Here is a 57,671-nt window from a genome sequence, read left to right as displayed (position 1 = left end):
TTCGCCGGTCATCGCGTTCGGCAGCATCCATTCGCGGGATTCCTCTTCCCAGAGGTAGGATTCCGGGGTGGAGACTTCCTTCACGTAGTCCATACCTTCCATGGAAGGCGAGGCTTTTGCGGCGGCGATGGCGGCCTCGCAATCGAGTTCGGTCGTCACGCAGGCGCGCATCGCCCCGCGTGAACGGAGGTGCTTGGTCAACGCGCGGGTGTCGATTCCCTCGATCCCAAGGATCTTGTGCTCAGCGAGATACTCGGAAAGTGGCTGGCTGGAGCGCCAGTTGGACGGCACTTCGCAGAGTTCTTCGATGACAAAGGCCCGGATGTGGGGTCCTGCGGACTCCGCGTCATCCGCGTTGATCCCGTAGTTCCCGATCTGTGGGTAGGTCATCGAGACGATCTGTCCACGGTACGACGGATCGGTGATCACCTCCTGGTAACCCGACATCGAGGTGTTGAAACAAATTTCTCCGGTGGTGGTTCCCGTGGCTCCGAAGGCAGTTCCTTCGAAACAACGTCCATCTTCAAGGGCTAGAATAGCGGTAATCGGCACGGCGGCGGCAGGCTAGGCAGGCGATTCCGACGATGCAAGCGAATGCTCATTCCCGGGAGCGGGTATCGATAAAAATGGTGACAGGTCCGTCATTGATCAGGGCGACTTTCATGTCAGCACCGAAGATTCCCCGGCCCACGGGCTTGCCGGTTTCCCGGGACACGGCTTCGCAAAATTTTTCATAAAGCGGCTCGGAGACCAAGGGTGCGGCGGATTTCAGGAAAGAGGGCCGGTTTCCCTTTTTTGTGGAAGCGTGCAGGGTGAACTGGCTCACGACGATGATTTCGCCCCCCGTATCGGCCACGGATTGGTTCATTTTTCCTTCCTCATCGGAGAAAATCCGCATGCGGGCGACCTTGCCGCTGAGCCAGCTCACGTCCTCGGCCGTGTCACCCTCCTCCACTCCGAGCAGGATCAGAAGGCCGGGACCGATGGAGGAAATGAGCTGGTTATCAACCGTTACGGAAGCTTCGAGGACGCGCTGGAGGATGGCTCGCATGTATTGAAATCGGTGGTGTGGCGATTTTTTTACGATCAATAGGCGTTCCTGCGTCTCTGTTGGATGATCCTCACATCGAGATCGTGCGCGCTGACTTCGGCTGACTTGCCTGAAGAGGCCGGAGCGGTGAACCGTTTTTTTAGAAATTTGACTAAGATTGTCCCGGCTTCCGCCTCCAGGGTGTCCCCGTTGTTGAGTTCCTTGCAGACCGAATAAATCCCGAGGTCCTGCAGCTTTCCCAGTTTCTGGTCCAGAATCATAGGGGCCGCCAAGTGATCCGAAGAAAGGCTTTTTGAGTCCTCCTTTACAACGACTTCCAGGAAGTTGAAGAGGGTGTAATCGTCATAGTCGCTGATGCGCCGGTTCCGGATACCGCACAAGTCCCGGACCAGGTTTGCCACGGATTCGTCCTGATTTTCGCCCAGTGGGGTGTGGAGGAGGGTTTTCATTCGGTCGTCCTTGGATGGACAACAGGATGAGAAAAGAGGTGAAGGTGGCAATCATGGATTAAAAGTTAGGGAATTTTCAGTCGTTTTTTTATCCCATTTGAATCATCGTCGCCCCCCGCACATGGCAGCCGACACCAAACCAGCACCCGCATTCCGAAAGACCGCAGAGCTCCAGCAAGGCGCTTCCACGGTGGATGATGTGACACGCGCGCTGCCGCACGCGCTGGGGCCTGAGAAGTCGTTGTTGTCCTCCATCCTTCAGGACCCTCAGGAATACATCGGCGTGGCGATCGAGGAGAAGCTGACGGCGGATCATTTCTACCTGCCGTCGCATTCCACGCTTTTCACGTTCCTGATCGAAATGTTCGAGGCCGGGCATGAGATCGAGCTGGTCTCTCTGGTGCAACGGTTGCTGGACCGCGGTCTTCTGGACCGGGTGGGCGGCCCTTCCTCGTTGACGGATCTCTACACCTACGCACCCAGCCCGGGGCATTTCCGCCACCACCTGAAGTTCGTGAAGGACAAGTTCGTCCTGCGCGCGATCATCCAGAATTCGAACGAAGCCATCGCCCAGGCCTACGACGCGCCGGATGAGGTGGAGGCACTGCTTGATTCGGTGGAGGCGAAGGTGCTGGCCATCCGCGAGGGATCGGAGACGAACAAGGCTCCAACCATCAAGCAGTCGGTCAACGAGGTGATCGAAAAATTCCAGGCCTTGCTCGCCGGGGAAAAGGACGCGCAGGGCATCAAGTCCGGCTTCGAGGAGCTGGACCGCATGTGCAACGGCATGAAGGCGGGCGACATGTTCGTCGTCGCGGCCCGTCCGTCGATGGGCAAGACGTCGTTCATGATGAACATCGTGGAGCACGTGTGCATCACGGAGGGGAAGCCGAGCATGGTTTTCTCCTGCGAAATGAGCGCGTTCCAGATCGTGCAGCGGGTCATTTTCTCGCGTGCGAAGTTCGCGATGAGCCAGCTTTCCCGTGGCTACACTCCCACGAAAGGAGACCTGCAGCGGATCCAGCGTGCGGCGGTCGAGACCGCCGCGGCGAAGCTTTTCATCGACGACACCCCCGGCATCACGATCAACGAACTCCGTGCGAAGGCGCGCCGCAAGAAGCGCGACGAGGACATCCAGTTCATCGCGATCGACTACCTCCAGCTCATGAAGTCCCGGACCAAGCAGGCCGAGGGCTCGCGGGAGCGGGAAATCGCGGAAATTTCCGCAGGCATCAAGGGGTTGGCGAAGGAACTCGGCATCCCCATCCTGATTCTCGCCCAGCTCAACCGGGGTCCGGAAAGCCGGACCGGCAAGAGCCTCGGCGTGCCGCGGATGTCCGACCTCCGGGAATCCGGCTCCATCGAGCAGGACGCCGACATGGTCGGCCTGCTCTACCGGACCGCCTACTACGCCGAAGATGCGGAGGAAAAAGAAGCGGAAGCGGGCAAGGCGGAACTGGTTCTGGCGAAAAACCGTAACGGTGAAACCGGCCATATTCCGCTGACATTCGTAGCGGAACTCATGCGCTTCGAGACCGGCGCTCCGGCGCGTGAGGAGGGTTGACAGAAGTCAACCCGGGTCGGCTGAAGGTCGTTCCTCCTCATGTCCTATCGCTGTCGATTCAGTCTTCACCGATCTGATCGGTGGGCATCTGGAAGCGCGGCGCCGGTGGTTTGGCAAAAACAGCGAATCAACCATTTTTCAACGTCGTCTCGAGCCCTCGCAGGTTGCGAAGGCTCCCAGTGTCTTTTTTAGTCCTGACCCTGCCAATGGAATTTGCCGGATTCGAGGTCGATATCACCAAATTGCGAGGAGGTGAATGCGATGGCGAGCACCGGGCCTTTCAATTTGGAATAGTTGGCGGACCTTCCGAAATAATGGATGAACGGATGTTTCACACGGTATGGCCCGAGTTTCGCATCTTTATAAGGGTTGATCTTCCAAATGAGATCGCCATTCGGTTTTTTCGCGATGATGGTTCTCCGATCACTTTGGAGTTCGTAGGTGAAACCTGTTTTCTTGTCCGTGATGCGGATCGGATACAAGGCGTATTGGAAATGCAGTTTGCGGGTGAGGAGGAGGTCTTCCTTGCTCGTGCCATTTTTCAACGCGGTCCGGTCGGCCTCGATGGCGGCCTTCCTTTCCAGGTAAAAATCCGGTAGCGCGGTGATCGGCGGAACGACAGCAGGCTCCACATAGGTAACTTTGAATCGGTCGGTGGAAGCTTTTCCGGTATCGAACGCCGATGCAACCTGACTGACTCCGAATGGCAAAAGCGCTGCAATGAATTGCTGTTTCATCGGTAATAAGACACTCAGGGCTGGTTTTTCTTAGACGGAAGTAGTCGCTTTCTATCTCCTGACCGGAGGGTGTCAAAAGTTGAAGCTGTTCCGGGGAGTAGGGCTGTCATTCGCGCAATGAAATTCAAATTTCCAACCACCCCTCGATACGCTTCCTCGCGGAAAGCAGATGTCCGGTCAACCCGGGTCGGCTGAAAGTCGGCCCTCCTTGCGCACACGCTCCAACAACTCCGGATCCGCCTCCAGCGCATCCGCCACCGCGCGGATGACATTCAGCGTCGGGCGCGAGACGTGGTGTTCCATGCCTTCGACATCGTGGTAGATGGTTTCCTCGTCGATGCCGAAGAGCCGCAGGAACCGCGTGAGCGTCTCGTGGCGCTCGATGATGGCGAGGGCGATGCGCTGGCCCTCGTCTGTCAGGACGGTGCCGCGGTATTTCTCGTGTTTGACCAGTCCTTCCGCATCCAGCCGCTGGAGCATGTTGGTCACGCTGGCCTGTGAAATGCCGAGGTTTTTGGAGATGTCCACGGCGCGGGCGTAGCCCTTGTCCTTGATGAGATGCAGGATCTGCTCAAGGTAATCGTCCATGGCGACAGAGCCGCTGGTGCGCCGGGGTAGTGAAGTCATGGGAGGGCGACGCTAACGGGACGAACCGGGGAGGGAAAGCTCGGTTTTCTGATAAAGGTCGTTATTGGTGGCCTGGAACTCGGCCTTGAGCCGGACCTTGACCTTTGACAAATCCACGATCCGCCATCCCGTGAATTTCCATGCACCTTCCTTGCCCTCATGCTCGATTCCGGCCAGCAGATGCACGGCGTCCTCGTTGATCTTGAGGGTCTCATTCTTCGGCTCGAAATGAAATGTGAGGGACGAAGCGTCCGCCGTGCCTTGAGGAAGGGGTTTCGGATCGAGGTAGAAGACGATCTTCGATTCCTCGTCAACGATGCGGAGGTTCGGATAATCAGGCCGCTGGTGTCCGGCGCCGCGGGCCGGCGGGGGATCACACTTGATACCGGGAATCCCGTTCAGGTGTTTATGGATGTTGTCCTCGAAAAATTTGGAAATTTCATCAGCACTGTGGAGCTTGCTGACAGGGGAATCCTCGCGGCCCGATCCTTCAAAGGTGGCTGTCAGCGCTTTTTCGATGGCGGCGGTGACCCGTTTGTGTGCCGCGTCATCGGTGAGCGGGAGCACGCGTTTTCCGGAACAGGCCTCGGCGACGGTTGCGAAGGAAAAAGTCCTGTTGGAAAGGTTTTGTCCCAGCAGTGAGATCACCAGTGCGGCGTCGGGATCGGTTTTCGCCGGGGCGGGAGGGGGGATCGCCGGTGCGGGCGCGATGGGTTGGGGCGGGGTCTGGGCCTGGGAATCATGGGCGAGGCCGCCGAGGAAGAATGTGCAGAGGAGCGGGATGATCTTGCCCGGGGTGCCTGTGGTGGGATGACGGGTGGTCATGAGCGTTTGAATTGGTGCCAGCGTGACGTGTCCGGTTGCAGCAGCGATTCCACGGGGTGATCCGCGAGATCGTGGGACTCTACCACATAGGCGAGCAAAACGAGGGATGCAACCGCATCGAACAGGGCGTCGTGCCAGGATTTCTCCGGAACCAGCGTGTGGATGGCGTTTGTCAGGCCGTGCGACTCGCAGAGCGCGCCGAGCGAATGGTCCGCCAGGTGCGGCCACGCCGCGCGCGCCAGCAGGAGGGTGTCGATCCAAGGGCCGAATCCATGGCCGGGAAAGGCGCGGAGGAAGCGTTTTTCGGTGCCTTTCCCATGTGCGACGACGACCGCGCCTGCCATGCGCTTCCTGAACTCCGGCCAAAGCATGAGGAGGGCGGGGGCGTCCTTGAGTTGTTCGGGGCCGATGCCGTGGACCTTGCGGGCGGACCACTGGATCGGGGAATCCGTTTGCAGATAGGAGACGAACGGATCGGCGTGTCCGTCCGGCAGCGCCCAGGAGGCAAGGCCTACCTGCACCGGACTATCGGTTTTTCCCCGTGCCGCCCCCGCCGATTCGAAATCGATGGCGGAAAACCGGCAGTGGCGGACAAGTGTCATGCGACCCAAGACAGCGGACGACGGTCTCCGAGGCAAGCCAGCACTCGACCGTTCCCGACGTGCTCCGATCTCTCTTGATTTGTTAAGGTCTGCGAAATAATCTCCGCGCGAAACCCGCATGGTGAAAAAGCCCCGCTCCCCGGTCTCCGCCCGCCGCCCGTTGGAAAACCAACGGCGCGCGCGTGTTTCGTTCGCGGAAGCGCTCAGTTCCGCGAACAACAGGGCACATGAACAAGCGAACCGCAAGGGGGGCAGCCGCAGCAAGCGATATGTCTGGGTCGCGGATGCCGCTGATCTTGAGGAGAATGCGGAACCATCCGAGTGGCCGAAGCGGTTGGTGCGCTGGAGCCTGGCGACGCTGCTGCTTCCGTTGTGCTGGGTGACCACCTGGACCTTCCTGTCCCGTTTCTCCCAAGCCACGGTGCATCAGGATTTCTGGAAATCCACCGAGTTCTGGTATTTCGCAACGGGAGCTCTGGTCATGATCGGCTGGTTCTGGTCGGGGCTGTTGCAGACCTTTTTCCTCTACCTCTATGTGCTGGGTCACGAACTCACGCATGCGGTTTTCGTGAAACTCTACCGGGGGAAGGTGTCCGAATTCCACGTCAGCGCGGAGGGCGGCTACATCACGACGAACAAAACCAACCTCGTCATCGCGCTCTCGCCGTATTTCGTGCCGTTCTGGTCGGTCGTCGCCGCGTTGTTCTACGTCGTGCTGCGGTTTTCCGCGGGACTTTCGCCGGAGTGGGACCGGCTGCTCTATGCCACCATGGGCGTGACATGGACGTTTCACATGGTCTGGACCCTGTGGATGATCCCCCGGGACCAGCCGGACCTGAAGGAGAACGGGACCTACCTCTCGCTCGTCATCATTTTCTTCGCGAACATCCTCGTGCTCGTCGGATTGTTCTGCCTCGCGGAAAAGTCGCCGTTGCAAAACATCCGGGACTTCGGGATGGAATGGCTGCGGCACGCCGCGACCTGGAGTGACATGGCCCTGCGCTGGGGGAACCACCTGTTGTTAGAATTGCGCGCGGCGGGTAGATTCTGACAAATTCCTCCCGTGATCTACCTGGATGCGAATGCCACCACGCCGCTTCTCCCTGAAGTGTTGGATGCCATGCTGCCTTGGCTGCGGGATGGTTTTTCCAATCCCTCGGGAGCTTACGCGGGTGCAAAAGCGGCCCGAAAAGCCATCGACCACGCACGCGGACAAGTCGCAGCGCTGATCGGCGCGGAACCTGGCGAGATCATTTTCACCGGAGGCGGTACGGAGAGCGTGAACACCGCCCTCCATTCGCTCGATCGCCTGACGGGGCAGGGGAAGGCGGTCGTCTCCTCCATCGAACACAGCGCGGTGCTGCGTTATGTGGAGGGCTTGGAAAGATCCGCCGCCAAGGTCGCCGTGACTCTGGAAGGGAGGCTGGAAATCGACAATTTCGTCAGCTCGCTTGATGGGGCGGCATTTGTCTCCGTGATGGCAGCGAACAATGAAACCGGCGTCATCCAACCCCTGTCCGAAATCGTCGCTCTCGCACACGAGCGCGGGTTGCCGGTTCACACGGACGCGATCCAGGCGGCGGGAAAAATTCCGCTCGACGTTCGCGCGCTCGGCGTGGACATGCTCTCGATGTCCGCCCATAAATTTCACGGACCGAAAGGTGTGGGCGCGCTTTTCGTGCGCGACGGCCTGCGTTTCAAGCCGCTGCTGGAGGGTGGTGGCCAGGAAGCCGGCAGGCGCAGCGGCACGGAGAATACGGCCGGCATCGTCGGGATGGGAGCCGCTGCGGAATGGATGATGAAGCATTCCAGCGAATCCACAGGTGCGATCCGAGATGCTTTCGAAGCAAAGGCGCTTGAAGAGATTTCCGGAATCCGGGTGAACGGGGACACCCTGCACCGCCTGCCGAACACGTCGCACCTTTCCTTCGACCGGTGCGATGCCGCCGGTCTGCTGATCCTGCTGGATGAAGCGGGGGTGGCTTGTTCCGCCGGATCGGCATGCATGACGGGCAAGCAGAAACCCTCGCACGTGCAGCTCGCGATGGGTATTCCGGAGGAGATCGCCAAAAGCAGTCTCCGTATCAGTTTTTCCCGGCTCAACACGATGGAGGAGGCCCTGGCCGCAGCCACCGCGCTGAAAAAAGCCGTGGAAAAACTCCGCCGCGTGCAGGGCAGCGGTGTGGGACCCGTGGTGGTTTATTCGCCTTGATGCGACGTTCGCAGCGGACCGCCGCCACCTCAGCCGCCAGCCTGGATCCGCTTCATCGACTCCTTGATCTTGGAATCCGTTTCCTCCCTTTCCGCCTCCGCGGCCTGACTTAGAAGCGCGGACCGGTTGTTGCTTTTCTTGATCACGCTGATGGCGGATTCCTCCGCCGCCTTGCGGAAATTCGCATCGTTGTGATAGCGGGCGATGCTGAGGTAGGCCTCGAACTGCTTGTCATCCGTTACGCTGCGGGTGACCTCGAAGATCGCGATCGCGGATTTGGTGTCCTTCGTGCTGCGGGCGAATTCGGTGAGGCCGGGCACGGACGCCGGAGTGACGCGTTTCGACAGCACCGAGCGGATCATCAGCTCGCGGACCTCCGGAAGAATCTGTGTGGTTTTGATGATGAAATCCGAGGTCGCCGCATCAATGTCGGTGCCGTCGTTGGCCTTGGCTTTCAGCAGGGCCTGGAAATAGGCCTGGCGCTTGTCATCCGTACCCGCATCCGCCGCATCCTTGAGGAAGCGGCTGTATTCCGCGCCAGATACGGGCAGCTCCTTGACCTCGCTTTTTCCTGCCTCGACGATGAGGTTCGGGTAGCGTTGCTCCAGCTTGTTTTCCGCGAGCCGTTGCTTCAAAAGCATGGCCAGTACGCCGAAGATCACGAGCAACAACAGCGTGCCTGCGATCTTCGCTCCCTTGTTTGATTTCTTCTGGGGAATGATGACCGTGCGGGTGACCGTCGGCATGATGCGTCCGGTGGGATTCAATGGAACCGTGGGAGTGGACACCACCTCGGGAATCTCATGCGGGCCGGTATGGATGCTTGGCTTGGAGCCTTCCGGGGGCAGCAGCGGCTGTGGCGCGGTGGTCGTCGGCGGTGGTTCGGGAATGGGCTCCGGCTCGGGAGCGGGGGAGACATAGCCTGGCGGCTGCATCCTCGGATCAAGGATGGGCCGGCCGGGTGTGATGGCTTTGGCGGTGGGTGCGGCCGATCCGCTCATGCGGGGGCGCGGGCCTGCCGGGACAACCGGAACCGCCCGGCCGAGGCTTACGGTGGGTGAGGGATTCTTGTCGTTCTGCAGGAAAACCTGAAGGGCTTCCCGGGCGGATGCGGGGCGGTCGTCGGGCATGCGGTTGATCATCCACATGATCCAGTCACAAGCCCATTTCGGGATGCCCTGGCGGATGTCCTGCAGGGGGATGACGGTGTGGTGGAGATGGGCAACCATCACTTCATTCCCCGTTTCCCCCCGGAACGGATAGGTCCCCGTCAGTGCCTGGTAGTATACGCAACCCATCGCGTAGATGTCCACCCGGGCATCGATAGGCACCCGCTCGAACTGTTCCGGAGCCATGAAAAAGATGGAGCCGAACACCGCCTCCAGCTCTTCCAATTCTTCCTTCGTCTGCGATTGGGTGAGGGTTGCCAGCCCGAAATCCACGATTTTCATCTGGAATTTTCCCGACGGCAGCCACGTCAGCATCAGGTTGGACGGCTTGATGTCGCTGTGGATCAGGTCCAGCTCCTGTGCGGCGATCAACGCCTCCATCGTCTGGATCGCCAGCTCGCGGAAGTCCGGCCATGTCAGCGGCGCGCGTTCGATGAGCTCGTCCAGCGTCTTGCCATTGATGAGTTCCATCACCACATAGGGTCCGTCGGCATCGGAGCCGACATCGTAGATCGTCACGATGTGTGGATGTTGTAATGACGCCAGCGCGCCCGCTTCCTTGATGAGCTGGCGGGTGGATTCCTCCTGCAAGGCCGGGTCATCACTCGTGACAGAAATCCGCTTGATCGCGACTTCGCGGTTCATCCGCGTGTCGTATCCCTTGTAAACCGCACCCAGACCGCCTTGCCCGATTTTCCCGCGGATTTCGTAACGTTCTTCCATGATGTCGAATTGCCAGATATTGAAAAATTTCAAACCATGCCGCAACCACGAAAACGCCCCGGCGCGGTTGTTTTGCCTATTACCCATCGCCGTAGGGAATTCTGTTAGCAAATGATCTTTTTGGGGCGCGGGCGGCGCTTGCGATGACCGGAGCGGTCCGCAATCGCGGGAAATCCCGGAATTCTCCTCTCGATTCGCCGCTTGCCCGCCGCGCCGCTTCATGATTGCCTCCCGCCCTCATGAAAATCGTCGTCGCCTATTCCGGTGGTCTTGATACCTCCGTCCTTCTTCTCTGGCTCAAGGCCAAGTACAATGCCGAGATCATCGCCTACTGTGCCGACGTCGGCCAGGGGGACGAGCTCGACGGCCTGGAAGCCAAGGCTCTCAGCACCGGTGCGTCCAAGTGCTACATCGGTGATCTCAAGGAAGATTTCGCCGCGAACTACATTTTCCCGATGATCCAGGCGGGCGCGATTTATGAAGGCCGCTACCTGCTCGGCACCTCCATCGCCCGTCCCTGCATCACGCACGACATGATCAAGATCGCCCTTGCGGAAGGTGCGGACGCCATCGCCCACGGAGCCACCGGCAAGGGCAACGACCAGGTGCGGTTCGAACTCTCCGCCGCCGCTCTCGCGCCGAACGTCAAGTGCATCGCCCCATGGCGCGACGCCGAGTTCCGTAAGGAATTCCCCGGCCGTGCCGAGATGATCGCCTACGCCGAGGCGAACAACATCCCGATCAAGGCTTCCATGAAGAAGCCCTACTCGATGGACCGCAACCTCCTGCACATCTCCTTCGAGGCCGGTGCCATGGAAGACCCATGGTATGACGCCACCACCCCTGCGGATACCGACATGTATGTGCTCTCCGTTTCCCCGGAGGACGCGCCGGACAAGGCGGAATACATCGAAATCCTGTTCGAGAAGGGCAACGCCATCGGCCTCAGACACGAGAACCTCGACGCCATCCTCACCGAACTCGGCGATGTGAAATCCACCGGCACCCAGGACGGCTACGCACTCCTCTCGCCATATGGCGTGATGCGCGTGCTGAACCTGCTCGGCGGACGCAACGGCATCGGCCGGGTGGACATCGTGGAAAACCGCTTCGTCGGCATGAAGTCGCGCGGCATCTACGAAACCCCCGGCGGCACCATTCTCCTCGCGGCCCATCGCGATCTGGAAACCCTCGTGGTGGACCGCGAGTCCATGCACATCCGCGACAGCCTCATCCCGAAATACGCGCAACTCGTCTACAACGGCTTCTGGTTCGCACCGGAGCGCGTGGCGATCCAGGCGCTCGTCACCGAGACGCAGAAGACCGTGACCGGCGAAGTCCGCCTCAAACTCTACAAGGGCAACGTCATGCAGGCAGGCCGCCGCAGCCCTTACAGCATGTATTCCGAAGCCGTCGCCACCATGGAAGGCGGGCAGGAGGAGGCCTACAACCAGGACGACGCCACCGGCTTCATCGCCCTGAACGCGCTGCGCCTCAAGGCCACCGCGCGCCAGGGTCTCTGATCCGGGAATTACCGTCTGTTTTTCATCTCAAAGCCGCATCCGGTTCATCCGGATGCGGCTTTTTCAGTATCTGATGAACCAATGGTTGATCGACGCCAAAAAGCCCACGACCGCCAAACAGCCGTGGCCATTGCGATGGTCGACCTTTCCCAATTGTCGAACCTAGGTCCCAGCCAGTAACGCAAGAGAGCTCCGAAAAACAATGGTCCGCTGCCGCAAACGACCAGAATGAGAGCATACCCGGAGCCCCACCACATTCCCACAGCGATCCATGGCAAAATTCCTCCTGCGATCACTCCGATGTCCGTGATTGGGTTCTTGAAGCGATCCGCCACCACCGCGCGGACGGCGCACAGGCTCATCGAAGCGGCTGTGATGAAAACGGGTATTTCATGAGGCTTCATAGGGGGGCACCGCTGCTGGTTTTTCTGGCAAGTCTGACGTTCAGCTGGGCCAACGTGCGGGAGGTTTCCACAGGTTGTCGGATTGTGTTTTTCTGAAGCGTCATTCTGTAGCCCAGTAACGTCACATAGTATCCCGCGACCAATCCGAAGATATTATATGGAACCGACAGGAGGACGACCACCCATCCGGTGCTTGCTCCCGTGATCGCACCCCACGCGATATCATTCCAAAATCTGCTTCCCTCCGGAAAGTAGCCCGCCTGCATGTCGTGGATCACCCATAGGACGCCGCCGGCCGGTGAGGCGGCCAGGATGCTTGTGAGCATGATGAAGGGAATCATCAGGTGCGGCCACCTGCCCGTGAGATTTCCGCACAGGAAAACCACCGATGTGGCGACGGCCGCGTAAATTAGGGATACGAGGCCGATGTATTGGAGCGGATGTGCCCAATGATAAAGAAACATGCGATACAGCGCGCCGAACACCCAGCCGTGTGGCATGATCATTCTGAGTGTGAAATAGCCGACGCCTCCGAGGGCGAACGAGCATCCTCCGAAAAACAAGAAAAGTCTCAGGACGATTCCGGGGTTCGACGGTATTTGTGCCGGCGGATCATGCCACTTTCTCAAACCATATCTTCTCCGTGAGTCTGAGGTGGTTCCGTCATCCTGTGGCATGTCGTCCATCCTGGATCTTCCGGATATGGATGACAACGAACTACGGAATCCGCACCAATTTTTCACACAGCCTTCATCTGGTTTTCTTCATCGAAAGGCATCTTTGCTCCAAGGAAAAGCCGACGAAAGAACATCTCATTTTTTAAACCGGAATTCATCATGAACTCACTATCAAACCATCTCTTCCGGGATGTGGACCGCTCCGCCATCGATCCCGAGCAACATGCCGCCTGGCTGGTGAAGCGGGTGCTGGAGCACGGGTGTTGGGCGGATTGGCAATGGCTCGTCTCCCATTACGGCAGGCCCCGCCTGGCCGCGGTGGTCACAAGTCTCCGCACTCTCCAACCGCGGGCCTTCGAATTCTGCCGCGCCTGGTTCGATCTCCCGCCATCTTCATTCCGATGCTCCACTTCGACGCCGTTTCCGTAGCGTTGGCTGGATCGCGACAAGTGTTGAAGGAATCTCTCTCCACGGGGCTTCTTTCGTGCTTTGCCTCCGGCGTGCAGACCACTATCCTACTTTCATGACCTCGCTGTCAGACCATCTTTTCTGGGATGTGGACCGCTCTTCCATCGACCCGGAACAACACGCCGCCTGGCTGGTGAAGCGGGTGTTGGAGTATGGTCGCTGGGCGGATTGGCAACTGCTCGTCTCGCATTACGGCAAGCCCCGCCTCGCGGAACTGGCCACCGGCTTACGCAGTCTCCAGCCCCGGGCTTTCGCGTTTTGTTGCGCTTGGTTCGATCTTCCTTCTTCCTCATTCCGATGCTCCACTTCGACGCCGTTCCCGTAGCTTTGGCTGACTTGTTGAAGCATCTCATCTCATTGGATGCGTTGCAGGACTTCGCGCTTGGAGGAGGCACTTCGCTGGCCCTGCGTTTCGGGCATCGCTGGTCCGTGGATTTGGATTTCTTCACCACCCGTGAATTCGACCCGGAAGTGCTGTTTGAAGATCTGGAACTTGATCATGCCACTGTCACCGGGCGGGCGCGGAACACTCTCACCCTGGATGCGGGAGGAGTGAAACTCGACCTGCTCCGGCATGCATACCCTGTGATCCAGCCTGTGGAGGTGATCGACGGCGTCCGCCTGATTTCCCTGCCTGACATCGCGGCAATGAAACTCAATGCACTCGCCAACCGTGGATCAAAAAAGGATTTTTATGATCTCGCCGAATTGTTGGAGCACCACACGCTTCCGCAGATGTTGGACTTTTTCTCCCGGAAATACCGGTCATCCGATCCTTTCACGGTCATCCGGAGTCTGGCTTGGTTCGAAGATGCCGAGCTTGAGCCGGCACCCGTTGCCTTGAACGGCCGCGATTGGGCAGGTGTGAAGAATACCGCCCGAAAGGCTGTTGGCGGGCTTTGAAATGCATGGGGAGTTGTCAGCTTTTTCCCTACAAAAAGTTCAGGCATTTGCACGAGTGCGGAATCGAAGGAATTTTGCTAGGGTTCCATCGCCGTGAAAACCGCATATTACGAAAAAAAAGCCCAAATCATGACCCTTGCGACCGCTTTCTACGAAGGTGATGAAGCGACGCGGAACTGCTTGCGCCACAAGGCGGATTTTTTCCCGCTCTCGCGTCCGGACGAAACTCCGTATGGATTGCGGTCCATGGTCATCCGGTTGAACGGTGAGATTTTCCTGGTGGAAGATACGAGCGGCGGCGAGACGGGAGTTTTCTCGCTGCTTCTCCCCCTCATGCAATCCAATTGATGAGGTGGAGCTTCGTGGATGTGTAGGTTCGTCCACGGAGCGCTTTTTTCATTTGCTGGAAACAGTTGTGGGGTTGGCAGGCGTTGATAGCTGCAGAGTTGTCGGTTATTCTCTTCTCTCCGCCGGAAAAACCAACGAGACTTGTCCCAGCCACCTCATGAAAAAGTGTCCTTATTGCGCGGAAGAAATCCAGGACGAGGCGATCAAGTGCAGGTATTGTCATGAATTTCTGGACGGCCCGAGGCAACCGCCCGCGTTGCCGGATCGTCCAGGGGAAAGGCTGCCTTGGTATTTCGGAACCACTTTCATCGTGCTGATGTTCCTGTCGCTGCCGCCGCTCGCCCTGCCATCGTTATGGCTTCATCCTAAGTGGCATGTGGGTTGGAAAATCGCCGGGACGCTGGCGGTGGCCGGCTTCTGCTGGCTGTCCTATATCGCGATCATCGGATTCATGCACCAATTTGACGAAGCGACGAAGATGCTCAATCAGATGAAAATTTGAGAAACCGGTGGGGCCCGGCCCCAATACGGCCCCGTTTCAAGTCCTGCTGAAATATCGGGACTCCAGTTCCTTCCAATCGTCGAACGTGATGTCCGGCGAGCATGCGCCGTCCCGCAAGGACTCCGGGTGTCCGGCAAACAGCGCCGTCTTGAAACCCGCCGCTGCTGCCGGGATGATGTCGTGCCGGGGATCGTTTCCGATGTAGAGCGTTTCTTCTGGGGAGATGCCGCGGCCGGCGAGCCGGCCGGCCAGGATTTGGAAAATTTCCGGAGAGGGCTTCGCGATGTGGTGTTGGTAGGAAAGAATCGTGAGTTCCGGCGAGAAGAGAAGGGACATTGAGCCGAGGTCGGCAAGGGTGTTTGATTGGGCGTTGGACAGCAGCCCCAGCGAAAGTCCGCGGGCCGACAGGTTGCGGATGAACGGTTCCGCACCGGGCATCGGGCTTGCGGGATGCCATGCGTTCTCAAGGGCCCGCACGAGAGAGGTGGTATCGGATCCGGCGGGAAGGTGCAGGATTTCACGCCAAAGGACCCGGAGGTCGATCTCAGGATGATCAACGCCCGCGGCGGCATGATGACGGAGGACCGCCGCGTGAAGTTCGCTGCTGGGCGATACGGGCGGCTCGTGACCATGTTGGCGAAGCACCTCACGCAGCACGGGATCGAAAAGGAGATCCGGCTTTACTCCTCCGGCCGGGGCGATGAGCAGAGTCCCGTAGATGTCGAAAACCACGGCCCGGTAACGGGGCGGGCGGGATCTTGGTTCCAGCGCCGAGAGCAGGAAATGGAACGAGCCGGGGGTAAGGTGTGCGGTGAGGATTTTTTCCGCGGACAGGTGGCGGACAGGGGAGGGAGGTTCCGCAACGAGATTCTGATAAAGCTTGGTCAGCCGGGTTTGGTAGTTCTCAATCGACCACGGTGCGAGTGAATCCGGTGAAGCGCATGGGGTGCGGATCGCGATGACTTCCGCGAGCCACCTGGTGAGGGGGACAAGCCGCAGCGGCAGTCCGCGCCCGGTGTTTTCATCCGGCGACCCGGCGGTGTGGTCCGGATGGCGATGGACCGCTGCCAAAACCTGGAGATGGGGCGGCAGGGTGGTAGCATCTCCGCCACAGGTGGCGGAACATTCAGGAGCGCTTTTGCTTTTCACCACTTTCTCAATGAGCGCCTGCTGCAAACACTCCGGAAGGTTGCCGAAATCCAGCCAGCCTTCCTGTTCGAGTTCCTTCATCGTGGCGGAGACATGACCCGATGGCATGCGGCGGCGGTAAAGCCGGAGATTCCTCTCCAGTGTTGTTGTCAGATGCGCTTCCAATACCGGGCGATCGATCCATTCCTCCGGGATGAGGATGCGATGGTAGACAGAAGAATGGCGGATCCCGTGGGCGGCCAGTTCTTCCGACAAATAAGGCAGATCACGTCCCAGCAGCGGTTTGCCGTGAGCAATGGCTTCCAAGAAGGGCAGCCCGAAGCCTTCGCTGACGGAGGTCGTGACGAAGTGGCTCGCGTGGGCGATCCATGAGGCGAAATCACTGCCAGCTCCCGCTACGGGTGTGAAACGGTCCACAACATCGAAACCGATCGGCAAACGGTGCTTTTCCGCGAATTTCCGCCATGTGTCGTGTATGGGCAAGGCGATGGGATTGGCCGGGGCGCGACTGACCGCCACACGGGTCCCTGCGGGAGCGAGCGCGGCGAGCAGGACCAACTCGCCCAGGTTTTTCCGGCGGATGCCACGGACCGGTGAGAAAAGAAGCGCCTGCCCGCTGTTGTCGCTGTCCGGGTTTTTTCCGCCGGCAGCCACGGGGTTCGGCAACAGGGACGCGTTTTCAGGCGGCAGCCCGGCGGAGGTGAACACCGCAAGGTCGCGGTGGTTCAGGAATGCGTAGCGGATGCACGGGGAAACCGGATAGAGGTCCGACCGGTCGGCGATCACCGGATAGTTGTCAGGCCGCCCTTGTTCGGCGAGATCGTGAATCTGCAGGATGATCCTTTCCCCTCCGGCGGCGAGCTGTGCAATGACCGCCGGAAGGAGCGCGTTTTTTCCAAGCGAGTGGTTGTGGAAATGCCAGACATCCGGCGGGGCTCCGAGAGCCTGCGTCGCAGCCCGGAGCAGGTCTGCGGTGAGGTGGGAAGCCGTTTGGCAACCGGGTTCCGACAGGTATTCAAGACCGGATACCCGGACATGCCTCGGGTGATCGCTCCGTCCACCTGTGAGAATCACATGTGGAATGTTTGCTGCCGAAAGAGCGTCCGACGCGCCACGGATGACGGTGGTGACGCCGCCGGGATCAAGGTGGTAGTGGACGATGGCTGCGAGCATTGTCTGGTGCGCTGGCTTTCAATAATTGCTCGCGAGAGAATACCGGTTCATAGGGGATCTGGTTTCTCCCGCTCACAATTCAAAACCATCAACTTTCCCGCCCCTTCCAGTCACCGATCGGCTTGATGAAATGGAATCCCCAGATCTCAAATCCCAACCGATGATAGAGGCGGTGCGATGCGGGGTTGGAAACATAACTGTCGAGGGTGAGAACGTTGCAATCCAGCTCAAGGGCAAGAGCTTCCAACCGGGCGATGAGCTGGCTGCCGATGCCGGATGACCGGTGTTTTTCCGAGACAACGAGGTTGTCGATTTCCAGATAGCGCCCGCACCAGATTTTGGTGGCGACCCATGCTCCTGCGACGCCCGCGAGGCTTTCATCCGAAAACGCGCCGAGGAGATGATAGTGGGGGTGATCCGTCAAAATCGTGCCAAGCCGCTGCCGGATGACGTGCTCCGGGGTGTCCGGATTGAGAGTCGCGAGCAGGAGCGAGGCGGCGGGCACGTCGCCGGGAGTGAGCGGACGGATGTGGATTTCTGCCATGGAAGGGATCTACGGTCGGCGGAATTATCGGAGATCGATGGAGGAAGGAGAGCTGTTTCCCGGTGGCCCCGTCATTGGTCAGGGCGCGGATGTGTTTTTATTCCGCAGGCTTGATGGAGATGAGCAGGGCGTTTTCCGCACGGAGGTATTTTTTCGCGAGCGCGTTGATTTCCTTCAGCGTGATGGAGCGGTAGTCAGCCTCCCGTCCGCGGGCGAGTTCGAGGCGTTTGGGATCCGCTTGGGACTGGCTCATGACGGTGCCGAGCCAGTAACTGTTGTCGCGCAGGGATTTATCCAACTGCCCGAGAGTGGGTTTGAGCGCGCGGTCGAGCTCGTCGTCGGTGGCACCCTGGGTGGCGAAGGTATCGGCGAGCTCGCGCATGGTCTTGAGAAGGAGGTCGAGGTCTTCGGGCTTGCCGACGCTTTGACCGATGACATAGCCGAAGCCCTCGAAGGCGTCCGATCCATCCGCGCCAGCGTTCGGACTGTAGGAGGCTCCGAGCTTTTCACGGATTTCCTCCCGCAGACGATCGCCATAGATTTCTCCGAGGATGTTCAGCCGGCGGAATTCCGGTTGATTCCCACGCAAGCCGTCGGTTTTCCACAAGGTGGAGGCGACTCCTTGGGGAATCTTGGAGTCGTAGGTGAAGGTTTTGACTCCCGGTGCGTTCGGAAACCGGATCTTGCGCATGTCCGCGAGAGCGGCGGGTGTCGCAGCGCGGGGAGGAAGCGCGCCGAAGGAGGCAAGCAGGTCCGGCGTGATTTTTTCGATTTCGAAATCTCCCACGATGGAGAGTTCGAGGTAACCCTTGGCGAGTTCCGGAGCGAGCCACTTTTTCGCGTCCGCGATGGTGTAGGCCGCGAGCTGCTTTTCGGTGGCCACCGAAAACCGGGAGTCGCCACCATGAAGCCAGGCATCCATCTCCTGCTGAGGACCGGCGGGAGTGTGTTTGAGCTGTTGGTAGATCATGGGGATGGCCTTCTGGAACTGCCAGAGCCCTTCGTCGCGGTAGCCCGGATCGGTCAGGGAGGCGCACATGAGCTGGACCTGGGTGGTGAAGTCCGCCGGGGTGGTGGAACCTCCGAGAGTGAAAGCGTCTTCTCCGATGGAGAGGGCGGTGTCGACGTTCCTGCCGGCGAGGATTTGTTGGAGATCATCGTTCGAGTGTTTGCCGAGGCCGCCGCCCTCGAAGACGGCGGTGGCGAAAGCGTCCAACATCGGGGTGTCCTTGGGCTGGGTGAGCTTGCCGGAGCCGATGCGGGCGAGCAGGCGGATCCTGCCTTTTTCAAAATCCGTAGGCTTCAGGTTCACCCGGATCTGGTTGGAAAGCACAAGCTGGGTGATGCCCAGATCCTTCACTTCCTTGCGGGAGGTGATCGTGCCGGGCTTGCCGAAATTCGTGTATCCGAAGGGAGTCAGCTCACGGGCTGCCGGAGCCTCCACCGGTTTGCCACGGGATTCCTCAAACAGCGAGACGAGCTCTTTGTCCGAGTTCTCCGGCTTTTCCTTGGTGGTGAGAATGAGGTGGTGGCCGGTCGCATCCCAGAATTTCTTGAACGAGTCGTGGCAGGCGGCGAGATCGATGGAGTCGAGGGCTTTCCTGGCGATTTCCAGATCCGTCACAGGATCCGAGAAAACGGAATCGTCATTGATGGAACGGGCGAGCACGGTGGCGATGCCTTCCGACTTGCGGGTGGCCTTTTGTTTCACCTGTTGTTCATAGGCATTGAGGAGGTTCGACTTCGCCTCGGCGAGTTCGGCGGCGGTGAATCCGTATTCGAGGGCGCGGCGGAATTCCTGCTCCAGAAGCGGAACCACTTCCTGCCAGCGGTCGTCCGCGGCGGTGATGTCGATGGAACCGATCTCGGCATAATTGAAGAGCACGTTTTCGGAGGCTGAACCGGTTGCGATGGCGGAGCCTTCGATTTTGGAAAGCCTCTCGAAACGACGGCTGAGAATGGAATGGGCGATGCCCAGCGTCATGCGCTCCGCCCGCACCGCGGCCGTGTCCGGCTTGGGGGTGTACGGGCGGACGAGCGTGAGCGAGACATCGGTCGAGGAGACCTCCTTGTCGGCGAAGACGGACGCCTTGATGCCCTCGGGTTGCTTGATCGCGCCGAGTTCCGGGTTTTTCCCGGCGGCGGAGGGATTAGTCATCGAGGAAAACGTGGCCTCGACCCGGGTTTGGATCTCCTTGGGATCAATGTCGCCGACAACGATGAAAGTCATGCGCTCGGGAGTGTAGAAGCGCGTATAGAGGTCGAGGAATCGGTCACGCGGGGCCGCCTTGATGACCTCTTCCGTCCCGATGGGGAAGCGGTTCGTGACAAGCGAGTCCGGCAGGATCGCTGCGAACTGCTGTTCCATGAGGCGGAAGCTCACGGAATCGCGGCTGACTTTTTCAGACAGGATGACGCCGCGCTCCTTGTCGATTTCATCGGCGGTGAGAAGAGCACCGTCACCGAAATCCCGCATCACGGTGAAGCCCAGGTTCAGCGTGTCCGCCGAGAGGTCCGGCAGATCAAGCATGTAAACCGTCTCGTCGAAGGAGGTGTAGGCGTTCGCGTGGGCGCCGAACTGGATGCCGAGGCGCTGCATCTTCGGGATCAGCTCGGCTGCGGTGTAGTTTTTCGAACCATTGAAGACCATATGCTCGAGGAAGTGGGCGATGCCCCGCTGGTCGTTCGCCTCCATGAGCGATCCCGCCGAAATGTGGAGCCGCAGCGAGACGCGCTTGGGCGGTTCGGCATTCGGATAAATGATGTAGCGCATGCCGTTCTCCAGCGTGCCGAACGTGGCGGCGGCATCCGGGGCGATGTCCGAGGACGCCTGGGGCCAGGGTTTCGGAGCGACCTTCGCAACGGCGGTATCCGTCTTCGCCGTGGGTTGGGGCTTGCTCAAATCCGGTGCGGGGGCGGAAGCTTCGGCTTGCGCCACCGGCGGCGGGTCGGTGAGAACCGCCTTCTTCGGGCGGACCGAGAGGTAGGTCGCGGTGGCGGCGAGTAAAAGGACGAGAACGAGCGGCGTGGCCTTCTGCATGTGCTCAGGGTGGTTGAGTGCGGGAGGGTTTGGCAACGCCGAAAACCGCCTGGTTCCGGCCCGCGTATGACAATCTGCGAAACTTTCCGAAAAGGGGTTGCAATCCGTCGGACGACATGCTGTTTTCTCCGCCCCGACCGCAAGGTTGGGACAATGTGCGCGCGTGGCGGAATTGGTAGACGCGCTAGATTCAGGTTCTAGTAGGGGCAACCCTGTGGAGGTTCGAGTCCTCTCGTGCGCACCATTTTACTTTCAACGGATTAGGGAGTCGGAAACGACTCCCTTTTTTATGCCGAGATGGTTATGATCCGATAGTTCGGTGGTTAGGAAGGGAAGATGAGTTTGTAGCGTCCGCTTCCTCTTTCCGGATTTGAGGTTGCTTCGCGATAACCTCTTCGTCGCTGGAGTACTGGATTTACCTCTTAGCGGAAAAAGCCAGGCGATCTTTGAAGGGGAAAAGATCAACGACTGAAACCTTCAGAGCAGAAGCGAGCAGTAGGAGTTCGAAGTCTGCTAGGGAATCCACCACGGGAAGCATGCAGTTGCACAAGAACAACACCGGAATGATGGCCGTGACGATCTTGAAAAGGCGCGGAGTGATCAGGTTGTAGTCTTTAAAGAAGAGCATGGTTTCAAAATCGGACGGAGTTGCGACGCCTGCGAACATAGCCGCATCCGACTTCAAGTAATGAGGAGACGGCTTAATATTTAATCTCAAAATACGACTGCATGTGTCGGGCATATTGCACGCCGGGCAAATTGCGCTATCGGTTGCATCTAAATAAATTACAATGGTCTTGTTAAACTGGAAAGTGCCCCTAGATTCGGCGGAATCCCCTCGAAATCGAGCCCTCCCTTTCTTCTTATGCAAACCCTTTGTGCCTGTGTGTCGAGATATGTCCGGTCCTCCATGAAACGGGCGTTGCCCGAACAATCACACCTTTTTTTCCCCCGATTGTGGCTGTTGTTGGGCCTGATGTTTTTTTCCGCGAACGCTTCGGCAGCGATCCTGCGGGTGGCTTCTGATGCGACGCATGCCTCGCCGGACGGCTCAACGTGGGCGAAGGCCTACCCCGATCTCCAGACGGCACTCGCGGCGGCGGCTCCGGGCACGGAGATCTGGATCAAGACCGGCACCTATAAGCCCACGACTGGGATCGACCGGACCGTGGCGTTCCGTCTGAAGAACAACATGATCCTCCGAGGTGGATTCCGGGGGGATGAAGCAACGGTGGATGCCCGATCTCCTTGGGGTAATCCCACGGTGTTGAGCGGTGACATCGGCACTCCGATGATCGGTGCGATCACGGCGCTCAACGGATCTCCCGCGCTGCTTGCCTCCAACGACGATCCCGGATGGGCGGACAACAGTTACAACGTGGTCGTGGGTGATGGTGTGGAAGGCGTCACTTTGGAATTCCTGACGATCACCGGCGGAGCGGCCACCAACACCGCGATCGACCGGGCCGACATCGACGGCTACGAGATGTATGCGGATGTTCCCGAGACGACGGGTGCCAAGTCCGCCGTGAAGCCATACTCCACGGTGGTGGGCGGAGGACTTTATTTCAACACGGGGTCGACCTGGACGGCGGCGCGCTACGGGTTGCAGATGCTGAACTGCCGGTTCGCCCGGAACCAGGCACGTGGTTACGGCGGCGCGGTCGCGCTGTATGACGGGAGTGCCTTCATTGGCGGGTGTGAATTCGAGCAGAACCTTTGCGAAGGTGCGGCGGGGGCGTTCTGGGGGCTGAACCAGCAGAGTGGCTTTGTCCAAAGCACCTTCAGCAACAACTTCTCCAAGGACGGCGGAGGAGCGGTCAAGATCATGGGCATCCCGTCCGAGCGTGCGAGCGATGCCAACGTTGACGGATTCAATGACACGCTCCGTTCGGTAGCATTTTCGATCTATGGCCTCAACGACGAGACGGCGACCCGGGAAAAGATCGGCTCCCTGCTGACGGCGTATGGCGTTTACAAGGCTTCGAACAAGTTCATCACTTCCGAAGGCGGGTTCTTTTCCAAGTTCGCCTCCACGATTCCGAATCCATTTGCCAAAGGATCCACCCAGGTCGGGGGAGCGACGGTCACGAACACCAACATTTCCCCGGGTTCGCGCCTGATGGCGGCCTACGCCGTTGTGCAGATCGGCTTCGCCGCGGCCGATAACATCGTGAAGGTCCTGGACCACTTCGGGAAGCTGGATAAAAACAGCGCGGACTACAAACGGTGGGTCGCCGTCAACGAGGGCTTCAACAAATATGCCACCCCCCAGGGCCTGATCAGTCTCGGGGCACACGCCGCGATCAATGCCGCCCTGCCGGGTGTTTCCCCGGACCTGATCGGAACCAAGAAAGCCGGTTATGAAAACTATACCGAGGCAGGGCGGTCCGCCTTCGCCTCTTGCACATTCACCGGGAACGAGGCGGGCAACGAAGGGGGAGCCATCGAGCTGGTCTTCAACAACCTGCTGGTCGAGAACTGCACCTTCACCAAAAACAGGGCAGAGTCGAATGGTGGCGCGATCTCCAGCGCGATGTGGAACATGCCGCAGGTGATCAGCTCGGTCTTCGCGAACAACACCTCGACGGATGGCACGAGCGCGGTCGCGAACAGCTTCAACTCGATCATGATGATGGTGAACTGCACCGTCATCAACAACAAGTCCGAGACCGCCCTGGGCAAGGCCCTTTCGGCGGCGATGGGGGCGGATGTCCGGGTTTACAACTCGATCCTCTGGAACAACGCGAACAAGACGGTGGCGAGCGGCGCGGATGTCGAGGCGGTCACGGAGTCCATGCTCGATGAAAACGCGCGCGCCCGTTACAACGCGCTCCAGGGTGAACAGGTGAACTGGCTGGGCATCATGGATATCCGGAACTCCATCATCCAGAGTCTGGACACCATTCCGCTCGGGACGGACCGCATCGCGCCGCGACTTGCTGGCGTCAACCTGTCCCAGAGCGAGATCAATGCGGCGATCGCCGCCACGCGGGAAGCGGACGCGCGCGGCGAGCTGGAAAGCTCTGGCGCGGTGAACGTGGGTGAGGGTGTCCGGCCGAAGCTGCGTGACCCCGCCTATGGCAACAGCTCCGCGGACCCGATGCTGGTCTCCTCTCCGAAGGGGAAACCCAGCGTGCAGTCGCCTGCCAACAACGCCGGTGCCAACCAGTGGATCACCTGGAAGATGATTTCCCACGCCGTCGATCTGGAGAACATCATGGACGTGGCGGGTAAGAAGCGGGTGCTGAATTCCCGGGTCGACATCGGTGCCTACGAGGTGGACAGCACGCTGCCGGATTCTTCTGCGCTCGCGGGCACCACCGTGGAGGTTGGCGCGGGGAGCTCCAGCAACCCGGTGGCGTCGGGCGTCGGCGCGGGTTCCGCAGGCATGATCAACGCGACCATCCCTTCGGGGGTGGCGGTGTATTATGTGAGACCTACCGCAACCGGTAACGGCAGCGGTTTGAGCTGGGCCAACGCGACGAGCGATCTGGCGGCGGCCGTCAGTCATGCGAACGCCGAGGTATGGGTCGCGGCGGGCACCTATCGTCCGACCACCGGCAGCGACCGGAATGCCTCGTTTTCACTTGCCGACGGAGTGCGTGTCTTCGGCGGATTCGCCGGTACGGAGACGACGCGCGCGGCGCGGGATTGGAAGACCCGGGTGACCATCATCAGCGGCGACATCGGCACTCCGAATGTCGCGGGTGACAATTCCAAAAACCTTTTCAAGAACACCAACGCACGCCGGGCGAGCTCGACCGTGCTGGACGGATTCACGCTCCGTGACGCATATAGCTCGGATGCGGATGGCGGCGCGATCCTCAATGTCGATTCCGCACCGCTGGTCCGGAACTGCGTGTTCCTGAACAACCACGCCCGGAACGGCGGCGCGATCCATTCTTCCGGCCTCGTGGAAGGCTCGATCCTGGTGAACTGCGAGTTCCGCAACAACTCCGCTGAGGCGGCGGGTGGAGCGGTTTCATACGCGCATACGTTGTTCGGAAACAATCTGGTCTTCAACGGAAACACTGCGGGCACAGCGGGTGGCGCGATCTCCGTGACCGGCTCCATCCCCGGCCAGTTCTGCACGATCCAGAACGGCTTGTTCTCCAACAACGCATCAGCCTCCGGAGCGGGTGGGGCCATCTCCAGCTCGATGCTCCAGTTGAACGTCGTGAACTCGACGTTCTACGGAAACAGCGCCACCGCCACGTCCACACAGAAGACGGGCGGCGGTGCGATCGACGACGGAACCTCGGTTCCGGCGGATACCACGGCACAGATTTTCAACTCCATCTTCTACAAGAACACGGCGGTGAATCTCGGCACCGGTGGCGGGCAAACCGTGGAGAAACAGCAGATCCAGTCGGCGGGCCCGCTGCTGAGAAACTCGCTGGTACACGGACTGAGCACCTTCGGCGGTGGTCCGATCAATGGCAACTTTAGCGGCGACCCACAGTTCGTCACGGAGGGAACGGATTTCCGTCTGCTGCCAACGTCCCTTGCGATCGACTCCGGCGACTCAGGGAGCATTTACACCCAGGCGATCACCCTTGATCTGGCGGGTGCGAGCCGCCTGGTGAATGGGAAGATCGACCTTGGTCCCTATGAGCACAGCGGGGCTCCCGCGCATCCGGTGAAGAATGTGGCAAAGACCTCGGTGGGGACCGAGAGCTATATTTTCTCCACGGGATACACCGCCGTCTCAGGTGATACGTTGCGGTGGTATGTGGATCGTGGCGACGGGCTGGGGTATGTGGCGTTGACGGAAAGGGAGGAAAACCAGGGCGTGGCCACCGGCACACTGACCGTGTCATCCCGGCCGAACGGATTCTCCTATCGTCTGCAACTGACCCACAACGGACTGAATTATCTTTCGCCCGTAGCCATTCTGGAACCTACCGCGGAAAGCATCTATCGCTATGTCTATGTGAAACCGGTGGCGACGGGGGATGGCAGCGGCTCCAGCTGGATCAACGCCACCAGCGATCTGCGGAGCGCCATCGCGCGGACTTCCGCCGAGGTGTGGGTCGCGGCGGGCACTTATGCTCCGACATCGGGGACGGATCGGGACGCGTCATTTTCGATGGGGGATGGAGTGGAGGTTTATGGTGGTTTCAAAGGAAATGAAACCAGGCTGGCGACGCGCGACTGGCGTGCGAACCCGACGATCATCAGCGGAGCCATCGGCGGCTCCGGCGCGGAGGACAACACCCGGCATCTCTTCCGTAACACAGATGTGGGGAGTTCTGCGGTGCTCGATGGACTCTATCTTCAGGACGCCCATGCGGAAGGTGAGGACGGCGGTGCGATCCAAGGCATCCGCTCGAACCCCTCGATCCGGAACTGTGTTTTCCGCAACAACCACGCGCGCAACGGTGGCGCGATCTCCTCGACCGACACCACCGGAGTCGCATACGGTTCCAAGCTGTTCAACTGCGAGTTCCACGAAAACAGTGCAGAGCTGGGCGGCGGTGCCATTTACATCGACGGCTCATGGGCCGGAGCGAATCTGCTTTTCAAAGACAACACCGCACAGACGGGTGGGGCCATCCAGACCACGGGTGACATGGATGGGCAGAACTGCACCGTGCAGAACAGCCTGTTCGCCGGGAACCGGGCGACCGCCGGCACGGGCGGAGCCATCTGGGCGAAGGGGATGGGTTTTTATGTCATCAACTCCACGCTCTATGGCAACCGGGCCACGGTCGGTTCGACCGGTTCTGCCGCCGGTGGTGGTGTCTCTTTTGACAAAGGATCCGGCAACGCATCGCTGGGATTGTATAACTCCATTTTCTATAAAAACACCGCCGTCAACACGGGAACGGGCGGAGTCGCGAACACGGAAAAACAACAGATCTCCCTTGCCGCCGGCAGCTTCGGCGGAGCTAAGAACTCGCTGATCCACGGACTCCAGACTTTTACCGGAAACGGAAACTTCGATGGTGATCCGGTCTTCTTGCAGGAAGGCACGAACTTCCATGTCGCCGCCACCTCTCCGACCATCGAGTCCGGATCGATGAACGAGATTTCCAGCCGGCTTGAGACGACCGACCTGGATGGGAACAACCGCATCATCGGCACCATCGACCTCGGGCCATACGAGCATCCTCCGACCCCCGCCAATCCGATTCGGAAAATCGCTGCGGCCTCATCCGGACTGGAGAGCTATAGCTACACCGCCACCGACTACGACGCTCAGGAGGGCGACATCCTCGCATGGCAGGTGGATCGCGGCGACGGCACGGGCTTCGGTATCCTCGGCGCGAACGACCCGGGCGACGAGCCTCTGCCGGATGCGTATCTCGGGTTGAACACTCCTTCGCTCACGGTCCTGACCCCGCCGAGCAACTTCCTTTTCCGCCTGCGGCTCATCCGGGGTGCCTCGACTTATTATTCCCCGGTCTCACGGCTGCGGCCCACTGAAATGTCAAAGGCTGCCTATGTCTATGTGAGGCCGGTTGCCACGGGCGATGGCAGCGGAACCGGCTGGGCGGATGCGACCAGCGACCTGCAGGCGGCGATGGCCAAGCCCAACGCGCAGGTATGGGTGCAGGAAGGAACGTATTATCCAACCACCGGCACGGACCGGAACGCTTCCTTCTCGATCAACAGCTACGCGGTGAAGGTCTATGGTGGCTTCAAAGGCACCGAATCGCTGCGTGATGCGCGCAAGCCCACGGTGCGTGTGACCCGCATCAGTGGAAACATCGGGTCCTCATCAAGCGCCTTGGACAATTCACGGCATTTGTTCCGGAACGAGAACGTGGGTGCCTCCACGATCCTGGACGGACTCACCTTCGAGAACGCTTACTCGGACGACGAGGATGGCGGCGCGATCCTCAACATCAGCTCCAGCCCGACGATCCAGAATTGTGTTTTCCGCGACAACCACGCGAGAAACGGGGGAGCGGTCGCCTCCACCGGCACGCCGGGTTATCTGTTCGGCTCGGACATAACCGGCTGCCGTTTTGAAAACAACACCGCGGAACTGACGGGCGGCGCCATCAGCTACAACTCATCGGTTTCGATCGAGAACTGCATCTTCAAGAACAACCGCGCGGGATCGGGTGGCGCGGTCGCTCTGAACGGAACGACCGCCGGTTTGTCCTTCAACCTGAAAAACGGTTTGTTCTTTGGCAACCGCTCTTTGGATGGCCGGGGCGGCGCGATCTCCAGCCAGGGAATTTCGCTCAGGCTCACCAACTCCACGTTCTACGGAAACCAGGCGAAGCTTTTGTCCGCCACCCCGCTCGGTGGCAGCGCGGTTTACCAGGATCATACGATTCCCGGTGCTTACACGGTGGAACTCTACAACAGCATATTTTACAACAACTCTGCTGTGAACTCCGGTTCGGGCGGACTGGACGGACTCGAGGACCAGCAGGTCCTGGTCAAGGGCGACGGCCCCGTGTTCGCGAATCATTCTCTGGTCCAGGGGCTGAACCGGCATGCGAACATTCCGCAAATGGGCAACTTCGATGAAGCTCCGGGATTCGTGGACATCAACAATGAGAATTTCCGCCTAGCCAGCGCGTCGCCCGCGATCAACTCGGGAACGGCTTCCTACGGCGGTGGTTACCTCCTCACCGAAACAGATCTGGAGGGAAATGCCCGCGTCAGCTCGGCGGTTGTGGATCTCGGTCCTTATGAATACACCGGTCCGGCCGCTCTCGGGCGGGTCATCGCAAGCTCGGATTTCTCAGGCGGTGTGCTTCGTTTCATCAGGAACACCACCTTCGCGGTGGAAGAGGGGGATGTGCTCGTCTGGTATGTGGATCGCGGCGACGGCAACTTTGTTCCGCTCACGGAGGACGGGGTGTATTCGGGAGTCAATTCCCGCACGCTGACGATCACCGCGCCGCCGGCCGGTGCGAATGGTTACCTTTTCCGTCTGCAGGTCGTGCGTGGCGGGACCACCCTCACGACGACCTCCACACGGCTCACGCTGCCTCCGGCGCGGATCTATGTAGATGCCGCGCGGCTCAACATGTCGGCGGACGGACTCTCCTGGCACACGGCCTTTGGCAGTCTGGCGGATGCGTTGAAAGTCAGCGGCCCTGGCACCGCGGTATGGGTCGCGGGCGGGACCTATCTCCCGACCAGCGGAGGGGATACCAATGCGTCTTTCCAGATTCCGCTCGGAGTGAAAATCTATGGTGGTTTCCATTCTTCGTCGACCGCGCTTGTTGACAGGAATCCGGTCACGCGTCCCACCATCCTGAGCGGCAGGTTGAATGGCGCGACAAACCGCACCGGATACAGCCGCCACGTTGTCTCCAATCATTCGACGGACCGCACCGGCCTGCTCGACGGGTTCATTCTCGAGGACTCCTACTCCGGCCTGCTTCATAACGACGGAGCTTCGCCCACGATCCGGAACTGCGTCTTCCGTGACAATGACAGCAGCCGCGCCGGAGACGGATATGGAGCGGCCATGTCGAACATCAATGGCGCGAACCCGCTCATCGCGGAGTGCCAGTTCCTGGGGAACACCGGCGTCTACGGCGGCGCGCTTTACATCGCCGGTGCGAGCGCGACGGTTGAGAATTCGGTCTTCGCGCGCAACAGTGCGAGCGGCAGCGGCGGTGCCGTTTTCATGAAGAAAGGCACGCTGGATCTGGTGCACTGCACTGTGGCGGACAACACGTCAAAAGGAACCGTGGCCGCGCTGTACGCACAGGACAGCACCGTAAAGGTGAGCAATTCCATCTTCTGGAACAACCGGACCACCTACCAGGGCTGGACCACCTATGAGCGCGCCATCCGCGCGGACGGCGGCACGCTTATGTTCCGTTCGTCCTGCATTGACGGCCTCACATCGCTGACAGATGGGAATGTGAAATTCGACCCGATCTTTGATCCCGCCCGTGGCGGTGACTACGCGCTCGCCCTTTACTCGCCACTCGTGAACGCGGCTTCCACCGTTTACACGACTTCCTCCACCACCGATCTTCTCGGCCGTCCGCGCGTCCGGGAGAGCGCTCCGGACATGGGTGCCTACGAACTCGCGGGCAATGCGGCCGCTCCGGTCCAGTTGAACTCGCTGCCCCGGTCACGCACGGCCTACAACATCGGCGGCAGCGTCGATTTCACTGTAAGCTGGCCGGTGGGAACCACGTTGAACCCTGCCTGGACGCTTTATATCGGAACCACACCGTTGCCCGCCGGTCGCTACACCTTCGTCACCGGACCCGGCTTTTCCACGGTGCGCGTCAATGGCCTCAGCCTGCTGGATTCCGGCCTCAAGGTGAGCTTCTCGGATACCGCGCGTCAGGTGAATTCCATTCCGTCCGCCATCCTGACGGTGAAGGAACCCCGCATCGTCCGCGTGAACCCGGTCGCCACCGGTACCAACGACGGCACGAGCTGGTTGAACGCTTACACCAGCTTGTCCCGTGCTCTGGAAAATGCGGAAACCGCCGACGAAATCTGGGTGACCGGCGGAACGCACACGCCGGTCTCCGCTCCCAATTTCAATCTCAACGGAGCGGTCAATCTCTTCGGTGGATTCGCCGGAACCGAAACGACAAGGAGCCAGCGCAATCCGCTGACCCATCCGACCATCCTCCATGCGGTTGGGACGAATCCGGTGTTCTACGCGGCCACCCCAGACTCCGACTCCGGTCTCTCGTCCGCGATCGACGGCTTCACCATCGGAGACAGCACGGGTCCGGCGACGATCTACCACGCCGGGGTCATCATCGCCTACCGGAACTGCGTTTTCCGTAACAACGCCGGGTATCTCGGAAATTTCCAAAGCCAGGTGCAGTACGAGAACTGCGAATTCACGGGCAACACCGGGAACCTTTTCATTGTCGACCGCAGCACGGTCACTCTCGGCAACAGCCGCATTCACGACAATACGACATCGTCGGACCTGCTGACCTCTTCCAACGAATCCACCGTGGTGATCAGCGACACCGTCGTGAACGGAAACACGATCGCGGGTGCCTTCATCCGCAGCGGAAGCGGGACCGGTGCCCACCTGACCGTGCTTCGCAGCGCGTTCCGTGGAAACACGACGGGCGGCGCCATCATCGCGAACAACACGGCGGGTACCTGCGTGATCGAGGGATCGTTGTTTGCCAAAAACATCGCCAGCGGAGGCATGGCGACCCTGCAAAACAGCGGCAGCCTCTCGATGACCTTCAGCACCGTGGCGGACAACCGTGGCGGATCATTCGGCGGCGGTCTCTACACCTACCGGCAGGCGGCCTCCACGATCAAGAACAGCATCTTCTGGGGGAACCGTGGCACCCGCGCCACCTCCACCTCCGAGCAGCACCAGCTTGGAGACCCCGCGGGCACCGACGGCATGGGCACGGTGACTGTCGGGCAGTCGATCATCGAGAGCGTTCCCACTCCGCTCTCGTCCTACAATGCGAACAACAACATGTCGTTCTATCCACTGTTCGTGGATCCGTCCGCTGGGGATTACCATCTGTCGCCCAATTCTCCCGCAGCCATCACGTCGAATGCCTCGAACATGACGCTGCTCAGCAGCACCGATCTGGACAAGGTCCAGCGCCGTGGTTTTTACGGAGCCGCCGGTGCCTACGAGTCTCCCGCCGACTCCGGGAATCCCTTGCTGATTTCCAACTATCCCACCTCCACCTCGGCGACGGAGGGGACCGACACGTCGTTCACCTACGTGGGACACAATTTCAAGCAGTGGCAGTATCTCGACGGTAACGGCAACTGGGTGACCATCACCGGTGACACCGGCAGCTTCCGTCTCATCCGGTCCCCGGATGGCACCACGAGGACGCTTTACTTCGACGCACCGTCGCTCGCGATGAACGGGGCCCGCTTCCGGGCCGTCATCGAGCGGACCACCGGCGGCGTCACGCAGACCATCACTTCGGGCGATCTGGTCCTCACCGTCACGCGTCCGCAGGTCATTTATGTGAATGGCGGCGCAGCCAGCCCGGGCGATGGCAAGAGTTGGGCGACCGCGTTCGGCACCATCCAGCAGGCGCTGGCCGTGACGAACGAATACAGCGAGATCTGGGTGCAGGGCGGCAGCTATGACATCAACACGGCGAGCCTGAAATGGAACGTCCACCTCTATGGCGGATTCGCGGGGAATGAAACGGCACGGGCGGACCGCAATGTGGCGGCGAACGAGGTGACGCTCCTCGGCAGCGGCAGGCAGATTTTCCTCAGCGCGGATTCCACGGCGGCACGGAATGCCAAGACCACCGACGCCGTGCTCGACGGATTCACCCTGATCGGCGCGAACGACAAGACAGCGGTGTATCTCAGCAATTCGGAGTCCGTCATCAGGAATTGCACGTTCCGCGGAAATGGAGGTGCCATCGAAGCGGCCGGACAGTCGAATCCGGTCATCGCGAACTGCGTGTTTGATTCCCACAGTTCCACGGTTCTGGTTCTCGATGGAGACGCCGCGACCATCAGCGGCTGCTCGTTCCTCAACAACGTGAATACCGCCTCTTCCGGCACGACGGTCTACATCTACCGGGGGAATGTGAAAATCACCGACAGCACCTTCAGCGGAAACGTCAACAATGGCGCGCTGTTGATCGCCTTCAGCGATTACTCCTCGACGTCTGCGGCCAACGTCATCGACGGCAAGGCCACCCAGGTGACCATGAACCGCTGCGCGATCACCGGGAACTCGGCATACGCGGTCTTCCAATCGAGCCAGGCTCTGTTGAATCTCGATAACTCGCTCGTCGCGCGGAACACCGTGTATGCCCCGGCCATCAGGGGCTTCAGCCAGTGCCAGTTCAATCTCACGAACGTCACCATTGCTCACAACAACGGCGCGACCGAGACGGCGGGCATCGCCAATGACGGCAGGACGAATCTCAAGAACTCGATCCTCTGGGGCAACCGGACCTCGTGGCCGTATGCGGCCTTGAACAATCCCGGCAGCCAGTCGCTGGTGGAGAATTCCCAGATCAAGCTCGGCAGCCAAGGGACCGTCATCTCGAACTCCCTCGTCGAAGGCGCGTATGTCATCAATGGAAATGGCAACGACGGCTATGATCCGTTGTTCATCGATGCGGACGCCGGGAACTATCAACTCCCCGCGTTCTCACCTGCCGTCAACCGGGGCACCGCCAGCGGCATCCCGACGGGTGCGCTCGACCTCGCTTCGACGCCGCGCATCCAGGGATCGAATCCGGACAGCGGAGCCTATGAGTTCACCGGCACCGCGGTCTCTCCGATCCAGTTGAAGACCAATCATGGAGCAAGGGCGGTCGTCGTTGGCCGACAGGTCCAGTATTCCGTGCAAACCACCGCCGGAGTCAACGTCCAGTGGCAGGTCAAATCCGGCGGTTCCTTCGTCAATGTCGTTTCCGGAGGGGATCTGGTCCTCTCGGGCAATGGCAGCATCATGACGCTGAACAAGGTGCCGCTTTCCATGAACGGGACGGAGTTCCGCTTCGTGCTTTCCGGAAACGCCACCTACACTTCGTCCGGCGGGGTTCTGACCGTCACTCCGAAGACGATCCTCTATGTGAATGCAGGAGCGACCGGTGATGGCAACGGTACCAGTTGGGCGAACGCCTTCACTTCGGTGAACGGCGCCATCCTGGCCGCAGCGGATCCGCTCACCGGCGGACCGCGCGACATCTGGGTCTCCCGTGGCACCTACGACACCTACACAAGCCTTCCTCCGGGAGTGGATCTGTATGGTGGCTTCGCAGGAGTGGAGGCCGGGCGCGACGAGAGGAACGTGCGGGGCAATCCGACCATACTCATCCGCAATTCCTCATCACCGGCCGCCACCAATATTCTTTCGAGCGGGAGTTATACCGATACGCTGAAGTTCGGCGAGGTCATCGATGGCTTCACTTTCACCGGCAGCACCGGTGGCATCACTGTTTCCAACGCGCCGCTGCTCGTGAGAAACTGCACGTTCTCCGGCTTGGCGGGCTATGGCGTCATCAACGTCAAGGGACCGCTGACCGTCGAGGATTGCACCTTCAACCAGTCCGGAAGCGTCGCGGTCGTCGGCGGACCCTCGAGCACAACCACGATCCGTCGTTCCATTTTCCAAGGTGGCAAGGACAACAGCGTGCAGAGTTCCGCGCAGAGTGTCATCACCGTAGAGGACTCCGTTTTCCAAGACAACACTCCCACCGATCCGACGGACCCGGTGGTTTACGTCAGCACCGGATCGACCGTGAATCTGGTCCGCTCGAAGTTCGTGGGGAACCACAACAACAGCGTGGTCAATAACGATGGCCGCATCTTCATCCGCCAGAGTTTGTTCGCGGACAACCATGGCGCGGGTGTGGACATGACCTATCGCGCCGAGGCGACGCAACTGGTCTCGTGCACCATCGCGGGCAACGACCAATGGGGCATCGGAATCGGCTGGCAGAACCAGTCTCTCAGACTGACCAACTGCATCATCGCCGGAAACGGATTCCGCCAGCAGATCTACACGGATTCCGGCGGAGTGTTCGCTTCGTATACCCTTGTGCAGGGCGAGACTTACGGTGGCACCGGCAACATGAGCTGGGACCCGCTTTTCACGGATGCCGGGGCGGGGGACTACACCCTTTCCGCGCGTTCTCCAGCCGTGAATGCCGGCAATGCCGCCGCCGTGAACGCGGGGGAGACCGACGTCACCGGAGCGGTGCGCATCCAGTCCGGCCTGCCGGATCTCGGTGCTTACGAATCCTCTCACGCACCGGATCCGCTTTACCGCAGCGCGCTGCCGACATCCCTCGCCACGATCCGCGGAGTGGACGGTGTTTTCTCCATCACCGGCGATCCAAGTTACACCTTCACCTGGCAGTATAAGAACGGTTCGGAATGGATCACCATCACCTTCAACAACGTGACCGGCCAATGGGAGGGACCGAACGGAATCCCCGTCATCATCACGACCGTCAACGGCGTATCCAAGCTGACCTTCCCCAGCCCGGCACTGGCCGCGAACGGAATCAAGGTCCGTGTGACGATCAATGGCCAGGGTGTCACTTCCGAGGAACTCACCCTCACCGTCAATGAACCGGAAACCATGTACGTCGACGCATCGGTTACGACCACCGGCGATGGCAAGACCTGGGCCACCGCGTTCAAGACACTCGATGAGGCGCTCGTGGAGAATCCCACACGCCTCAGTCCGGGGCGGCGCATCATCAGAATCGCGAAGGGCACCTACACCGCACCCGTCTATGGCTTCGGCATCCGCCAGCGCGTGGAAATCTACGGAGGCTATCCGAATGGCGGCGGTGCCCGTGATGTCACCGCGAATCCCGTCATTCTGAGCGGCGAGCGCGGTGACCCGTCTTCCACCGGAGACAATTCGGATCAGGTGCTGTCGGTCAACGCGATCAGCTCACCCATCGCGGCGGATACGATCTTCGACGGCTTCTCCGTCGTGAACGGGAAGCGCGGCATCAGCGTGACCTCCAACGCCCGCCCGACCCTGCGGAATCTGATCGTCTCGCGGAATACCGACGGCGGTCTCTCGATCTCCTCCGCCGGCGGCAGGGTGGAGAACTGCCAGTTCCTTGAAAACACCTCCTCCTCGGGTGCGGGTGCGTCATTCAATGCCAGCACGGTGACCCTCTCAGGCTCGACCTTCCGCGGAAACGTCGCAAGTGGCAGCGGCGGTGCCATCAGTATCTTCAACGGTTCGGTGCGGATGGAAAACCTCGTCGTCACCGGCAACAAGGCGACCGGCTCGGGCGGAGGAATCAACATTTCCGGGGGTAATCCACACGTCCTCCTGAACAGCACGGTGGTGGGGAACTTCGCGGGTGAGGGCGGTGGTCTCTACGCCTACATCAGCGCCGGCGCGAGCATCCGGAACTCGATCATCTGGGGCAACCGCGCTTCCAGCGGCTCGCTCGACGCACAGCAATACACCAACCATCTCTTCGGAGGAGGCTTCTCGCTCCAGACTTCCAATGTGGAGGGACGTGCCGCGGGCGGACCGAACCTGGGCTTCGCGCCCATCTTCTACAGCGATATCAATGCGGCGGATGCGCCGATGCTGGCGGGGGACTTCCGGCTTCAGGGAGGATCGCCGGGCGTCGATGCCGGTGACAACAGCCTGCTGGAAGGACTGGCCATCGATGCGGACAACGCACCGCGTGCGGTGCGCACGGTGGACCTGGGCGCTTATGAATTCCAAGGCTCGCAGAGTGATCCGCTCATCATCACGCAGCAGCCTGCGGATCTCGTGCTGCCCGTGCAGGCCGGTCCGGGAAAGTTCCAGGTCGTGCTTGCCGGATCGAACTACGTCTTCCAGTGGGAATATTCGCCGAACGGCATCGCTTATACCCCGGTCGTGGATGGCACGGGCTTCTCCGGCGCGCGGACATCCACGCTCCAACTGCTCTCGGATGATCCGACCAAGCACGGCTACTTTTTCCGCGTGAAGGTCAACGGAACCAACGGCGGCGCGATCATCTCACGCAGCGCGGTGCTGTCCGTTTACCCTCAGCGCTATTTCGTCAACGCCGCCGCAGCCGATGACAATGGCGACGGCTACACCTGGGCGACGGCGTTCAAAACCGTCGGCACCGCCTTCACGAAGGCGAGGCTCAATCCCACGACAGGCGTACAGTTCTGGGTGGCCGGTGGCACCTACCGGCCAAGTGAGACAGACACGGCGGCGGCGTTCCCGCTGCGGTCGAAAGTCGAGCTGTATGGAGGCTTCAGCGGCACGGAAACCGAACTGGCACAGAGGAACATCGTTTCCCATCCGACGGTCCTGCAAGGTATCGCCGGCACTTCGTCGATCTTTGCTTCCGTAGACACCACCACCGTCACCGGCATCCGGATCGATGGATTCTCTTTCAATACCGCGACGACCGGTGTGTCCATCGGCAAGAACTCCACCCTCACCGTGGCGAACTGCTCGTTCGACGGACTTGGCACCGGTATCAAGTCGATTGCCGACGCGGCGACCATCCAGCATTGGATCACCGTCAAAAACTGCCGGTTCACCGGAATGACCCAGGCGGGGATCAACACCGTTTGGAGCTCATTGAACGTGACGGACTCCGTGCTCACCGCGAACCGGCAGGGGATGGTGCTGGTGCAGGGTAATTCGTACATAGGCCGCAGCGAATTCCGTGGAAACGGCGCTGCGGATGTGAATGGCGGTGGTCTGAAGACCTACGTCGTCTCCGCCGCCATCGAGAGCTGCTTGTTCAGCGGCAACTTCGCCCGGTATGGCGGAGGGATCTATTCCGAAGGTGGGGACAACGTGGTCTACCGCAACTGCACCATCGCAGGAAACTACGGGGTGACGGGGATCGGCGGATTCAACTTCACCCGCGCCCAGAACACCGGACGCATCGAGATGTATAACACGATCGTCTGGGGCAATGCCACGGGCGGACTCTCCCAATACACGCAGTACCTCATCGATGCGAACGTCGGTGGCGGAGTCTCCACTTCCAACAACGACGTGCAGGATGCCGTGGCCCACTTGGATTTCAAACCCGCCAATGGCAATCTCACGATTGATCCGGGGTTCGTCGCGCCGGTCGCGGCCTCCGCCACCGGAACCACGGCGGGCGACTATCGTCTCTCGCCGCAGTCGAGCCTCATCAACCGGGGATCAAACGCCCTCTTGGGCGGTTCCGCCACCGATCTCGCCGGAGCCACACGCGTTTTTGAAACGACGGTGGACATGGGAGCCTACGAGTTTCCTCTGGTGCCGATCCGCCTGACGACCCAGCCGGTCGATGCGAATGCGGGTGACGGCATTCCCGGAGTTTTCTCCGTGGCCGCCAATTTCTCCGAGGTTTCCTACCAATGGCAGGTGAGCCTGAACGGCACGTGGACGGATCTTGTAGAGTCTTCCACCGAGTCCGGCGTTCAAACGCCGACGCTCACGGTCACCGGTGGTCCTTCCTATCATGGCCGCCTCTATCGAGTCCATGTGACGACCGCCACCGCGGGCGATCTGTATTCGAACGCGGCGACCTACATTTACGTTTACGCCACTGCCGGACCTGAAGCCGGTATCGCAAACCAGATGCTCACCGGACCCATTTCGAAGGTCAGCTTCGTGGTGGACGGAGGCGTCCTGCCGGCTTCGATTCTTGACGGCTCCTTCGCGGTGCACGGTTCGCAAACCGGCCGCCTCTCCCTCGCGGACGGATCACTCACCGGATACAGCATCGCGGGCAACACCGTCTCCCTGCAAACGGCGGTTCCCTTCAAGGCGGGTGAGCAGGTGCAGTTCAGCATCACCGGCGGGCTCAAGCGCCTGGACGGCTATTCGGCATTCCCGGCGACCTATCAGTTCCGCGCGGGCAGCCGGAGCCGCTATGGAATATTCACCACGCCCGGCGCGATCTCGGGTGCCTCGTCGGCCAACGCCCTCGCCAGCGGCGATGTGAATGGAGACGGATCCGTGGATCTCGTCATCGGTGGGGCGAACGGCGCGGGTGTCTGGCTCAACAACGGAGCGGGTGTGTTCACTCAGGCCGGGCACGCCCTGGGCAGCGGCGCGGTCTCGCAGGTGCTCGTCGGTTCGCTGGGCATCACGCGCTCCTCCGGCTCGCGCAACAGGCTGGATGTGGTCCTGCGCAAGGCGGGTGGCGATGTCGAGATCTGGAGAAACGATGGCGATGGTGCGTTCGGCAAGACGTCCACGCTGGCAGGCCTCAGCGCCACCTCGCTGGGCCTCGCGGATCTGAATGGCGATGGCACTCTCGACCTTTTCATCGCGACAGCCGGTGCGGACCAGGTCTGGTTCAACAACGGCGACGGAACATTCACGGATTCCACCCAACGGCTCGGAAGCGGCGCGGGTCTTTCCGTGGCCTTCGGAGACTACGACAGCAACAGCCGCCTGGACGTTTTCACCGCCAACGGTGACGGCCCTATGGAAATCTGGAACAACGACGGGACAGGCCGTTACTCCACCGGGCCCACGCCCACCGGCGGCGAGACGAACCGGGTGATCACGGCGGACTTTGACAAGGACGGGCGATTGGATGTCATCGGCGTGAGAAACAACGGTGCCATCCGGATCTACCGCCAGGCGACAAATTCCCGGACCTTCAACTTCACGAACCAGACCACGCCGGTAGGGCTGTCCGTCGCGGACGCCGGTTCGCTGAATGTGGCGGACCTCGACAACGATGGATTCGCCGATCTCGTTTTCCCGTATCAGTTCGACAACAATCTGATCCAGGTCTGGAGAGGAACGGGATTTGACGGATCATTCGCCCGCTTCCAGAAGATCATCGAACAACCGGCCTTCGCGATGTCCAAGGCGCTTGACCTCGTCGATCTCAATGGAGATGGAATGATGGACTCCGTCTTCATCTCCGCCAGCGGTGTGCCGATGGTTTCCTATTACGTGGGTACACCCGCTGCTCCGACCGGTCTGGTCGCGACGGCGGAATCCGACACGCGGATTTCCCTCGCATGGACGGACAACTCCACCGGGGAAACCAACTACTCCGTCGAGCGTTCGCCGAATGGTTCCACGAACTGGACCGTGCTCAGCTCCACGCTTGCGGCGGACTCGGCGAGTTACGTCGATGCGGGGCGCTCGCCTTCGACACCGTATTTCTACCGCGTCCGCAGCAATGTCGGCATCTTGTACTCCGGCTATTCCCCCACGGCGGGCGTGACGACTCCGGCTGCCGTGGTTGCCAGCGCGGATGCCATCGCCATGCTTGAAAACGGCACCGCCACCACTCTCGTGAGCGGTGCGGCCAGCGTGCTTGCCAATGACAGCTCGCCCGCGGATCTCACCGCCGCCGTGGTCACGCCGCCGGCTCATGGGAATCTGACGTTCTCTACGGACGGCACCTTCAGCTACAGTCCCGCCGCCGGTTATTCCGGTACGGATGTTTTCACCTATCGCGCCACGAATGGTGTGACCCACGCCAGCGCGGTGGGCACGGTTTCCATCACGGTGACCCGCCTGAACGAGGCACCCGCCACGCTCACGCTGGCTCCGGCAAGCGGCACCCTCTACACCGGCCAGACGGCGGGGCTGACGGTCGCCACGCTTTCCGCCACCGACCCGGATCCGGAGGATGCCGGCCTGCTCACGTTCAGCCTGGTGGCGGGCGAGGGTTCCGCCGGAAATGCGGACTTCGTCATTACCGGAGCGAAGCTGAAGACCGCTGGCGTGATCGATGCCGCCGGCGGTCTCACCCGCAGCGTCCGCATCCGCGTGACGGACACCCTGGGGCTGTTCCGTGAAACGATCCACACCATGACCTTCACCCGGGCTCCCGCCGCGGCTCCGGCCACTTTCGTGACTGACGAGGACACCGCTGTTGCCGTGCTCCTGTCCGGAACCGGTGGTGCCGCCCCGCTCGGCTACACGATCGTGAGTTCGCCAAGCCACGGCTCGCTCGCACCGGGTGCGAATGGAAACGCCTACACCTACACTCCTGCCGCGAACTTCAATGGCAGCGACAGCTTCACCTATCGTGTCACGGACTCGGTGCTCACCTCCGCCGCCGCGACGGTCACGATCAACGTCACGCCGGTGAACGACCCGCCGACGCTCGCCGCGGTCGCTCCCGTCGTAACGGTCGAAAACACCCCGGTTTCCTTCACCCTTGCCGGTAGTGACGTGGATGGCGATGCGATCACGTCCTATCAGCTCACCAGCACGCCCACGCTGGGACGTGTCCAAGTGAATGGCGCGGTCGTCACCTACACTCCGTTCACCAACGTGCTCGGCACCGAGACTCTCACCTTCACCGTCACGGCGGGAGGCCAGACCTCGGCACCGCTGGAGGTCATCGTCGTCATCACCGGCGAACCCGTCACCTCGCTCGTCTATCGCGGTCTGTCCGAAACCACCACCATCCCCGCCGCTCCGGGGGACTGGAGCAATCCGGCCATCGCCATCACGAATCCACCCGCCCATGGCACGGTGGTGAATACCGGAACGGACTTCCTCTACACCCACGACGGCGGATCCGCGACCGGGGACACCTATACCTACACCGCCACGAACACCGGCGGAGAGATCCGGACCATCACCGTCGCGATCACGATTTCCGACCACGTCATCATCGTGAACAGCACCGATGACGACACGCTCAACGCGACCGACGACGCGGGCCACACCACGCTCAAGGAAGCCCTCGCCATCGTGGACCGCTTCTGGGACAAGCCTCTCGCCGGCACCAGCGGCACCACGGCGGACTGGACGATCCGGATCGCCTCCCGCCCTCGGGCCTATGTCCTTACGCCGACCGGCTATGAAGGCGGCTTCGCGGAAGGCTACCGCTCCGCCTTCAGGATCCGGGGCAAGGTCAGCATCGAGGCTCCTCTCGCGGCCGGGCTTGATGCTTTCGTCATCAAGGTTCCGTATGTCACCAACACCCCCCGGAATTTCCTTGTGACGCCGGGTGCGCGCCTCAGCCTGAGAAACCTCGTCCTCCGTGGCGGCCAGGGAACGGCGGTCTACAGCGCGGGCCAGCCTGCGGGCAGCAATGTCTCCCGTGGCGGAGGCATCTACAACCTCGGCACCTTCACGGCGGACAATGTCATCTTCGACGGTCTCACCGCCCACACCGGAGCAGCGATTTATAACAACGGCGGCACGGTCGTGCTGCGTGACTGCGATTTCGGCTTCAACAACTCGACGCTGTTCCAAGGCAGCGACGGCGGCACCATCTGGTCCCGCAACGGCTCGCTTTCCCTGGAAGGTGTGGCGCTCGACGACAACGAGAACCCGGAGCTTTTCGTCGTCGGCGACGGCGCGCTGGCGACCGTGGATGTCTACAACTCCCTCATCAGGTCCGCGGGACTCATCAAGCGGAACGGTGGCACGCTCGCCATCTCCGGCCTGCCGCTCGCCGTGGATGACACCGTCACCTATCCGGTCGGCGCACCGCTCACCTTCGGCATCGACACGCTGCTTGCGAACGATTTCGGGACACCGTTGAAAAACATCACCGTCAGCCCGACCAGCGCCAAGGGTATCCCCATCACCCGCGATGGCAACAACCTCACCTACAACGCGGATGCCGCGCTCGACGGTGACAGCTTCACCTACTCCATCACGATGGCCACCGACCAGCGCCTCAGCTCCAGCGAGAGCACGAGCGACATCACCTCCACGGCGACGGTCACGCTGGACTTCGATCAACTGGCCGGGTTCCCCGGAGGCGTCGCCGACAGCGGCACCGTTTACCGTGGTCTCTCCACCGATATCAATGTCCTCGCTAACGACACCGATCCCACCGGGGATCCGCTGGCCATCGCCTCCTTCAGCCAGCCGGCCCACGGCACCGTCACAAAGGTCGGTTCCGTCCTGCGCTATACGCATGACAACAGCGCGAAGGCGGATCCGGAAGATGCCACCCCGGAAACCGACAGCTTCACCTACAGTGTTTCGAATTCCACCGGCACCACCGAGAACGTGAGGGTGGATGTGATGATTCGCGAACGTGTGCTCGTCGTCAACAGCGGCCAGGATTCCGGTCCGGGCACCCTCCGCGCCGCCATCAGCTTCATCAACAGCTTCACCTCCGCAGGAAACCCGTCGAGTTCTTGGACGATCCGGATCGCAACCGGTGCCAACGACCGCTGGTCGATCTCCAGCGGCACCGACTACGGCGATCCCATCTACCGATCCGCCTTCGAGATCCGGGGCGACATCACCATTGATGCCGGAGACTCGGAGAATTTCGAACTGGGGACCTCCTTGGATTGGAACTCCCCGACCTCCCTCCGTCTCTTCCTCGTAAGCGACAATGCCAGCCTCACGCTGAAGAATCTCAAGCTCACCGGCTCCCGGGGTGGAAATTTCTTCAACCGCTTCGTCGGCGGCGCGGTGCTCAACTTCGGCAGCTTCACTGCGGAAAACGTGGGCTTCCAATACTTCGAGGCCCAGCTCGGCGCCGCGATCTTCAACGATGGCGGAGACGTGGTCCTCACCGGTTGTGATTTCCATGACAATTCCGTGAGGTATCCCGGTGGCGCGAACCTCGGCATCGTGGTTTCCCACAATGGCGATCTGACGTTGGACGATGTCTCCTTCACGGATTGGACGGATACAGAGCTTTATGTCTACGGCGACGGCACCGAGGGAGCGATCGTTCGTTTTCTCACCGTGCCGGATTATTCCCGCCTCCTGAGTGGCAATGTCACCACACCGGGCCTGCCCTTCGTCAGGGACGACACTGCGGAAACCCGTTCGGGCGCGACCTTGAACATCCCGATTTCCACCTTGTTGGCCAACGACAGCGACACGGCGGACACCACGCTCACCGTCACTTACAGTGGAGTGGGCTCGGTCGCCATCAATGGAAGTTCCATCACCTACAGCAACCCGAATTGGTTTGAGGGGCAGGACAGCTTCACCTACACCCTGACCACCGCCTCGGGCTACTCCAGCACCGCCACGGTGAGGATCGATGTGACGCCGCTCCCTCCGGCTCCGAGAATCGCCGTTTACAATCAGAATTACAACCAGGTGGGGGACGGCGCGACCATGGACTTCGGCACCGTGCAATCCGGCACCAGCCAGGGCAACAAGTACACCGTCACCGTGATGAACCAGGGCAATGACTACGGTAGCTCCCTGAACATCGGCCTGTCTCTTGAAGGTGACCATTCCGGCGATTTCGAAATCAACGAATTCGGTAATGGCATGAACCCCTGGGATTTCTGGAATCCTTATTTGTATCCGAATGATTCGAGCTCGTTCCAGGTGATCTTCCGTCCATCGGGCCCCGGAGTCCGGACCACCAGCCTCCACCTCCGCAGCAACGATCCCGAAAAACCGGACTTCAAGCTGACGCTTACCGGATTCGTCAACACCGTGCCGACCTTCGATGGCTATGCCGCCAACGTCCCCCACAACACGCCCGTGCCGCTTTCTCTTGCGAAGATCCTCGCGAAGGCACACGACGAGGACGGAGACACGCTCAGCTTCACCAATGGGGGAACGACGGCGAATGGCGGAACCCTGGTCCGCAACGCCACCGTCATCAGCTACATACCGCCGGACGGCTTTTCCGGTGAGGACAGTTTCCCGATCACCATCCGCGACACCCATGGCTCCACCATCACGGTCACGGTCACGCTTCAGGTCGCGGCACCTGTGGATGACAGCCCGCTGGCGGGGAATCCGAATCCGCCGAAGCTCACCATCGTCAACGGCGACATAAAACTGGACTTCCAGGGGATTCCGAACCGTGCCTACGACATCGAGCGCTCCGTGAACCTCGGGGCATGGGAAGTGATCGCCACCCGCAACGCGAACCATCTCGGGAAGATCGAGTTCACCGATGTGAACCCACCATCCGGCAGCGGCTTCTACCGCATCAAGAAACACTGAAGAAACAACCTCCACACCTCCGGACTCCCTCTCTTCATGAAATCATTCCTTCCGCTGTTCGCCTGTCTCCTCACCGCATCCGCAGATGCCGCCGTGACCATCGTGCGATCGTCGATCACCAGCACTATCATTCCGGACTACAATTTCTCCGGCTACACCAATGCGGTCACCGTCACGGCGGACTCGGGGGATGTCCCGCCGCTGCAGGAGATCTATCACATCACGCATGTCACCGTGAACCTTGTCTTCAGCGACGGCTGGAACGGCGATCTCTATGTCTATCTGGTGCATGGCGACACCATGGCGATGCTGCTGAACAGGGTGGGTCGTGAGAACGGAGTGGAGGATGGCAGCGGGAGTACCGGCATCAACATCACCCTGGATGACAACGCCCCCTTGGATGTCCACACCCTGGCACCTTCAAGCGGCCCGTATGCCGGCACCTACGCCTCCGACGGCCGCCTGGTCGATCCGGACGATGTCACCGGCGCGGATCCCCGCACCGCCACCCTTTCCGATTTCATTGGCGACAATCCCACGGGAGACTGGACCCTGTTCGTCGCGGATGTCGGCTTCGGCAATCAAAGCACGCTGGAGAGCTGGACACTGACCGTCACCGCCATCCCGGAGCCGACGGTGCCGATGTTGTTGTGTGCTTTCACTCCGCTGGCGATCCTCCGCAGGAATCGGAAACCGTAGGGGGATGGTGCCTTGCAGTGGCGCACGACAAAAATCTCAGGTGCGGTGGCGGATTTGTCCGTGGAATGCGCGCCGCCCCCGAGACTTGTATTCTTGTGTGGCGGTGGTGCTGGCAATGCAGTCCACAGATCGGAAGATTCGATCCATTTGAATCAACCGTGTGTGGCCGGGCGGCAGCTCGCTTGCGGTTACCGGCATTTGCGCTAGAGTTCGCTGCAATCAACCTCGCTCTCACGATCCGCTAAATTCCATGTCCGGCCAATCTCGTCCCAAAAGTGTTGACGAAATACTGGATCGCTTCAAGGAGGTAGCAAAGGATGAAAAAAGAGTGTCACTGAACATGCTGATGGATGCGGTGGGTAGGAGGTCATTCGGTCCATTGATATTGTTCGCCGGGATTGTCCTGCTGGTGCCCGGCGTCTCTGACATCCCCGGGGTGTCAACGTTGATTGGAATTTATGTGCTGTTGGTGGCTGGACAACTGATCTGCGGACGCAGTCACTTTTGGCTTCCGCAATGGCTGCTCGATCGTTGTGCGAGCGAAACCATCAAGACGACGGCATCGAACAAATGGATACGAAAGTTGGCGAAATTAGTCGATAGGATGGTGACCCGGAGGCTCGTTCCAATGCCCATGCAAAGCGGTCAATGGAGTTTTTCATTTAACGAAAAAGTCCTGCCGTGAGCTATGCTTCAACATCTTAGACGTGGGAATAACTCCACGACTATTCACGGCAGGACTTAGATTCGATTTTCGATGTTTTCCCGCGCCTCGGTCATTACTCTTCGGTTTTCGAATGCGGATCGATGTTGAAGCACCGACGGGCGACGGATGGCAGAAGCGGGCGGAGGAGTCGATGGGAAATGACGGACATTATCGCGAATAATGTGGACATCACCAGCTTTCCGTAACAGGGATGAGAGGTGATAAAAGTATCAATCGTGTTTGTTTCCACCACTCTGGCGTCGGCCTGTTTCAGTCCAGGGGCCACCCTTTTTACCAGTGGCGATTCCAACAATCCGGGCCTCGGATTTGTCAGTAGCCCATACGCAAGCCAGTATATCGCCGCGCAATTTACTGTAACAACCGCTATCAGTCTCGCGGGGATCAACGTTGCGGGACGGTACGGTGGAGTCGCGCAGGATGATCAATTCAGCATCGCTATCATGGCAGACAGTGGTAATTCCATGCCAGGCGAGTTAGTGGGAAATTATGTTTTCTCTTCCATTCCCAGCACCCGCTCCGCTTTACCCTCTGGCGAGGGCTATATAAACAGCTTGAATCTCTCTTCTGCAATTACGTTGGGAGCTGGCACTTACTGGTTGGCGGTGGCCAATGGAAGCAGCTCCTATTGGTCGTGGTTGAATTCCTTGAGCAGCGGGACCCCGTCTGCGTCCAGCAGCACATTCCTGACAAGCGGCTACCTGCCGTTTAATGACGCGCCCGTGCCCTTTATCTTCAACTTGGAAGGTTCGGTTATACCAGAGCCTTCCGCGCTGGGACTCGGCGGTCTTGGAATCGGTTTGCTGGCAGGTCGGAAGCGGCGCTGCACTGGGTCCCCTCAAATCTGAGGATACCCCAGTTCCTCGGCTGGCTCCTGAAGATCGAAAGGAATTCCTTTTGATGTCTCGAGATCGGCACGAAAAGCCCGCCGCCCATTTTCAGGACGGCGGGTCTATCAGTTGACGCACCAACCGGTGCGTGACGGCAAGGGCACCACCCCTCGCCGGAAGTGTTAGTAGTGGGGCTCCTGTGGTCCGGGTGACGTGTTGCTGACGCCCTGCGCGGCAATCGCCGTGATCTTCTGAATCTCGGTGAGGATCTGCTTGTTCACGTCGACGTTGGGAGCGAATGCCCCACCACCGCCTCCGATCTCGGCAAGCGAGCTGGTTTCGACGGTCGGTCCTTTTTGCCAAGAGCCTCCAGTCGTTCGATCTCGCTATTCGGCTCCTCCATCTGCTTGTCCTTCAAGTCGAGAATCTGACCCTCCAGACCGCGCGCCTGCGTCCGCGCTCGTATCCGGTTTTCCGGTCACCCCGCTTGAAAGCATCATCGGATTTTTCTCTCCCGTTTGGATTTGGAGGCAGTGAAGGCCAGCAAGTTCGACAGGCTGGGAGATCCTGAGAAAGTCGCATCGCTGGCCAAGGACCGCGACAAGCTGATACAGGAATCTTCATCGATTGGCTACGCGATGGTGAAGGCTCAACCTGTGTCGCCCCATGGTGCCTGCGAGCCCGGCCAGGAGCACCCGTTTCAATGCCCTCAGCGTGGGCAGATTTGCCATCGCTGCCACCGGACTGCGGAGTCACCATTCATGACGATCCCAAGACTCCCACCCAGTGGATGAAGCCTAAATTCAACACGGACCTATTGAGTTTCTGAAGAAGCTTGGACTTGTGTGATCGAAGATCCATTCGACACAGTTCGCAGCAGCGATTTGTCGGGCCTGCTCTTTCGGAATCGGACTTCACAAAAACCTTTGCTCCCCAGCTGAATCTCCTTCTGTGCGCCATCTGTCCGATAGCCCGCCTTCTCGTAAAACCGAATCGCACGCTGATTATCCCGCAGCACCCAAAGTGTCGTGCCCGGACCATCAGGCAAGGACGCTTCCATTTGGGCCATCAGCTCCCGCCCGACGCCGCAGTCCCAGTGCTGGGATGACACGTAAATCGCATACACTTCCGCATCGCCTTGTGCGTCTGCGTCTCGACCTGCACCACCGGCAACCCAACCGATGACCTGATCGTCTTTCTCGGCCACCCAGATGATCGTCCGACCGTCCGTCAACCGCTGCTGCCAACTCTTGGTGCGTTGTTCTTCCGACAGACTGGCGAGATAGTCATCGGGAACGATCCCGGCATACGCGACCCGCCATGTACCGACATGGATTTGAGCGATGGCCGCTGCGTCCTCGAATGTTGCTTTACGGATCATATATCTGCCCAACGATAGAGTGGATGCACCGGCGGTGGCGAGCCCGAATTCAACGAGGGAGGTTATCGCCGGTTGCATCCCACGGCTTGTTGGCATCTACTGCCGTTGTTCTAAGGAAGAAATATTTCTCGCCCTGTGCCTGCTGGGGTCGCCCTTGCTGTCGAATTGATCCGGCCCCGATAAAGAGGATGCTTTTCGATGCATAGTTTTTTAGGGTAAAACCAGCGAAACAGACACAATAAAAAACGATACAGTGCGGAACAGATCATCCGCATCCTTGGAGAAATCGGGAACAGCGCCAGAAGGTGTCCGGCGCCTGCCGTCACCAAGGCAGGGACCATGTCTTCTCGTGGGTGAAAAACTTGATTCCCTCGATGACTCCTTCTTTCACGCCGAGTCCGGAATCCCGGGTGCCGCCGAAGGGGGTGAGTTCGAGCCGGTAGCCGGGGATTTCGTTGATGTTGGTGGTGCCGGTCCTGAGGTCTTTGCAGGCCTTCATCGCCAGTGCGAGGTCGTTCGTGACGACACCGCTGCTGAGACCGAATGGCCCGGAATTGTAGTAGTGGATGGCGTCGTCCAGATCGCGGATCGGGATGATCGGGGCGAGGGGGCCGAAGCTTTCGCTGGCCACCATTTCCGCTTCCCGTGGGACGCCTGCGATGATGGTGGGCTCAAGTCGCGCGCCCCGGCGGCGGCCGCCGAGGAGCACTTGTGCTCCCATCGCGACGCTGGCTTCCACGCGGCGCTCGAGTTCGATGGCGGAGGTTTCGTTGATGACGGTACCGACGACCGTCGCCGGATCTTCAGGATCTCCGCAAGGGTATTGCTCGCGGGTGATCCGGACGAACCGTTCGGTAAAGGCGTCGAGAATTTCATCCTGGACCAGGATGCGTTTCACCGCGGTGCAGCGTTGGCCGGAATTGCGGAACGATCCTTCCGCCGCGAGCTTGGCGGCGAGGTCGAGATCCGCGTCCCGCAGGACGATCAACGGGGAATTCCCACCGAGTTCGAGGCACATGCGCTTGTAGCCGCAGGTGCGTGCGATGTGTTTGCCGATTTCCACGGAACCGGTGAAGGTGACCGCCTCCACCCGGTCATCGGTGATCATGGGCGTGACGATGTCATCGATCCCACCGAGGAAGAGGCTGAGCATGGGGCCGGGCAATCCCGCGTCGTAGAGGATTTCCGCGAATTTCAATGCCGTGAGCGGAGTCCGATCCGAGGGCTTCAGCAACACCGGGGTGCCTGCGGCGATGGCGGGTGCCAGCTTGTGGACCACCTGGTTGAGAGGATGATTGAATGGCGTGACCGCCGCGACCAACCGCAGCGGGTAGCGGGAGGTGAAGATCTTGCGCGGCTTGCCGTTCGGCGAGATGTCGCAGGAAAAGATCCGTCCGTCGTCGCGGAGGGCTTCCATGGCGGCGAACTCAAGCACGTCCGAGCTACGGGTGGTCTCGTAGGTGGCCTCGCGGATCGCCAGGCCGGTTTCACGCGTGATGAGCGCGGCGAATTCGTCGCGTTGTTCGGCAAGCGATGAGGCGGCCTTGCGCAGGATGTCGTGACGGTCGCGGCGGGTGAGTGATTCGTTGGGAAACGCGAGCGCGGCGTTGATCGCCTCGTCGAGGTGGCAGGGGGCGATCATCGCGGCGGTGCCGGTAAGGGAGCCGTCCCATGGGTAGCGCACTTCCAGAACGCGACCGGTGGTGACGGGATTTCCGGCGATGTAGGAAGGCAGTTGAACGGGTGTGAAAGACATGAGGAGAGATGAGAAATGATTTTCAGGCGGGAACGGGGAAGTATTCCCACCCGCTCCGTCCATCCGGCCAGAGTTTCAGCAGCGCGTAGCCGGCGGGAGTGCGTTTGAAACTGCCATCGCCCTGGGTACCGGCCTCCCACCAGGAGCCGCTCAGGGCACCATTGCAGTGAAAGCGGAGATTCCAGAGTGACTCGCTGCTCTGGATGTGGATGTGGCCGCTGATCAAGACGACGGGGGCCGCATGGGAGGCGAGTTGGTCGATGACCGCCTTGGCCCCCTTCATGTTGCCGCCTTCGTAGTCGCCGGCCAGTGAGAACAAGGGCAGATGCGAAGCGACGAGCAAGGGAGTGGCGGCGGGAACGGTTTTGATGGCCTCGGACAGCCATTCCCGCTGCGCGGCATCGAGCGACCCGCGGCAGTTTTCCAGTGCTAGAATCTCCCAGCCGCCATGCTGCGTGGAATAATACGGCTTCGCGATGGCCAGCCGTTTGCAGACATAGGGAATGCCATGCATTTCATCCTCCTTCGGTCCGGCCCACCACAGGTCATGATTGCCGATGGTGTGCAGTATTGGCAGACCTTTCAGTCCGGCCATCACCGTCTCGTCCCATATTTTCCATTGCTCCAAGACGCGCTCGCGGGTGATGTGGGAATAATCCGCGGCGTAAATGCTGTCGCCAGTGTTGATCACCAGATCGATTTCAGGATGGCGTTCGCGGATTTTCCGCAGGATGCCGGCACAGCGGACCGGTGCCTCGCGCTCGGGGCGGATATGGATGTCGGTGAGATGCAGCACCGTGAGCGGTCCGGTACCGCCGTCGGCGGCCAATGCCTGCCGGACGGGGAGGGCGGCGGCGAATCCGGCGGCCAGACCGGACGTGAGGAAACGGCGGCGGGGCAGAGCGGATTCAGACATGGCAGGCGAAGTGGAAGACATCGAAGTTCCGGGGATCGCCTTCTGCATGACGCTGCAGTTCCGGAGTGAGGGGCTTGGAAATGACGAGCGGCACCATTTCCTCATAACGGCCGCCATGCGACCTCAGACCGCCGGTAAGAACGGAAAGGTCGTGATGTTCGGGGGATTTTCCGACCACCACATCACGCCCCGACAGGACGACGAGGTCACCGATGCGGTCGCTGGCCAGCTCAAGCTTGATCACAGCCTCTTCGCGGGTCAGCACCTCGGTGATTCCTTCCCGAGCGAAAAGATATTCCGCCACCTCGGTGCGGATGGAAGGGTCTTCGAGGTGGACCATCACCAGCGAGCCGAGCGCGCCGTGGTGGACGACGTAGGGATCGGTGATCGGACAGATGACGCGCAGGGAGTCGCCGAACTTTTCACGGAGCAAGGTCTCGACAAAGATGACCTTGGGGTTTCCTGATGTATCATTCTTCGCGTTCATGCCGTGGTCCGCGGTCAGGGCGACGGTGCAGCCGGCGTCCAGCAGCCGGCCAATGGCGTTGTCGATACGGGCGTGGAAGTCCAGAATCTCCGGCGCTTCGGGGCCGAATTTATGCTGCATGAAATCCGTGGTGGAGAGATAGAGGAAATCCGCCCGGCCTTGCTCCGCCAGAGCTGCACCGGCTTCCAGAACGTAGATCGAGGCGTCGCCTGAGTAGATCTCCGGGCGTGGCTTGCCGATGATTTCCATGGCGTTGTCGATCCCGTGGGTGGCGAGTTTGGCCTCGTCCACTTTTTCCGAGGAAAAAACGATGCCGCCGCGTTCGACCACGCCGTCGCCCAGGACGGTGCGGAGTTTTTCCTTGGCTGTGATGAAGGCGACCTTGCGCCCGGCATCTGCGACGGCGGTGAGTATGGTGCCGCAGCGTCGGAACTGCGGCCCGTTCATCATCACTTCCTCGCCACTTTCCGGATCGAGGAAGAAATTGCCGCAAATCCCGTGGATGGCAGGGGAGACGCCGGTGACGATGGAAGAATTGTTGACGTTGGTGAATGAAGGGAGCGCGCCGCGCACCATGCCGCGCCAACCGTCCCGCGCCATTGCCGCGAGGCGCGGCATTTTCCCTCGGGCGATCGCCACGCTGAGGTATTCATCCGCGCAACCGTCCAGACAGATGACGGCGATCGGGGTGGCAGGAAGGGTGTAGGAGCGATGGTTGACGATGACATTCATGGCAAGGGAATCCCCAATGGGTGAGACCCGATTCAATCCGCCATGAATTTCCCGTAAAGATAAAATGTTTCCTTGGGGAAACATTATTGTCACCATTTTAAATCACATCGGGCGTCCTAGGAAAACGCTGAGTATTTTCGCGCCGTGGGAATTCGGGTTGATCAGGCGGTGGTCGACTTCGGCGTCGAAGTAAGCGGCATCCCCCTCGGCCAGCAGGTGGATTTCCCCATTGTATTCGAAGTTCACATTCCCTTTGAGAACGATGAGGAATTCCTCTCCCTCATGCGGCATGGCTTCCCGGCGTCCGCCGCCCGCGGGCACCTCCAACACGAAGGGATCCATGTTCCGATCCGGCCTGCCGTGGGCGAGGCCGTAGTAACTGATGTCCGATTGATCGCGATCCCGTTCGATCTCCTTGCGCTCGTTCGCCCGGACGATGCTGAGCTTCGGCTTGCCATCCAGTCCCTCGAAAAGGTCGGAAAGACTCATGCCAAGTGCTTCGCATAACTTCGCGAGAGTCGGTAGCGAGGGCGTCACCCGGAAGTTCTCCACCTTGGAAAGCAAACCCTTGCCAAGGCCTGAAAGCTCCGCCACACGGTCCAGGGTGTAACCCTTGGAAATCCGGGCGGCTTTGATGCGTGAAGCGAGTTCAACCAGGTTCATAAAGTGTGAAATCCACAATCGGCCGCTGCTGAGGGATGGTCAAGCCCCCTCCACCAGCGGGAAAAGGATCAGGGGGCGCCGGGAGTGCCTTGCGAAAGATGGCGGAACACCAGCGACCGGTCGGCCGAACCGGGGGCCCACTTGTCTTCCAGCGTGTCGCCGCCGGTATTGGCGGCGGAGGTGGCGGTAGGGAGCGCCTGAGGAACTCCGGCATGGTAGAGCGAGCCGATTTCCTCTGCGGAAAGCGCCCGCGACCAAAGCGCGACCTCATCCAGCAGGCCGTCGAAATTCCGACCCGTGCCGGCGCGATGGCCACCGATGACAAAGCCGCCGGTCTCAGCAGCTGGTCCAGGTACGGGCAAGGAATGTGTGGCGACCTGTGCGCCATCGACATACAATCGCAGGGTGGTGCTGTCGAAGGTCACCGCCACGTGACTCCAACGGTTGGTGAAGAGGCTTCGGTCCAGCATGCAGGAGAAACCGCCTTGCGAGAGAGGCGTCGGCGAGGAGGTGGAGGCTCCGGTCGCCGGCTTGAAGGTGTTGGTGAAAAGTTCCAGATCCACCTGTCCGGCCATGGGAGCGGCCTGCAGGCCGATGGAGATCGAATAACCGGCGTCCATTCCAACAGTGCCACCGAGCGTGCTTTCCATGAGAAAATGGCGATCCGCGCTTCCGTGGGCGGGGAGTGAGGCGGGTTTGCACCACATCGAGACGGTGTTTGCCGCTCCGTTGTCGTCGAGTGCGCTGCGTCCGACATGGAGATACTGGCCGGATGCGCGGTTGAGCGAAATGGCTCCGCCCCGCAGACCGCCGTCCTTGACCAGGGCCGCGCCATTGACCGCATCGGCATCGACACGGCCGCCGAGCACGGATCTGTTTTTCAAATCTCCGTCAAATGGCCAGTAGGCGCGCAGGTCACGGGCGAGGCCTTGTCCTTGTTTCGGCGTGAGTTGATCGTAGGGGACCACCACCTCGCGTTGTAGCGAGCCGTCCGCGAGATAGAAGCGGGCGGTGAGTTTCGGCGGATTCGAACGGGTGTCGGCGGTGAAAGTCATGAACTGGCGAGGTTGCTGTGACGACCACTCCAGCGAAGGATGCGGGACATCCAGGCTCGGGATCACCGAGGTGTGCGCGGGTGAGGTGACGAAATCGTGCAGGTCGTAGCCGATCCTCTGCGGATGGACCAGATGCCGGGAAACATGGATGTCGCCACCGACGGTGACCACCCCGGGAAGCGACCGGGCGCGGATGTAATCGAAGAGCGCGTCGCGTTCATACCAGTAGGTGAACATGTCGTCGTTCTCCGAGTTTTTCTTGTCCTCCCAGACCTCTCCCATGAGCAGCACCTTGAACGGCGCGCGAGAGGCTTTGAGAGAGTTGAGTATCCACTGCCACTGCCCGGTGCCGAAGGTGGTCTTTTGGGACGGATCCACTGGTGAGGCGGCGGTTTGTGAGAACCATCGCGGATCCAGCAGGAAGATTTCCATCACTCCCAGGTCCACCTTGTGATACACGGCTTCCGTACCATTGCCATATTGCTCGTGGGCCCGGTATTCCACGAACGCCTTGCGGGTGTTGGCCCGGCGGTCCGCGGCGGTCACACCGTTGCCGTTGTTCAGACCGAAGTCGTGATCGTCCCAGATGCCGACGGTAGAGGTGCTCCGGATGAGCGATGCCATGAAAGGTGTTTCCAAGAAACCGCGATGCTTGGTGCGGGCTGTGGCCAGGTCCGCGACATCGATATACGGGGTGTCGCCACCGAGCACGAGTTGGTCGGGGTTCAGCGTGGCGATCCGCTCCCACACCGGCTCCGACGTGGAATTCGCACAGGAAACGATGGCGACGGTTACGATACCGCGGGTGTTCTCCGCGAGGCGGGTCTTGAACTTGAGGCCATCCGCCGGACCCTCGATCTGGACCGGAGTTCCGGTCGACAGGTCTTCGATTTTATAGGTGTAGCGGGTGGATGCCTGCAATCCCGTGATGTGGAATTTCGCGACGTAATCCACCTCTGCCTCGCTGGTCGATTCGTTCGTGCCGACGACGTTCTGGTTCGAGTCGAGCACGCTGAGGCGGAGCGGCTTCACCACCGCACCGGGCCGGTAGAGGAACCATGCTTCCGTCGTTTTTACGGTGCCGACCAGCGGCCCGGTTTGTGCGCGGGCTTGCGTGGGCAGCGAGGCGAGGAGTCCGGCACAGAATGAGGGAAGCAGGAAATTGGCGGGTTTCATGGAGTTTCGTTCGGAGAGTGGTAGGGTGGAGTGGGAGGATAAGGACGGGCGGGGAGGGGAGGCAGCGGCGGGACTGCGTGATTCCAGTCCGGAAAATAGGCGCGCATTTTCCAACTGTCGGGCGTTGCTGACGGGGCCACCGGAAACGGCGCGTTGGCTTTTCTCATTTCGAGCAGGCTGCGGTCGGTAAAGGCGTCCATCAGTGCGACGAGGTCGTCGATTTCCTGATCTGTCAGGCCGAGTTTGCCGGAGTCCTCGTGGTTGACCGTTTCTGGAAAATCCGTCTTACCCCAGCGTCCGGGTTCTTCATCACGCTTGTTGTAGAACTCGACCACCTCCCGCAGCGTGGCGATGGATCCGTTGTGCAGGTAGGGCGCGGTCAGCGACACATTCCTCAATGTCGGCGCGCGGAACCGACCCATCTCCTCCGCAACCCCGGTGTGACCGCCGAGGCCCGGGTCCTTCGGTCCGTGCGAAGGGGCTCCCAGATTGTCGTAGCCGTAATCGCTGAGCAGCGGCTTCGGCCATGCGCCGGGAATCAGCAGGTGACAGTCGGCGCATTTCGCCTTGGTTTTGAAGATCTCCAGTCCGCGCTTCTCCGCTTCACTCAGAGCGTCGGGGGAACCGGCGAGATAGTCGTCGATGCGTGCATCGAAGGGCCGGAACATCGGCTCTTTTAAAAACTCGACCAACGCCCGGTAGCAGCGTTGGTTGACATTTCCGTCGTTCGCCCAGTCCTCATCAGACAGGTCTCCCCTGAGACGCCGGGCGTATGGTGCCGCGCGGAGTTTTGCGGCGAGATCCGCCGGAGAGCATACATTCATCTCCGCGTGATCGAAGAACGGTCTTTTTACCTGTTCGTACAGGGTTCGGGAGCTGCCATCTTGAAACAGGCCCCCCTGCCAGACCCAGATCTGCTCGCCCGTTTCTTCAAGGATGTCTTCCTGGGAAAAATTCGGGATCAGCGCCGCATACATCAGGCTTGTCGCGTTCCGGCGCCCTTCGCGGCCATGTACCGCGCCCGTTGATAGCGCTTTGGAATCCGCAAAGGCGGACTGCGGGACATGGCAGCTCATGCAGGATTGGCCGACCGGATTGGAAAATCGCGTATCTTGGAAAATTTCCCGACCCACCGCCGCAGCGGCTGCCTGCTGCTCCGGAGTTTCCGCCGCTTTCGTGGAAGCCTGCGACAATGTTGCCGCAAGCAACAGCACGGCGACGGGAGGCTTGGTCATGTACGGCAGTCTAATTGTAGTTTCCCGGAGTGCAACAAAATCGTTTCAAGGAAACTTTTCTCATGATACGATCCGTGTCGTCCACTAGCGGCATCGGCAGCCAGCCGGTGCCTTTGCCATGAATTCCGTCCCTTCCAACAAAAGTTTTGCAGCCGCCAGAGTGAAAACCCTGATCGCGGTAATGTTTTGTTACCTGTTTTATTATACGGGTCGTCAGAACTTTGGTTTCGCCATCCCGGGAATGATCGAGGAGTTGCACCTGACGAAAACGCAACTCGGGTGGTGCGGTGCGGCGATGTTGTGGTGTTACGCCATCGGACAGGCGATCAATGGCCCGCTGGCAGATCGCTTCGGCGGCCGCAGCCTGATGACGCTTGGCGGAGCGCTCTCATTCATCATGAATTGGGCGGTGAGCCTGGCTGGAGGAATGGCGGGGGTGCTCATCCCTTGGTCGGCGAATGGCTTGGTCCAGTCGATGGGCTGGGCACCCGGCAGCCGCATCCTCTCGAACTGGTGGGATCGCGGTCACCGGGGGCGCGTATATGGTTGGTATCTTTTCGCCGCGGGGTCCTCTTCGGTGCTGACCTACCTGATGGCGGCCTGGCTTGTTGACTTCGGCTGGCGCTGGATTTTCCGCCTGCCGGTGGCGCTCATGTTGGTGGGTAGCGTCGTCTTCTGGCTGGTGGTCAGGGACAAGCCTTCGCAGGCGGGTTTCGTAGACCTGCCGGAAGAACCGGGAGCCGGTCATGATCCCGTTCCCACCGACCGGGAAATGACACTGTGGGAACGCTACCGCATCGGTCTCAGTTGCACGCCGTTTCTTTTCGGCTGTGCGGCGATCGGTTTCCAAAGCCTCGCCCGCTATGGGCTGCTCATCTGGGTGCCGGTCTATTTCCTCGGCGACAACTGGAAGGAATCACCGCAGAAATGGATCTCGGTGGCCCTGCCGGTGGGCATGGCTCTCGGAGCGCTGACGGCGGGATGGATATCCGACCGCATCTTCCGCGGTGGCCGCGCCGCACCGGTAATTCTGTTTCTCCTGCTGGCGGCGGTCTTTGCTTCAAGCATGGGAGTGGTGGGCCGTCACTCGATGTTCGCGGTTCCGTTGCTGTTCCTCACCGGCTTCTTCGTCTACGGGCCGCAATCCGCGTTCTGGGCGCTGGCTCCCGATTTGCTCGGCAAGCGGATGACTGGCACCGGGACCGGGATGATGAATTTCTTCGCCTATCTCTTCGCGGGTCTGGGTGAGCCGCTGACCGGGTATATCATCCAGACCACCCGTTCCACCCATATGGTTTTCCCGGTGGTCGCCGTTTCCTGCGTGCTCGGCGCCCTCCTGATGTCTTTCGTCCGCATACCCAAATGAATACCGAACGTTCCAGCGCCCGCGCCCTCGCCGCCATTTTTTCAGGCCCCGGCCTTCCATTCCGCCTCGAGGAATTCCCGATCCCGACGCCCGGTCCGGGGGAGATCCTGGTGGATGTGAGTTGCAGCACGATCTGCGGAAGCGACCTCCACACGTGGCATGGCCGCCGCCAGGAACCGGTGCCCTGTGTGCTTGGCCATGAAATCGTGGGGCGCATCGTATCGTTCGGGCGCGGCACCGCCCGCATCGACCTGCGCGGAGAGCCTCTGGCCGCAGGCGACCGCATCACGTGGACGCTGGCCGCTTCCTGCGGCGGCTGCTTTTTCTGCCGCCGTGGCCTGCCGCAGAAGTGCGAACACCTTTTCAAATACGGTCACAGTTCGATCGCTCCGGGACGCGAATTCAGCGGCGGATTCGCCGAATGCTGCCTGCTCACGGCGGGCACCGGCGTGGTGAAACTGCCGGACTCCCTGTCGGACGCGCTGGCGGCTCCGGCGAACTGTGCGGTAGCCACCGTGGCCGCCGCCTTCGACCTTGCAGGTGCGGTCGAGGGGGCGACCGTCGCGGTGCTTGGCTGCGGTGTGCTCGGTCTCACCGCCGCCGCGATGGCACGTCATCTGGGTGCCGCCGAAGTGGTCGCTTGTGACATCGATCCGGAGCGCTCCGGGCTGGCA

36 protein-coding genes, 1 tRNA gene and 2 pseudogenes (2 of these 39 cut by a window edge) are annotated in these 57,671 nt (G+C 60.5%); 19 read left to right on the top strand and 20 right to left on the bottom strand.

Annotation, left to right across the window (positions count from 1 at the left end; genetic code table 11):
• The 3 genes in view from carA to JIN84_RS20875 are tightly spaced (at most 52 nt apart) and all read right to left on the bottom strand, a layout consistent with a single transcriptional unit that may run on beyond the window.
• Positions 1-546 carry the beginning of a glutamine-hydrolyzing carbamoyl-phosphate synthase small subunit gene (gene carA / locus JIN84_RS20885; protein WP_200353428.1) on the bottom strand. The gene continues 597 nt to the left of window position 1, outside the view, so only the first 546 of its 1,143 coding nucleotides appear in the window; its start codon is at positions 544-546; the stop codon falls past the left edge of the window.
• 52 nt (positions 547-598) lie between these two features.
• Entirely contained in the window at positions 599-1,051 is a 453-nt protein-coding gene (gene dtd, locus JIN84_RS20880; protein ID WP_200353044.1) for a D-aminoacyl-tRNA deacylase, read from the bottom strand.
• Between the two features lie 35 nt (positions 1,052-1,086).
• Entirely contained in the window at positions 1,087-1,500 is a 414-nt protein-coding gene (locus JIN84_RS20875) for a hypothetical protein (protein WP_200353043.1), read from the bottom strand.
• 121 nt (positions 1,501-1,621) lie between these two features.
• Here JIN84_RS20875 and dnaB point away from each other — a divergent pair, with 121 nt between their 5' ends.
• On the top strand, positions 1,622-3,064 hold the full coding sequence (gene dnaB / locus JIN84_RS20870; RefSeq protein ID WP_200353042.1) for a replicative DNA helicase: 1,443 nt from the start codon (positions 1,622-1,624) through the stop codon (positions 3,062-3,064).
• 188 nt (positions 3,065-3,252) lie between these two features.
• On the opposite strand, the gene JIN84_RS20865 is transcribed toward dnaB, so the two are convergent.
• The 4 genes from JIN84_RS20865 to JIN84_RS20850 all read right to left on the bottom strand — a co-directional run bounded on the left by JIN84_RS20865 (position 3,253) and on the right by JIN84_RS20850 (position 5,855).
• Positions 3,253-3,801, bottom strand: coding sequence for a hypothetical protein (locus JIN84_RS20865; protein WP_200353041.1), 549 nt, complete (start codon positions 3,799-3,801; stop codon positions 3,253-3,255).
• A gap of 177 nt (positions 3,802-3,978) precedes the next feature.
• On the bottom strand, positions 3,979-4,428 hold the full coding sequence (gene mntR, locus JIN84_RS20860; protein WP_234043639.1) for a transcriptional regulator MntR: 450 nt from the start codon (positions 4,426-4,428) through the stop codon (positions 3,979-3,981).
• Positions 4,429-4,440: 12 nt separating this feature from the next.
• Entirely contained in the window at positions 4,441-5,253 is an 813-nt protein-coding gene (locus JIN84_RS20855) for a hypothetical protein (RefSeq protein WP_200353040.1), read from the bottom strand.
• On the bottom strand, positions 5,250-5,855 hold the full coding sequence (locus tag JIN84_RS20850; RefSeq protein ID WP_200353039.1) for a 3'-5' exonuclease: 606 nt from the start codon (positions 5,853-5,855) through the stop codon (positions 5,250-5,252). Before JIN84_RS20850 ends, JIN84_RS20855 begins: the two co-directional genes overlap by 4 nt.
• A 118-nt stretch (positions 5,856-5,973) precedes the next feature.
• Between JIN84_RS20850 and JIN84_RS20845 the strand changes: the two genes are divergently transcribed.
• Both JIN84_RS20845 and JIN84_RS20840 read left to right on the top strand, forming a co-directional pair.
• Complete coding sequence (locus JIN84_RS20845) at positions 5,974-6,906, top strand: hypothetical protein (protein WP_200353038.1); 933 nt, start codon at positions 5,974-5,976, stop codon at positions 6,904-6,906.
• A 12-nt stretch (positions 6,907-6,918) separates the two neighbouring features.
• On the top strand, positions 6,919-8,067 hold the full coding sequence (locus JIN84_RS20840) for a cysteine desulfurase family protein (protein WP_200353037.1): 1,149 nt from the start codon (positions 6,919-6,921) through the stop codon (positions 8,065-8,067).
• A 29-nt stretch (positions 8,068-8,096) separates the two neighbouring features.
• Here JIN84_RS20840 and JIN84_RS20835 read toward each other — a convergent pair whose 3' ends face one another.
• Entirely contained in the window at positions 8,097-10,046 is a 1,950-nt protein-coding gene (locus tag JIN84_RS20835) for a serine/threonine protein kinase (RefSeq protein WP_200353036.1), read from the bottom strand.
• A 152-nt stretch (positions 10,047-10,198) separates the two neighbouring features.
• Between JIN84_RS20835 and JIN84_RS20830 the strand changes: the two genes are divergently transcribed.
• Entirely contained in the window at positions 10,199-11,482 is a 1,284-nt protein-coding gene (locus JIN84_RS20830; protein WP_200353035.1) for an argininosuccinate synthase, read from the top strand.
• Positions 11,483-11,882: 400 nt separating this feature from the next.
• Here the strand turns inward: JIN84_RS20830 and JIN84_RS20825 are convergent, their stop codons facing one another.
• Positions 11,883-12,449 carry a hypothetical protein gene (locus JIN84_RS20825; protein ID WP_200353034.1) on the bottom strand — a complete coding sequence of 189 codons (567 nt, stop codon included), beginning with the start codon at positions 12,447-12,449 and terminating at the stop codon, positions 11,883-11,885.
• Positions 12,450-12,722: 273 nt separating this feature from the next.
• Between JIN84_RS20825 and JIN84_RS20820 the strand changes: the two genes are divergently transcribed.
• The 5 genes from JIN84_RS20820 (at position 12,723) to JIN84_RS20800 (ending at position 14,784) form a co-directional block, all read left to right on the top strand.
• The gene (locus JIN84_RS20820) at positions 12,723-12,992 is read left to right on the top strand and encodes a DUF6922 domain-containing protein (protein WP_200353033.1); all 270 of its coding nucleotides are present in this window, start codon (positions 12,723-12,725) and stop codon (positions 12,990-12,992) included.
• 94 nt (positions 12,993-13,086) lie between these two features.
• A complete protein-coding gene (locus JIN84_RS20815) occupies positions 13,087-13,356 on the top strand; it encodes a DUF6922 domain-containing protein (protein WP_200353032.1) in 270 nt (89 codons plus the stop codon).
• A complete protein-coding gene (locus tag JIN84_RS20810; protein ID WP_200353031.1) occupies positions 13,329-13,934 on the top strand; it encodes a nucleotidyl transferase AbiEii/AbiGii toxin family protein in 606 nt (201 codons plus the stop codon). Before JIN84_RS20815 ends, JIN84_RS20810 begins: the two co-directional genes overlap by 28 nt.
• A gap of 129 nt (positions 13,935-14,063) precedes the next feature.
• Positions 14,064-14,282: a hypothetical protein gene (locus JIN84_RS20805; RefSeq protein WP_200353030.1), complete on the top strand. Its 219-nt coding sequence runs from the start codon at positions 14,064-14,066 to the stop codon at positions 14,280-14,282.
• Positions 14,283-14,334: 52 nt separating this feature from the next.
• Positions 14,335-14,784, top strand: a complete 450-nt coding sequence (locus JIN84_RS20800) for a hypothetical protein (RefSeq protein WP_200353029.1) — start codon at positions 14,335-14,337, stop codon at positions 14,782-14,784.
• Positions 14,785-14,820: 36 nt separating this feature from the next.
• Here JIN84_RS20800 and JIN84_RS20795 read toward each other — a convergent pair whose 3' ends face one another.
• The 3 genes from JIN84_RS20795 to JIN84_RS20785 all read right to left on the bottom strand — a co-directional run bounded on the left by JIN84_RS20795 (position 14,821) and on the right by JIN84_RS20785 (position 20,690).
• The gene (locus tag JIN84_RS20795) at positions 14,821-17,106 is read right to left on the bottom strand and encodes an HAD family hydrolase (RefSeq protein WP_200353028.1); all 2,286 of its coding nucleotides are present in this window, start codon (positions 17,104-17,106) and stop codon (positions 14,821-14,823) included.
• An 88-nt stretch (positions 17,107-17,194) separates the two neighbouring features.
• Entirely contained in the window at positions 17,195-17,650 is a 456-nt protein-coding gene (locus JIN84_RS20790; RefSeq protein WP_200353027.1) for a GNAT family N-acetyltransferase, read from the bottom strand.
• Between the two features lie 97 nt (positions 17,651-17,747).
• Positions 17,748-20,690 carry a M16 family metallopeptidase gene (locus JIN84_RS20785; RefSeq protein WP_200353026.1) on the bottom strand — a complete coding sequence of 981 codons (2,943 nt, stop codon included), beginning with the start codon at positions 20,688-20,690 and terminating at the stop codon, positions 17,748-17,750.
• Between the two features lie 157 nt (positions 20,691-20,847).
• On the opposite strand from JIN84_RS20785, the gene JIN84_RS20780 reads away from it, so the two are divergent.
• A tRNA-Leu gene (locus JIN84_RS20780) sits at positions 20,848-20,934 on the top strand.
• Positions 20,935-21,105: 171 nt separating this feature from the next.
• Here JIN84_RS20780 and JIN84_RS20775 read toward each other — a convergent pair.
• Positions 21,106-21,432, bottom strand: a complete 327-nt coding sequence (locus JIN84_RS20775; RefSeq protein ID WP_200353025.1) for a hypothetical protein — start codon at positions 21,430-21,432, stop codon at positions 21,106-21,108.
• A 123-nt stretch (positions 21,433-21,555) separates the two neighbouring features.
• On the opposite strand from JIN84_RS20775, the pseudogene JIN84_RS20770 reads away from it, so the two are divergent.
• The 7 genes and pseudogenes from JIN84_RS20770 to ligD all read left to right on the top strand — a co-directional run.
• Positions 21,556-42,057: pseudogene (locus tag JIN84_RS20770) on the top strand (right-handed parallel beta-helix repeat-containing protein); the annotation flags it as partial.
• Between the two features lie 12 nt (positions 42,058-42,069).
• Positions 42,070-43,068, top strand: a pseudogene (locus JIN84_RS23580) (Ig-like domain-containing protein); the annotation flags it as partial.
• A gap of 60 nt (positions 43,069-43,128) precedes the next feature.
• Positions 43,129-43,977: an Ig-like domain-containing protein gene (locus JIN84_RS23575; protein ID WP_425602313.1), complete on the top strand. Its 849-nt coding sequence runs from the start codon at positions 43,129-43,131 to the stop codon at positions 43,975-43,977.
• Between the two features lie 36 nt (positions 43,978-44,013).
• Positions 44,014-44,676, top strand: coding sequence for a proprotein convertase P-domain-containing protein (locus tag JIN84_RS20765; RefSeq protein WP_200353023.1), 663 nt, complete (start codon positions 44,014-44,016; stop codon positions 44,674-44,676).
• A gap of 250 nt (positions 44,677-44,926) precedes the next feature.
• The gene (locus JIN84_RS20760; RefSeq protein ID WP_200353022.1) at positions 44,927-45,361 is read left to right on the top strand and encodes an exopolysaccharide biosynthesis protein; all 435 of its coding nucleotides are present in this window, start codon (positions 44,927-44,929) and stop codon (positions 45,359-45,361) included.
• Between the two features lie 257 nt (positions 45,362-45,618).
• A complete protein-coding gene (locus JIN84_RS20755; protein ID WP_200353021.1) occupies positions 45,619-46,248 on the top strand; it encodes a PEP-CTERM sorting domain-containing protein in 630 nt (209 codons plus the stop codon).
• Positions 46,249-46,810: 562 nt separating this feature from the next.
• A complete protein-coding gene (ligD, locus tag JIN84_RS23505) occupies positions 46,811-47,059 on the top strand; it encodes a non-homologous end-joining DNA ligase LigD (RefSeq protein ID WP_425602312.1) in 249 nt (82 codons plus the stop codon).
• Here the strand turns inward: ligD and JIN84_RS20750 are convergent.
• From JIN84_RS20750 to JIN84_RS20720, 7 genes are all read right to left on the bottom strand, one after another.
• Positions 47,045-47,611: a GNAT family N-acetyltransferase gene (locus tag JIN84_RS20750; protein WP_200353020.1), complete on the bottom strand. Its 567-nt coding sequence runs from the start codon at positions 47,609-47,611 to the stop codon at positions 47,045-47,047. The genes ligD and JIN84_RS20750 overlap by 15 nt on opposite strands.
• A gap of 322 nt (positions 47,612-47,933) precedes the next feature.
• The gene (locus JIN84_RS20745) at positions 47,934-49,367 is read right to left on the bottom strand and encodes an aldehyde dehydrogenase family protein (protein ID WP_200353019.1); all 1,434 of its coding nucleotides are present in this window, start codon (positions 49,365-49,367) and stop codon (positions 47,934-47,936) included.
• Between the two features lie 22 nt (positions 49,368-49,389).
• Positions 49,390-50,283 carry a metallophosphoesterase family protein gene (locus JIN84_RS20740; protein WP_200353018.1) on the bottom strand — a complete coding sequence of 298 codons (894 nt, stop codon included), beginning with the start codon at positions 50,281-50,283 and terminating at the stop codon, positions 49,390-49,392.
• Positions 50,276-51,502 (bottom strand): phosphonoacetate hydrolase, encoded by a 1,227-nt coding sequence (gene phnA, locus JIN84_RS20735; RefSeq protein WP_200353017.1) that lies wholly within the window; start codon positions 51,500-51,502, stop codon positions 50,276-50,278. Before phnA ends, JIN84_RS20740 begins: the two co-directional genes overlap by 8 nt.
• A 102-nt stretch (positions 51,503-51,604) precedes the next feature.
• Complete coding sequence (locus JIN84_RS20730; RefSeq protein ID WP_200353016.1) at positions 51,605-52,165, bottom strand: cupin domain-containing protein; 561 nt, start codon at positions 52,163-52,165, stop codon at positions 51,605-51,607.
• Between the two features lie 68 nt (positions 52,166-52,233).
• Complete coding sequence (locus JIN84_RS20725; RefSeq protein ID WP_200353015.1) at positions 52,234-54,396, bottom strand: LamG-like jellyroll fold domain-containing protein; 2,163 nt, start codon at positions 54,394-54,396, stop codon at positions 52,234-52,236.
• A complete protein-coding gene (locus JIN84_RS20720; RefSeq protein ID WP_200353014.1) occupies positions 54,393-55,631 on the bottom strand; it encodes a cytochrome-c peroxidase in 1,239 nt (412 codons plus the stop codon). Before JIN84_RS20720 ends, JIN84_RS20725 begins: the two co-directional genes overlap by 4 nt.
• Before the next feature lie 118 nt (positions 55,632-55,749).
• Here JIN84_RS20720 and JIN84_RS20715 point away from each other — a divergent pair, with 118 nt between their 5' ends.
• Both JIN84_RS20715 and JIN84_RS20710 read left to right on the top strand, forming a co-directional pair.
• Positions 55,750-56,997, top strand: a complete 1,248-nt coding sequence (locus tag JIN84_RS20715) for an MFS transporter (RefSeq protein WP_200353013.1) — start codon at positions 55,750-55,752, stop codon at positions 56,995-56,997.
• On the top strand, positions 56,994-57,671 hold the 5' portion of the coding sequence (locus JIN84_RS20710; RefSeq protein ID WP_200353012.1) for a zinc-binding dehydrogenase. Its footprint extends 417 nt past the window's final position; only the first 678 of its 1,095 coding nucleotides appear in the window; it begins with the start codon at positions 56,994-56,996; its stop codon lies beyond the right edge, outside the window. Before JIN84_RS20715 ends, JIN84_RS20710 begins: the two co-directional genes overlap by 4 nt.

The organism is Luteolibacter yonseiensis, from assembly GCF_016595465.1.
In the GTDB taxonomy this organism is placed as follows: domain Bacteria; phylum Verrucomicrobiota; class Verrucomicrobiia; order Verrucomicrobiales; family Akkermansiaceae; genus Luteolibacter; species Luteolibacter yonseiensis.
Note: the sequence above shows the minus strand (reverse complement) of the source record. Positions and strands in the feature narration are given on the sequence as shown.

Bases quoted from the DNA above. Each gene is read 5' to 3' on its own strand.
- dtd (WP_200353044.1), bottom strand. From the start codon at position 1,051: ATGCGAGCCATCCTCCAGCGCGTCCTCGAAGCTTCCGTAACGGTTGAT.
- JIN84_RS20875 (WP_200353043.1), bottom strand. From the start codon at position 1,500: ATGAAAACCCTCCTCCACACCCCACTGGGCGAAAATCAGGACGAATCC.
- dnaB (WP_200353042.1), top strand. From the start codon at position 1,622: ATGGCAGCCGACACCAAACCAGCACCCGCATTCCGAAAGACCGCAGAG.
- JIN84_RS20865 (WP_200353041.1), bottom strand. From the start codon at position 3,801: ATGAAACAGCAATTCATTGCAGCGCTTTTGCCATTCGGAGTCAGTCAG.
- mntR (WP_234043639.1), bottom strand. From the start codon at position 4,428: ATGACTTCACTACCCCGGCGCACCAGCGGCTCTGTCGCCATGGACGAT.
- JIN84_RS20855 (WP_200353040.1), bottom strand. From the start codon at position 5,253: ATGACCACCCGTCATCCCACCACAGGCACCCCGGGCAAGATCATCCCG.
- JIN84_RS20850 (WP_200353039.1), bottom strand. From the start codon at position 5,855: ATGACACTTGTCCGCCACTGCCGGTTTTCCGCCATCGATTTCGAATCG.
- JIN84_RS20845 (WP_200353038.1), top strand. From the start codon at position 5,974: ATGGTGAAAAAGCCCCGCTCCCCGGTCTCCGCCCGCCGCCCGTTGGAA.
- JIN84_RS20835 (WP_200353036.1), bottom strand. From the start codon at position 10,046: ATGGGTAATAGGCAAAACAACCGCGCCGGGGCGTTTTCGTGGTTGCGG.
- JIN84_RS20830 (WP_200353035.1), top strand. From the start codon at position 10,199: ATGAAAATCGTCGTCGCCTATTCCGGTGGTCTTGATACCTCCGTCCTT.
- JIN84_RS20820 (WP_200353033.1), top strand. From the start codon at position 12,723: ATGAACTCACTATCAAACCATCTCTTCCGGGATGTGGACCGCTCCGCC.
- JIN84_RS20815 (WP_200353032.1), top strand. From the start codon at position 13,087: ATGACCTCGCTGTCAGACCATCTTTTCTGGGATGTGGACCGCTCTTCC.
- JIN84_RS20810 (WP_200353031.1), top strand. From the start codon at position 13,329: ATGCTCCACTTCGACGCCGTTCCCGTAGCTTTGGCTGACTTGTTGAAG.
- JIN84_RS20805 (WP_200353030.1), top strand. From the start codon at position 14,064: ATGACCCTTGCGACCGCTTTCTACGAAGGTGATGAAGCGACGCGGAAC.
- JIN84_RS20795 (WP_200353028.1), bottom strand. From the start codon at position 17,106: ATGCTCGCAGCCATCGTCCACTACCACCTTGATCCCGGCGGCGTCACC.
- JIN84_RS20790 (WP_200353027.1), bottom strand. From the start codon at position 17,650: ATGGCAGAAATCCACATCCGTCCGCTCACTCCCGGCGACGTGCCCGCC.
- JIN84_RS20785 (WP_200353026.1), bottom strand. From the start codon at position 20,690: ATGCAGAAGGCCACGCCGCTCGTTCTCGTCCTTTTACTCGCCGCCACC.
- JIN84_RS20775 (WP_200353025.1), bottom strand. From the start codon at position 21,432: ATGCCCGACACATGCAGTCGTATTTTGAGATTAAATATTAAGCCGTCT.
- JIN84_RS23575 (WP_425602313.1), top strand. From the start codon at position 43,129: ATGGACTTCGGCACCGTGCAATCCGGCACCAGCCAGGGCAACAAGTAC.
- JIN84_RS20765 (WP_200353023.1), top strand. From the start codon at position 44,014: ATGAAATCATTCCTTCCGCTGTTCGCCTGTCTCCTCACCGCATCCGCA.
- JIN84_RS20760 (WP_200353022.1), top strand. From the start codon at position 44,927: ATGTCCGGCCAATCTCGTCCCAAAAGTGTTGACGAAATACTGGATCGC.
- JIN84_RS20750 (WP_200353020.1), bottom strand. From the start codon at position 47,611: ATGATCCGTAAAGCAACATTCGAGGACGCAGCGGCCATCGCTCAAATC.
- JIN84_RS20745 (WP_200353019.1), bottom strand. From the start codon at position 49,367: ATGTCTTTCACACCCGTTCAACTGCCTTCCTACATCGCCGGAAATCCC.
- JIN84_RS20740 (WP_200353018.1), bottom strand. From the start codon at position 50,283: ATGTCTGAATCCGCTCTGCCCCGCCGCCGTTTCCTCACGTCCGGTCTG.
- phnA (WP_200353017.1), bottom strand. From the start codon at position 51,502: ATGAATGTCATCGTCAACCATCGCTCCTACACCCTTCCTGCCACCCCG.
- JIN84_RS20730 (WP_200353016.1), bottom strand. From the start codon at position 52,165: ATGAACCTGGTTGAACTCGCTTCACGCATCAAAGCCGCCCGGATTTCC.
- JIN84_RS20725 (WP_200353015.1), bottom strand. From the start codon at position 54,396: ATGAAACCCGCCAATTTCCTGCTTCCCTCATTCTGTGCCGGACTCCTC.
- JIN84_RS20720 (WP_200353014.1), bottom strand. From the start codon at position 55,631: ATGACCAAGCCTCCCGTCGCCGTGCTGTTGCTTGCGGCAACATTGTCG.
- JIN84_RS20715 (WP_200353013.1), top strand. From the start codon at position 55,750: ATGAATTCCGTCCCTTCCAACAAAAGTTTTGCAGCCGCCAGAGTGAAA.